Genomic DNA, 56,700 nt, shown 5'->3' on the forward strand with positions numbered 1-56,700 from the left:
GCAGCTATTTCGCGCCGACCGTGCTCGCCGACGCCACCGAGGACATGCTGATCGCCGCCGAAGAAACCTTCGGGCCGGTGGCGCCTGTCTTCAAGTTCGCCACCGAGGCGGAGGCGGTCGAGCGCGCCAACGCCACCGAATATGGCCTCGCCGCCTATTTCTTCACCACCGATGCCGCCCGCATCTGGCGCGTCGGCGAGGCGCTGGAATATGGCATCATCGGCATCAACACCGGCGCCACCTCCTATGAAGGCGCACCCTTCGGCGGCTGGAAGGAATCGGGCATCGGCCGCGAAGGTGGGCGCACCGGCATCGAGGAATTCCTCGAAACGAAATATCTGTGCATGGCGGGCATTGCTCCGCTAGCGTGAACAGCTTGCAACAGGAAAATGACGCGCCGATGGAGCCGCTTGAAACGCCCGAGATGAACGATCGGGACTATGTGAATTCACTGGCGCGCGGGCTGGAGGTCATCTGCGCCTTTACCCGCACCCGCCCCAAGATGACGCTGAGCGAGATTGCCCGCGCGACCGGCATGACCCGGGCTACCGTGCGGCGTTTCCTGCTGACACTGGTCCGCGAGGGCTATGCCGAAAAGGACGACAAGGTCTTCAGCCTGAAACCCAAGATCCTCGAACTCGGCTATTCGGCGCTGTCGTCGATGGGCATCCTCGACGTGGCGCAGCCGGTGATGAACGAACTGGCGCACGAACTGCAGGAATCGGTCTTTGCCGCGGTGCTGACCGGCGACCATGTCACCTATATCGCCCGCGCAACCTCCGAACGCCTCGTCCATGTGTCGATCACCGTCGGCAGCCGCGCCCCGGCCCATGCCGTCTCCACCGGTCGCATCCTGCTCGCCGCCGAACCGGCCGATGTGCTCGGCCGCTATATCGACCGGGTCAACCTGACCGCCATCACGCCCAACACCGTCACGTCCAAGGTCAAGCTGCGCGCCGAGATCGACCGGGTCCGGCTCGAAAACTACTCGATCGTCGACCAGGAGCTCGAGATCGGCCTCGGCTCGATCTCGGTGCCGATCCGCAACGGCGAGGGCCGCGTGCTGGCGGCTCTCAACGTCTGCTGCCCGTCATCGCGGACCACGGTCGAGGACATGCAGCAGCGCATCCTGCCGCAGCTGATGATCGCCTCCCAGACGATCACGCGCGGGCTGTAGGCCGAGCGAAGTTCGTTTCGATTGCAGCGAGGGCGGTACCGGCCCGCTCCCCCGCCCGGCCACCCACGTCATTGTACGATATGGGTGGCCGGGCGGGGTAGCGGGCCGGTACCGCCTTCACATCACGGCAATCGCCTTACGCCGGCGGCAGCGGATCACGCGTCCAGAAGTTCCGGATCTCGTCGTCATAACCTGTCATGTCGTAGCGGACGAGCGACATCGGCAGCCGCCCAACGGCCATGAATTCATCATGAAAGGCCTTCAGCTCGAACTTGTCGCCGAGCTGGTGGCGGCGGTCGGCGAGCAGCTTCTGCATCTCGATCATGCCGACGGTATAGCCAAGGCCATAGCCCGGCGGTCGCCGCAGGTAGATCTCGGCATCGACCCGGGCGACATTGGCATCGAGCCAGGGCGTGTACTTGCGCCAGTCGGCGACCACCTCGGGCACCGTCTTGCGGTTGAGCTGCAGGTCGATGTCGCCAGCCACCCGCACCGCGCGGAAGATGCCGAAGATATCGATCAGCTCGCGCACCCGGCCGCGGTCCTCGAAGAACCCCAGCTTCTGCGCCGCTTCCTCCAGATAGACGCCCCAGCCTTCGGCGCGCACGCCGTCGCCGATGCGGCCGCGGATCGGCCGCTTGTCGCGCTTGGCCATCTGCCCATCGAAAGCGTGGCCCGGCAGCGTCGCGTGCAGCAGGTCGGGGCTCGGGTCGCGATACTGGACCAGCTCCCAGAAATTGGGCCCGCCGGTGCGGACGATCCACGGCACGTTGACGTACAGCTCGCCGATATCCTCCGGCACCGTGATGATGCCTTCGTCGGCGATCCACTTGCGGATGCGCTGCAGCGATTCCGTCTTGCGGCGGTCGTATTCGGCCTCGCTGGTCGGCAATTCCAGCCTTGGCAGCTTGCGGTTGCGATGCTCCTCCAGCGCATGGATCGACCATAGCCGTTGCGTCTCGCGGCCGCCCAGCACCTGCAGCTGCGCCGCCGTATAGGGCAGCAGCTTGACGTTCTTCAGATACCAGTTGAACCGCGCCTCGCCGACCCCGGCCTTGGCGGTCATCTGCGGGCGCCCCGCCTTCAGCCAGCCCTGGAAATCGACCGCTGCCGCCCGCGCCGCGGCAATATCCGGCAGCAGTTCGGGCTGCGCCGTCTTCGCCCGCCCGGCGAGATCGTCGAACCAGCCCAGGATGCCGGCCGGCGGCACCTTGCGATACGGATGGCCATGGCCGACGCCATCGGCGGTATCGAGGTTGTGCAGCGCCAGGTCGGCATAATCGCCGGGCACGTTGCGCAGGTTGCGCTTGGCGGCGGCGACCAGCGGGGCCACGGCGCGCAATTCCTTCTGCACCTTGGCCAGCGCCTCGCCCCTGGCCGGCAGTTCGGCAAACGACACGTCGAGCATCTGGTCGACGTAAAAGCCGGGATCACGCTCCCAGGGCTTGGCGGCATTCAGCAGGAAATAATGCTGCAGCATCTTCGATCGCGCCGCCAGCCATTCGACCTGCTGGCCACGCGGCATCGCGGCGACGTTGAAGCCCTCGATACGGCGCAGGTAATCGTCCATCGTGGCGCGCTGCCTGTCGACGGCCGCGGCGCTCCAGTCACCGACGCCATCGGCCGGCGCGGTATCGCGCCACTTCAGGAAATCGCCCCACAGCGCCAGCAGGTCCTGGTAATTGCCCTGGCCCGTCGGCGCCGCCGCCGCGATCGCCACCCCGGCGGTGCCGGCCGGCGGCAGCGCCATCGCAAGCGCCGCCAGTGCGACCGCCGCCAATACCCGGTTCTTCATCACCATCTCCACACAACAGGGGCGCAGGGCCGGGCTAGAACTTGACCCCGACACCGACGAAATATTGCCGGCCGATCACGTCGTACAACTGCGGATTGGTGTTGGAATCGCCGCCCGCGGCAAAGCCCATCACCGGCGGCTGGTTGTCGAGGACGTTGTTGATGCCGCCGAAGACGGTGAAGTTCTCGACGAAATTCCAGCGGGCCGAAATGTCCCAATAGGTTTCCGCACCGAGCGTGCCCGATTCCGACGGCGGCGCGCCGGGCAGCAGGTCGAGCGAACCGATGTAGCGCAGCTGATTGCGCAGCGACACGCCGCCGCTGGTATAGTCGATGCCGACAAAGGCGCGCAGGTCGGGCGAGATGCGGGTCGAATCCGACGAGCAGGCGCCGCCGTAATAGCCCGCGCAATCGATCGTCGGCAGGCCCTCGGCGGCGATCGTCGTGTTCTTGAACTGCCACGAGACATTGGCCTGCAGCCCCAGCCGGGCGCCGTCGCCCGAGATGCTGACGGCGCTCGGCAGGTCGAAGCTGTAGCTGGCGCCGACGTCGAGGCCCTGGACCCGGCGCTCGGCAACGTTGAGCAGCGGCGCCCGGACAAAGCTGATGTTGCCCGAGAAGGTATCGCGGTTGATCGCCTGGCACGACACGCTCGCCGCCGCCAGCGTGTTGAAGCAGGTGTCGATGAGCACCTGCGCGCCCAGCTGCGAGATCGCGCCCTTGACCTTGATATCGTAGTAATCGACCGTCAGCGCCAGGCCGCGCGCCGGGCTGAACACGGCACCCAGCGTCAGCGTGTCGGCGGTCTCCTCCTCCAGCAGCAGGTTGCCGCCGCTTTCGGTGTTGAAGCCCTGGCTGGCGCCGACGGTGAGCGTGTCGACGAACTGCCGCGGCACGCCCTGCGCCACGCACAGCTCCTTCTGCTGCTGCGTCGGCGCGTTGACGGCGAGGCACGGATCACGGCCGCCGATGAAACCCTGGCTGGTCGGCGCATACAGCTCCGACAGGTTCGGCGCGCGGATGGCGCGGCTGTAATTGCCGCGCAGGCGCACCCAGTCGGTCACTTCCCAGTCGACGGCGCCGCGCCAGGTGAAGACGCCGCCGATCGTCGAATATTTGGCATAGCGGCCGGCGGCTTCGACCGCGAGCGTCTTGAAGCCCGGCACATCGGCGAGGATCGGCACGCGGACTTCGCCGAACAGTTCGAACAGGTCGTAATTGCCCGAATTGACGATTGGCGGCACCGACACGGCGGCGAGGTCGTTCGACAACGCCACTTCGTCGGGCCGGATGTTGAAACTGTCGCGCCGATATTCGACACCGAACGCCGTCGCGACATTGCCCGCCGGCAGCGCGAACGCGTCGCCCGAAATGCTGCCGCCGGCGACCGTGCGCTTGAACTGGCTCGTCGTCGTCGTGTCGACGCTGAGGAACTCCGCCATCGCCGGGGTCAGCGTGTCGGTGCCGAAGATGTTGACGGGGACGCAGCCCGGGATCTCGCGGTTCCGGCACTGCGGCACGCCGTTGACCAGCACGACATCGAGGCCGGCGGTGGTCCGCGACCGCGACAGCAGGTTCAGCCGCCGGTTGTTCTCGTCGGCCTGCTGGAACTGGAAGAAGGTGTCCCATTTCCACTTGTTGCCGCCGATGTCGAAATCGCCGCGCAGGCCGCCCGTGACGTTGAAGCTGGTGGTGACATAGTTCACCGTGCGCGGGCCGAATTCCTCGAACCGGCGGCCATAGCCGCGCACCGTATAGGTGCCGTCGCCATCGGGATCGAAAAAGGCGGCATTGGCCGAAAAGAAGTCGCGCTGGGCCTGGCTGAACAGCGGGTTGGTCGTCGCATTGGGGATCAGCACCGTGCCCGCCGCCTGGCCCGAGCTCGACGGGTTCACCGCCTCGGCCGCCTGCTGGAAAGAATTTTCCTTCCGCGTGTAGAAGAACTGGCCATAGGCCTCGACGCCGTCGGTGATCTCGTAATGCGCGGTGACCGCCGCCTGGTAGCGCTCCAGCGGGCGCAGCAGGAAATTCGGCGCCGCATAGTTGAACTGGTCGCGCAGGCGGCAGAATGGTTCAGGGCGGCCGCCAGGCTCGGTAAAGCGGATGCCGGCGTTGCCGGTATTGCAGGCGCCCGACGCATTGTTGAGATCGGGGACGCCCTGGATCTGCGCCAGCTGCTGGCTGTTGAGCGCGATGGCACCGCCCGGGATATTGCCCGACCCGAACGGCTGGAACTTGCCGGTGGCGTCGGCGAGCAGCGGCAGCGCCGAAAATTCGCGATCGCCCATCAGGACGGCGTCGCGCTTGGTATAGCTGAAATAGCCGGTGACGTTGCCGCGGCCGTCGGCGCTGTTGGCGCCGATCATCACGTCGATCTTGTGGCTGCGGCCGTCGCCGCGATCGGTCTCGCCGAACGTGTACTGGCCCTGCAGGCCGTCGAAGTCGCGCTTCAGGACGAAATTGACCGCGCCGGCGATCGCGTCGGAGCCATAGATCGCCGAGGCGCCGCCGGTGATCACATCGACCCGGTCGAGCATCAGGTCGGGGATGGTGGCAAGGTCGGTCAGGCCGGAAAAATCGGCGGGAATGAAGCGCCGCCCATCGACGAGCACCAGCGTGCGCACCGGGCCGAGCCCGCGCAGGTCGGCCGACAGCACGCCGGCGCCGCCCGACTGGTTGGAGCTCGATGTCGTCGACGGCTGCAGCTGCGGCAGCTGGTTCAGCCCGGCCTCGAGCGTCGTCTGTCCCTGCGCCACCAGCGCCTCGCCCGACAGGGCGACGATGGGGCTGGTCCCCTCCAGCCCGGCGCGACTGAGGCGCGAGCCGGTGACGATGATTGCGGCATCTTCTCCTGGCGCGGCGCCGGTCTCGGCCGGCGGCGGCGGAGTCGCCTGTGCCAGCGCGGCCCCGGGCAGGCCGACAATAGCGGAAGCCAGCAGAAAATGTTTACCCAGCGAACGCCGTTTCGTCACCACCCCGGTCGCCTGCATCATCGTCCCCATCGTCGTGACCCTTCACGTTGACGCCCTGAAAACATGCCTCATCAGGGGGTTAGCCCCAGTCCCACCGCCGCCGCGGCTGCCCATCCCGGCCGATCCGCGTCCCGATCCGGTGCCGATAACAATCATTTGTAGCACCAGTGTCAATCTCATTTGCGCGCTTGGCGCACGATAGACCGCTATGCGCACAAACTTTCGCTGGCATCTGTTGCAAATTTGTTATGCTGTGCGCCGATGCCGCCCGTACCGCGCCCCGATCACGCCGACCCCGCCGACCCCTCGGCGGCATTTGCGGCGGACGCAGCCCCCTGGGCGGTCTTCTGGATCGATGCCGGCGTCGATGGCTGCACCCGGGGCCTGCCGCCCGCCCTGCGCGGCGCGATCACGCGGCGCTGGCAGTTGCTGCTCGCCGGCCTGCCGCCCGGCGCCAGCCTGCTCGATCTCGGCTGCGGCCGCGGCGCCGTCCTGGCGCTCGCCCGCGACGCCGGCATCACGCGGCTGCAAGGTGTCGACGCGGCGCCGATCACGGGCACGCCTTTCCCGCTCCATGTCGGCAGCGCCGCCGGCCTGCCCTATCCCGATCGTGCCTTCACCGCCGTCACCAGCCAGTTCGGCGTCGAATATGCCGGCTTCGCCACCGCCGTGGTCGAGGCTGCGCGCGTCGCCGCCGATCGCCTGTGGCTGCTGGTCCACGCCGCCGACGGGCCGCTGCACGCCGACGCGCGGGAGCAGGCGGCGCAGGCCGCCTGGCTGGCCGGGCCGATGGCGACCTTCGAACGGCTGGCGGCGCATTTCCGCGCGCCGTCGCCGGCCAGCGTCGCCGACATCGACGCCTTGCGCACCGCCATCGTCGACCATGCCGGGGCAGCCGGCAACACCAGCCTGCTCGAAGGCGTCTGGCGTGCCATTTCGGCGCTGCAGGATGTCGCCGATCCCATCGCCGGCACCCGCGACTTCGCCGCCGGCCTCGCCGCCCACGCCGCCCGCATGCAGGCGATGGTCGCCGCCGCTCCCACCGCCGCCGACGTCGCCGACGCCGCCGGCTGCCTCCGCGCCGCCGGCTTCGACGTCATTGTCGAAGACGTCGGCACCCCACCCGCAGCGCGCTGGCTGCTCGCCAGCCGCCGCCCGACCTGAACAGGAACCGCCCATGCCCGACTGGCGCGCCGTCACCCGAGCCCTCACCCTGCCGATGGCCGTCGCTGCGGCCGCCCCAGCCGCGGCGAGCGATTATGCCGCCCTCGCCGGGCTCCACACGGAATGGCGCGCCTTCCAGAAAGGCCCCGTCCGCAATGGCGCGCCCGATTACTCCCCGGCGGCGCTGGCAACGCAGGCCGCTGGCCTCAAGCGTTTCCAGCAACGCCTCGCCGCGCTCGACATCGCCGGCTGGAGCGTCGCGCAAAAGATCGACTACAACCTCGTCCGTGCCGAGATGAACGGCCTCGATTTCGACCTGCGGGTGGCGCGACCCTGGCAGCGCGACCCGGCCTGGTACATGTCGATCTGGTCGGCAAAGTCGGACACGCCGAGCCATGAAGGCCCCGTCCACGCCATGCCGATCGAACTCTGGACCTACGACGTCCCGCTCAGCCCGGCGGCTTCGGCGAAACTCACCCGCGAACTGGCCCACATCCCGCCGCTCCTCGCCGATGCGCCCGGCCAGCTCACCGGCAACGCCCGCGATCTCTGGACCGCGAGCCTGCGCAATATCGCCGAACAGCGCGCGGCACTGGCCGATCTTGCCACCCAGGCCGGCACCGGCGACCCGGCGCTGACCGCCGCCATCGCCGCCGCCGCCCGCGCCACCGCCGATTTCGAAACCTGGGTGAAGGCCGAGGCACCGAAAAAGACTGGACCATCCGGCGTCGGCAAGGAGAACTACAGCTGGTTCCTGAAAAACGTTCAACTGTCGCCAAACAGCTGGGACGACGAGGTCGCCATCCTGTCTCGCGAGCTTGCCCGCTCGCACGCTGCGCTGCGGCTGGAGGAACACCGCAACCGCGACCTGCCGCCGCTGGTCGGCGCGCGCAATGCGGCCGAATATGATGCCCTGCAGCGCCGCAGCGTCACCAAGTTCGTCGATTTCCTCGACAAGCAGCAGATCCTGACGACCGCCGACTATATGGTGCCGGCCCTGCTGGAGCAGATCGGCACCTACAAGCCGCCGTCACAGCAGGATTTCTTCCAGATCGTCCGCACCCGCGCGCCGCTGACGCTGTTCACCCATTTCTACCACTGGTTCGACCTCGCGCGCGAAGTCCGCACCCCCAACCCCTCGCCGATCCGCAGCCAGCCCTTGCTCTACAACATCTGGCTCAGCCGCGCCGAAGGCCAGGCGACGGCCTTCGAGGAGGCCATGCTCCACGCCGGCCTGTTCGACGACGACCGCCGCGCCCGCGAAATCGTCTGGATCATGCAGGCCCAGCGCGCCGCGCGCGGCCTCGCCTCGCTGTACGCCCAGGCCAACATGATCGATCTTGCCGCCGCGATGAAGATGCAGGTCGACCGCACACCCAACGGCTTCATGTCGGCCGACCTCCCCCTCCTCGCCTTCGAACAGCAGACCTATCTGCGCATGCCCGGCTATGGCCCGAGCTACATCACCGGCAAGGCGATGGTCGACAAGCTGTTCGCCGAAACCGCCGAAGCGCGCGGCGCTGCCTTCAAGGTCCGCGATTTCTACGACGAGTTCAACCGCTACGGCATGATCCCGGTGCCGCTGATCCGCTGGCAGATGCTGGGCCGGGATGACGAGGTGAAGGCCATGGGATTGCGGGTCAAATAAGGGCCTCCGGCGGCTGGGGCCGCGGCCCCAGACCCCATTTATTTGTGCTGCCAGACCCAGTCGGCGACTTCGGCGTGGGTGGCGAACCAGATGTCGCCGCGGCTGCGGGCATGGTCGATCAGCGCCTCCAGCATCCAGATCCGCGACCGATAGCCGATGACGAACGGGTGCATGACCAGCTGGAACAACCCGCCCTCGTCGAATGCGGCATCCAATTCGCGGCGAAAGATGGCGAACACATCGTCGGGCGACATCAGCGGCCGTGTCGGCGGATTGCGGTTGAACATCAGGTAAACGGCGTCGTCGCGCAGCCACTCGACCGGGATTTCCACCACCCCCGTCGGCGCCCCGTCGAGCAGCAGCTCATAAGGCGCCTCGTCGGCCATCAGCGAGCTGTCATAGCGCAGGCCGAGTTCGGCCACGATGGCGATGGTGTGGGGCGACAGGTCCCAGTTCGCCGACCGGAAGCCGACCGGCGGCGCACCGATCAGCGGCGTGAGGATATCATGGGCGCGCAGCACCAGTTCACGCTCGGTGTCATGGTCGAGCCGGCTGTTGTTCTCGTGGATCCAGCCGTGCAGCCCGACCTCGTGGCCGGCGCCGACAATGCGCCGCGTCTCGTCGGGATCGATGCGCGCGCACAGCCCCGGCATGAAGAAAGTCGCCGACACGCCGCGCCGCGCCAGCACGTCGAGAATGCGCGGCACCCCGACCCGGCGGCCGAATTCGCCCCAAGCCAGCCGCCCGACGGCCCGGCCGCCGCCGCCAAGCTCGAACGTCTCGTGGTCGCAGTCGAACGACAGCGCCACCGCCGCTCGCGCCCCGCCGGGCCACTGCACCGGCGCCAACCGCCGCCCGGCCCGTACCCGCCCGACCAGCGCCAGCGCTTCGGCCTCGGTCATCGTCCAGGGTGCATCGTCCATGCGCCATCCTAGCCAGCTTTGTTCGCATGGGATACAGATGTTCGCATCTCGGCATAGCAGGGGTGGCGATCGTGCTTCGAATTCGGCAGCTGGCAACACTCGTGCTTCTCGCGCTCTGCGCCGTCCCGGGGCTTGCCGCCAGCCACGCCGACCTGGTCACGCTTTACGACGACTTCCGCAAGGGCGTGGCCTTCCCCGTCGTCGCCGGCGTTCCCGATCATGGCGCCGCCGCGATGGCCCGCCGCGCGGCAGTCGCCGACCGCACCGAGGCGGCACTGCTGGTCATCGATTCCACCGGCTGGACCATCCCGGAGCGCGCCGACCACCTGCTCGTCCTCGCCGAAGCCCGCGGCGTCCGCTTCCAGCACCGCATCCTCCGCCAGTGGCAGCGCGACCCGAGCTGGTGGGCGACGCTCGACATCGGCTGGGGCCCCAAGGTCGACACCGCCTTTGCCCCGCCCAAACTGCCGCTGAAGGATGCCGCCGCCCGCCGCACGCTCGCCGCCCGGCTCGCCACCGTCCCCGCCACCCTCGCGGCGGCGCGCGCCAGCCTCACCGACATGCGCGGCGACCTCGTCGGCCTCGGCATCACTCATCACGATATCGAAACGCGCCTCTACACCCGCATGGCCGGCGACCTCGCAAAGACCGAACCGGCCCTCGCCGCCCGCGCCCGCACCGCTGCCCGCGCCTCGGCCGACTTCGCCGCCTGGCTGCGCGCCACCCGCCCGGCGCTGCCCGCCGCCGCCGGCATCGGCCGCCCGGCGATGGACTGGTACCTGCGCCATGTCCTGCTCTTCCCCTACGGCTATGACGAGATGAAGGCGATCGGCGAGCGCGAATGGGAACGCAGCATGACGTTCCTCAAGATCGAGGAACACGAGCACAAGGCGCTGCCGATGATCGCGCCGGTGACCAGCCTCGCCGCCTTCGAGGCGCTGCGCCGCGAGGCCGATACCGACCTGCTGGCGTTCCTCAAATCCCGCGACATCATGACCGTGCCCGACTGGCTGACCGTGCCCGAGCCCGAAGGCCCCTATGTCATGCCGGCCAACCAGGATCCGTCCGTCCCCGGCCCGTTCGACCCGCCGATCAACCGCAATTTCTTCCGCGAGGCCGAGGATCGCGACCCGCGCACGCTGCGCGCCCACAACCTGCCGGGGCACAATTTCGACATGCTGTGGCGCGCCCGCGACCCCCGGCCGATCCGCCGCGACGCGCGGCTGGGCTTTGCCGAGTCGTCGCGGGTGGAGGGCTGGGCCTTCTACCTCGAGGAAATGGTCGTCCAGGCCGGCTGGCTCGACGATCGGCCCAAGGCGCGGGAGATCCACTATATCCTGATGGCCAACCGCGCCGCCCGGCTGCTCCCCGAACTAAAGGTCCAGGCCAATGAATGGAGCTTCGACGCGGCGCTGGCCTCGCTGGCCGGCCGCACGCCCTATTGGATGGAAAAGGACGACGACACCGCCCTCTACGACATGGCGCTCTACCTTCGCCAGCCCGGCCTCGGGCTCAACTATTACTTCGGCAAGACCCAGCTCGAACAGCTCCTCGCCGAAGTCGCGCTGAAGGAGGGCCGCAGCTTTAACCTCAAGCGCTTCCACGACCGCTTCATCGCCAGCGGGCTGGTTCCGATCGCCCTGACCCGCTGGGAAATGACCGGCAACGACGACCAGGTCCGGACGATGTGGCAGGCGCCGCCGATCCCGTGAAGAGCCTCCGGCGGCTGGGGCCTCGGCCCCAGACCCAGATCAGCGGAGCAGTTTTGCCAGACGATGTCGGCTTTCGCCCAATTGCAGACATGCGCGCCTTCTGGGATGCTGGCGTCGATGACTCAGATTGATTGCGACTGGAGCCTCTCTAATCCCGGACCTGACGAGTTGGTCGTCTGGCTTGAGCCATGGGCCGAAGAGTTCGTGATTCCGATCCGATCCACTGTCGCATTGAAGGCTCCGGCAGGGGGCGAGGCTCCGGAAATCGGTGAAATCGAGTGGGCATCTGATCATGTTGTTGTCTGGGCAAATACGAGAACCGTGGCGGTTTTCATCGACGACGTGCTTCAGGATTCTGCATCGGCCATCGTTCCGATTCCTGATGGGCTGAGCAAAGATATGCTCACCACTTTATTCAAGGGTCATCCGACCGCTCGCCTTGGTGGCTCGGCAAGCGAGACAGTCGATCAGGCCTCGTGGTGGAAGAGATTTCGACGGCGGTTCCGCCTCAACTGATGTCCGCTTTCCACCCATAACGGACGACCGGCCACAGATATGCCCGCAGTCCGATAGCGTTCTACGCCACCCCCCGTAGACCCCTACCGCTCCCCCCGCGGCACCAGCAGCAGCTTCGTCTGCCGGCCATCGATCCAGCGGAACTTCGTACCGTCGTAGAAGCCGTCGACCTCCAGCGGGAACCGCACCTCCTGCCCGCCCCATTCCGGCACCTTGCGCAGCGCCGCCAGCTCGATCGACCAGGCGGTGTCGGGATTGACCGGATACAGGCCCATCCCCTTCACGCCGGACTGGTCCTCCCAGGCGCCGATCCACGGCCCGGCGCCATGGCCGTGGGTGCCGATGGCATGGGTGTAGATGATCGGCTTCAACCCGGCGGCAATGGCCCGCTTGCGCGCCGCGGCGAGCACTTCGTTGCCGGTACGGCCGGTGCGAAATTCGGCCAGCACCGCGTCCTGCACCCGGTTGGCATCGGCCATGCCGGCCACCAGCCCGGCCGGCGCCGCCGTCTCCCCGGGTTTCAGCACATAGGCGAGCATCTGCGTGTCGGTCTTCAGCCCCAGGAAGCCGGCGCAGAAATCGACATGCAGCAGGTCGCCCGGCATGATCACCGGGTCCTCGGGCAATGTCTGCTTGCCGGGGTCGAGGTGCGCGACGCTCGGCCGCTGCAGCGTCACCGACGGCTGGCACCAGGCGTCGAGCCGCGCATCGGCGAGCCGTTCGCGATACCACCAGACGACATCCTGGGTCGTCGTCACCCCCGGCACGATGACCTTTTCCGACAACCCTTCCGGGATCATCGCATGGCTGGCGCGCATGATCGCGCCATAGACCGCCATGTCGGCCGGCGTGCGCGTCTCGAGAAAGCCCAGCGCCAGCCCGTCATGGCTGACGACACGGGTCCCGAGCGGCCCCAGCGCCGCCAGCAGCTGCTTGTGCTGGCTCACCGTCAGGCCATCGGCGAGGCCGAAGTCCTCCGAGATGTTGACCGCGATGCTTTTCGGATTGCGTTCCCGCACCAGGTCGCCCAGCCGCTGCCACTGGTCGGGCTGCGTCGCCGGGTCCCAGCGCGTGTCGAACAGGTCGCCGACCGGATAGCGCGCGACGGCAAAACGCTCGACGCCGGCCGCGCCGCCGCGGTCGTGGAACACCAGGATCATGCGGCGCCGCGCGTTGGGCCAGGTCGCCGGCAGCATCGCCTTGACGACCGGGTCCTCGTTATACTCGCGCGCCACCAGGATCCACATCTGGACGCCATGCTTGCGCATCATCGCCGGCACGACGGTATCGAGCCGGTCGCGCAGCAGCCGGTCCTGCGCCGCGACGCGATCGCGCAGCCCGGGCACCGCGGGGGCGGCATAATCCTGCGCCACCGCAGGCACCGCCGCCGCCAGCAACGCCGCCAACACCAGTCGCTTCATCGTGTCATCCCTTCGTAGCGGCGCCGCTCGATATAGAAACTCAGGCCCTCGGGCAGGACGCGATGCGGGTGGGGCAGTCCCAGCGCCAGCGCCGCACGATGCACGAAGCTGCTGTCGGCCAGCAGCTCCCGCCCGATCGCCACCAGGTCGGCGCGCCCCTCGGCGATGATCGCGTCGGCCAGTTCGGCGGTCATGATCAGCCCGACCGCCATGCTGGCGATGGCCGCCTCGCGGCGCACCCGCTCGGCATTGGGCACCAGATAGCCCGGCGCCGGCGGCGTCGCCGCGACGCCCGACGGCCCGCTGACGCCACCCGACGAGCAATCGATGACATCGACCCCGGCGGCCTTCAACGCCTTGGCCAGCGCCACCGTGTCGTCCATGGTGATGCCGCCCTCGACCCCGTCGACGGCCGACACCCGATAAAAGATCGGCATCGTCTCCGGCAGCTCGGCGCGCAGCCGCTCGGCAATGGCGACGGCGAAGCGAAACCGGTTGTCGCCGCCCCAGCCGTCGCTGCGCCGGTTGCTGACCGGCGAGACGAAGCTGTTGACCAGATAGCCATGGGCGCCATGGATCTCGACGAAATCGAAGCCGGCGGCGTCGGCGCGTTGCCCGGCGGCAGCAAAGGCATCGATGATCGCGGCGATCCCCGACTCGTCGAGCGCCGCCGGCACCTGCCAGTCCGGGCCGAAGGGGATCGCGCTCGGCGCCACGCTGGTCCAGCCGCGCGGGTCGCCGGCGGCAAGGGGCCGGGCGCCGTCGAACGGTGTCGCCGACGATGCCTTGCGCCCGGCATGGGCAAGCTGGATGCCGACCGGAATGCCCTCGTCGTGGTAGATGGCTGCCAGCTCGGCGAGGCCGGGCAGATGTTCGTCCGACCAGATGCCGAGGCAGCCCGGCGTGATCCGCCCCTCCCGCAGCACCGCCGTCGCCTCCAGCAGGGCGCCGCCGACGCCGGCCAGCGCGATGCGGCCGTGGTGGCTGCGATGCCAGCGCGTCGCGGTGCCGTCGATGGCGCGATACTGGCACATCGGCGACAGCATGACGCGATTGCCGAAGGTGACGCCGCGGATCGTCAGCGGGCGGAACAGCGCCGGCGCATCGGTCATGCGGCGCGCTTGTCCATCGCGCTGTCGCTGCTGCGGGCGTCGATATCGACCATCAGCGCGTCGATCTCCTCGAACACCGCCATGATCTGCTTCAGCTTGGTGCGGCCTTCCTCGCCCAGGCTGCCGAACTTGGTCAGCGGCGCCCGCACATCGCCGACCGGATAGCCGCGCGCCGCCGCAAGCGCCTTGGAATAGCATTGGTGGCCATAGGTCGGATGGCCCTCCGCAATGATCATGTCGAAGCGGTGGACGAGATGCTGGATGCGCGTCGCATCACGCACGCGGCCTTCGACCAGCAGGTCCCACAGCCGCCGCGTCGCATAGGGCAGGTAGTTGCCATAGGGATTCACATAGCCGACCGCGCCGAGCAGGAAGCTTTCGACCGGGCGCTCGCCGGCAAACACGTTCATCACGCCATGCGTCGCCTCGACGATGTCGAAGACGCGCGCCACGTCCATGCTGGCTTCCTTGATATAGCGGATCTGCGGAAATTCCGCCGTCATCCGCGCCACCAGCGCCGCCGGCATGTCGCGATTCGACGTCACCGGGTTGTTGTACAGCATGATCGGCAGGTCGGTGGCGGCGCAGATGGCGCGGTAATATTCGTGAATCTCGTCGTCGGTCGGCGTGTAGTAATAGGGCGGGATGATCATCAGGCCGTCGGCGCCCAGGTCCTGGGCCTGGCGGCTGAACGCCGCGGCGCGCGGCGTATAGGCGTCCATGGTGCCGACCATGACCGAATAGCGCCCGGCGGCGTGGCGCACCGTCGCATCGACCAGGCGGCGGCGTTCATCGGCGCTGATGGTCAGGAATTCGCCGGTGGTGCCCAGCATGATGACGCCGGGGACGCCGCATTCCACCTGCCAATCGAGAAAGGCGTTCAACCGCCCGATGTCGATGTCGGTGCCGTCGTCGTTGAACGGCGTCACGGCAACGGTATGGCTTCCCCGAAACTCTTTTGTCATGCGTCGGCCCTTGCTCAACTATGCGAATGTCGCTGAAGCTCTCGCTTATCGACAGTCGAAAAGCTATGCGAAATGCGAACACTTGTCAGCATAGCGCCCACTTTTTCCCGCCGGAAGGTCTTTTCACCCGTGTCTCGCCCGGATGTCATCGTGATCGGCGGCGGCATCGCCGGGGCCGGCACCGCGCTTTACCTGGCGCGCGACGGCGTCCGCGTGACACTGGTCGAGGCAGCGGTCATCGGCGGCGGCGCCTCGGGCGCCAATGCCGGCAGCCTGCACGCCCAGATCCCGCACGATCCGTTCCGCAACCTCGGCCCGGCCTGGGCCGGCGCCTTCCAGCCCGTCGTCACGCTGCTCGCCCGCTCGCTCGGCCTGTGGCGCGATCTCGAGGCCGATCTCGGCTGCGATCTGGAGATTGCCTTTGGCGGCGGCGTCATGGTCGGCGCCACGCCCGGCGAGATGGAGGAGATCGCCGCCAAGGCCGACGTCGAACGCGCCGCCGGGCTGGACGTCGAACTGCTCGGCCGCGACGCCCTGCGGGCGCGGGCGCCCTATCTCGCCGAAACGGCCCTCGGCGGCGCTTTCTGCGCCATCGAGGGCAAGGCCAATCCGATGCGCGTCGCCCCCGCCTATGCCGCCGCCGCGCGTGCCGCCGGCGTCACCATCGTCGCCGGCCAGGGTCCCGCCGCCATTGCCCGCACCCGCCAGGGCTATGCCGTCACCACGGGTGAGCGGGTGATCGAGGCCGACCGCCTCGTCATCGCCGCCGGCGGCGCCACCGGCGCGCTGGCGGCGCAGCTCGGCGCCGACCTCGCCATCACCAGTACCCCCATCCAGGTCTGCGTGACCGAGCCGGCAGCACCCTTCGTGCCGCACCTCGTCTATTGCGCCGGCGAAAAACTGTCACTGAAGCAGAGCCGCGTCGGCAGCATCCTGATCGGCGGCGGCTGGGATGCCCGGCTCGACGATCGCGGCCGGCCGGTGGTGGATGCCGCCAACCTGGCGGCGAACCTGCGCGTCGCCATGCGCATCGTGCCGGGCATCGCCGGCCTCAACCTCGTCCGCAGCTGGGCGGCGATGGTCAACGGCACCGACGACTGGCTGCCGATCATCGGCGAACTGCCGCAGGCGCCGGGCGCCTTCATCAACTATGTCCCGTGGCTCGGCTTTTCGGGCGGCCCGGCCGCGGCCCGGCTCACCGCCGACCTGGTGCAGGGCAAGCCGCCCAGCCTCGACGTGCCGCTGGCATCGTTCGCACCCAGACAGCCTAGTGCCGGATGATCGCCCCGATGAACGCCTTGGTGCGCGCCGCCTGCGGCGCGGTGAAAATCTGCGCCGGCGGGCCTGATTCGACCACCCGGCCCGCATCCATCATCACCACCCGGGTCGAAATCTCGCGCACGAAGCTCATTTCATGGCTGACCAGCAGCATGGAAATGCCCGTCGCCGCCAGCGCCCGCACCGTATCGAGCACTTCGCCGACCCGCTCCGGATCGAGCGCCGAGGTGATTTCGTCGAGCAACAGGATCTCCGGCTGCATCGCCAGCGCCCGTGCGATGGCGACGCGCTGCTGCTGTCCGCCCGAAAGCTGGTCGGGATAGCTGTCGGCCTTGTCGGCGAGGCCCACCGAGGCCAGCAGGTCGCGCCCCCGCGCCTCGGCGTCCGCCGGCGCCACTCCCAAAGTCTTCACCGGCGCCAGGCAGATGTTGGCCAGCGCGGTCATGTTCTGAAACAGGTTGAACTGCTGGAAAACGATGCTCATCCGCCGCCGCAGCGCCCGCACGCTCGCCTTGCTGGCATAATCGACCGGCGTGCCGTCGATGCTGACCTGGCCCGATGACGGCGCCGTCAGCCCGATCAGCACCCGCAACAGGGTCGATTTGCCCGATCCGGACGGCCCGATCAGGCTGATGACCTCGCCCTTTCCGACGACAAGGTTCACGCCATTCAGGATCGGGGCGCCGCCATAGCCGGCGGACAGGTCAACGATGTCGAGAAACGGCAAGTCGCGTCTCCAGCCAGGCCGCCATGCGGCCCAGCGGCCAGGACAGCAGGAAATACAGGATCAGCACGGCACCAAAGCCGTACACCGGCGAAAAGCCGCGATTGACGAGGATCTTGCCCGAAAAAGCCAGCTCGACGACACCCAGGTGGCTGGCCAGCGCCGTATCCTTGATGAACATCACCATGAAGGCGGCCGCCGGCGGCAGGATCACCCGCCAGCTTTGCGGCAGGATGACCAGCCAGAAGCTCTGCGCGGCGCTCAGGCCGAGCACATCGGCGCCCTCCACCTGCGCCCGCGGCACCGATTCCAGCCCGGCGCGCACGATTTCCGACAGATAGGCCGTCGCCGCCAGCGTCACGGCGATGGCGGCAATGCCCAGCAGCGACAGGTCGGGCGCGAACGCCTGCACCGAAAACAGCACCAGGATCAGAATGACGAGGAACGGGATGCGCCGGAACAGCTCGACATAAGCGGCGGCGAGCCACCGCGCCGGCGCCAGCCAGCCGGCCCGGCTGCGCCGCACCACCGCCAGCGCCATGCCGAGCACGAACCCGGCGCCGCAACCGATGACCGTCATCAGCAGCGTCCGCGACAGCGCCAGCCCCAGGAACGCCGCGGTATCGCGCGTGAAGAACGCCGGCGCCTCGGCGATCAGCCGGTCGATCATGGCGCGCGCACCCGGAACAGCCAGCGCCCGGCCGCCGCCAGCAACGCCGATGCGATTAACGTCAGCACGATGTAGATCAGCCCGGTGACCGCAAAGGTCTCGATCGTGCGCAGATTGGCGGTGCTGATGTTGATCGCCCGCCCGGTCAGCTCCTCGACGCCGAACAGCGCCCCCATCGAACTGCCCAGCACCAGCACGATGAAGAAGCTCGACAGCGGCCGATAGACGGTGCGGATGATGCTCGGCAGCATGACATGCACCAGCTTGTCGCGCCGCCCCAGCCCCAGCACCTCGGCCGCCTCCAGCTCCACGGTCCGCACCGCAACGATGCCGCCGCGCAGGATCTCCGCCAGATAGGCACCGGCGTTGAACGTCAGGCCGAGCACCACGGCAGCGAACGCCGGCAGCTTCACGCCGACATCGGGCAGCGCATAATACAGCACGAAAATCTGCACCAGCGCCGGCGTGTTGGTGAAGAAGCTGACATAGCCGCCGCACAGCCTGCGCAGCAGCGTGCCGCCGCGCAGCCGCGCCAGCGCACAGCCCAGCCCGATCGCCGCCCCGGCAACAAAGGCGATCACCGCGATCTGCAGCGAGATCAACGCGCCGGCCGCCAGATACGGCAGCTCGGGCCAGACCCCGCTCCAGTCGAAGCGGTAACCCGTCGGCCGCGACACCCTGGCGACGCTGGCCAGCTGCGCAGGCGCCACCGGCACCGTCATCGCCGCGCCATAATGCTTGCGCCACAGCGCCGCGATGCTGCCGTCGCCGTGGAGCTGCCGCAGCGCCATGTCGACCGCGGCGCGCAGGCCATCATTGCCCTTGGCGACGCCGATGCCGCACCAGGCCACGAAGATCGGATCGGGCAGCACCCGCCATTGGATCTCGGGGTGGTTCTTCGTGAAGCCGACGAAGAAATCGACATTCTCGACCAGCGCATCGGCCCGCCCCTGCGCGATGGCGCGGATCGTGTCGGCATTGCCGTCGACCAGCAGCCGCTGCGGCTTCGGCAGCTTTTCGCGCAGCACCGACACCGACTGGTTGCCCCGCATGTTGACCAGCGTGATGTCGGCGCGGTCGAGGTCCTGCCAGCGCGTCACCGGCAGCTTTGCCGTGGTGATGACGCCCATCGCCTCCGAATGCAGCGGCACCGTGAAATCGATCAGCGCCTCGCGCTCGGGCGTGATGGTCAGCGCCCCCAGCGCCAGGTCGATCCGCCCCGACACGAGAAACGGCACCCGGCTCGCGGCCTCGGTCGGCACCAGTTGCAGCCGGACCCCCAGCCGATCGGCAAGGCGGCGCGCCACATCGACGTCGAAACCCTTGAGCGTGCCATCGGCGGCAAAGCTGCTCATCGGCGGAAAGTTCGGATTGACGCCGACCCGCAGCACGCCGGTTGCGCGGATGGTTTCGAGGCTGCGGGCGTGCAGCGGGCCGGCGATCAGCGCCAGCCACAGCAGCACCAGGCACCGCCAGCCGCTCACGCCCCGGCGATCGCCGCGATCGACACCGGTCGCAGCGGCGGCCGCGGCGCGAAACCGTCATCGTCGCCCGGCGGCCGGCCCGTCGCCTCGGCGACCATCGCCATCAGCAACGGCCCGCAATAACGTCCCTGGCACCGCCCCATGCCCGCCCGGCTCGCCCGCTTCAGGCTGCCGATGTCGGTGATGCCGTCCGCCAGCAGCGCGGCGATCGTCCCATGGCTGACGCTTTCGCAGCGGCAGAGCAGCGTTTCCGCCGTCGCCAGCGTCCCCGCCAGCGGCACCGGTGCGAACAGATCCCACAGCGCCGCCTGGAATCGCCGCGCCCGGCGCAGCTGCCCGGTGGCGCGCCGCGCGTCATGCGTCTCCTCGGATGGCAGTGCGCCGACCAGGTCCCGCGCCGCCGCCGCCCCGGCCAGCACCCCCTGCGCCAGCGCGACGCGCGCGCCGCCCAACCCGCCGCCGTCCCCGGCTACAAAGACACTGGCGACGCTGGTCCGACCGTCGTCGTCGCGCCGCACCGCCAGCACGCCATCGCGCCAGTCATGGGCACAGCCGAGCGCGCGGGCGAGCTCGGATTGCGGCACGAAACCTGCACCGATGCACACCGCATCGACGTCGAACCGCCGCGCCGTCCCCGGCCGGCCATCGGACCCGATCGGCGCAACAACGGCCGCCTGCGCCCGGCCATCGCCTTCGACCCGCACCAGCACATGGCGATTGAGCCGCACCACCCCGGCCCGGCGCAGCGCCGCCAGCTGCCGCAAGCCATCGCCGACGAGGTCGGGTGCCGTCGCCGCCATCGTCAGGGCCGCCCCGATCCGCGCCGCGCCGGGCGCCTCGGCCTGCTCGACCAGCGCCACCACGCTCACCCCGGCGCGCACCAGTTCGTGCGCCAGCTGCACGTTGAGCGGCCCGTTGCCGGCGACCAGCACGCGCGTGCCGGGCGCCGTCAGCCCCGATCGCAGCAGCGTCTGCGCGCCGCCGGTCGTCATCACCCCCGGCAAGGTCCAGCCGGGCACCGGCCAGGGCCGTTCATGGGCGCCGCTGGCGATGATCAGCCGCCGGCCGCGTACCCACAGCGCGCCTGCCTCGCTCGACACCGCGACCCGCACCGCTTCGCCGTCCTGCTCGGCCAGCCAGGCCGTGGCCGCGAACAGGCAGCGCACCCCGGCAAGCGCGGTACTGCTCGCCAGCGCCGCGCCGTCCGCGAACTGCGTGTCGACCCGGCGCGGATCGACCGCGAACCCCGCCCCCGGCTGCTTGTAATATTGTCCGCCGGCCTTTGCCCGTTCATCGATGCAGACGACGTTGAGCCCGCACCGCGCCGCCATCCGCGACGCCGCCAGGCCCGCCGGCCCCGCGCCGATGACGATCACATCGCAGTCGATATCCGCCAGCGCCGGCACCGGGTCCGGCGCCGCCGCCGCCGCCCGCGCCGGCGCCGGCGCGATCGCCATGCCGGCAGCGGCCGCGGTCATGCAGGCCCGGCGCACCGTCCCGTCCACCACCACCGCACATTCGCCGCAGATGCCCATGCCGCAATGCACGCCGCGGCCGTCGCCGGCGGCACTGTCGCGCAGCACGAGCTCGCCGGCATTGACCAGCGCCGCCGCGACGCTTTCCCCGGCAAAGCCCGTCACCGGTCGCCCGGCAAAGGACATCGCAAAGCCCACGCCGGTCCGCGTCACCCCGGGCAGGTCGACGCGCATCAGCGAATGTAGCTGGCGCCGTTGACGTCGAGCGTCGCGCCCGACAGCTGCGGCACGGCGCCCGACGCCAGGAACGCCACCAGCCGGCCGAGCTCGGCCGGGCTCACCCATTCACCGCTGGCAAGGTTGGCCGAAATCTGCGCCTCGCCGCCCTGGGTAGCGGCGAACTGCTCCGACAATCGCGTCCGCACCACGCCGGGCGCGATGACATAGGCGAGGATGCCGTTTTTCGCATAAGCGCGGGCAATCGATTGCGTCGCCGCGCGCACCGCCGCCTTGGACGCGCCATAGGCCATGGTCGCCGGGTTGGTGACGCCGCGCTGCGCCGCCCAGCTCGACATGGTGACGATGCTGCCGCCGCCGGTGTCGAGGAAATGCCGCACCGCCCGCCGCATCAACCGCGCCGGCGCCTGGACGTTGACCATCAGCGCCTGGTCCCAGACCGCATCCCAATGCGCCAGCGGGGCATCGACCCCACCGGTGAAATCCATGATCGCGGCATTGTTGACCAGCACGTCGACCCGGCCGTGCCAGGCCTCCGCCGCATCCCACAGCGCCTCGACCGCCGCCAGGTCGCCAAGGTCGGTACCGACCAGCAACTTGCGATCGTCGGGAATGCCGGCGGTCGCCGCCTCGGCACCGGCGCGATCGCCGCCGTAATGCGCGACGACCCGCGCGCCGGCGGCGCCGAGCACCGCCACCGTCGCCGCGCCGATCCCCTTGGACGCGCCCGTCAACAGCACGGTCTTGCCGTGAAGATCAGCGATCGGAACCATGGACCCTAGCTGGCATAACGAACGCCCCAAGCAAAGCAGAAAACCGGCGCAGCGCGAACATTTGTTCGCAATGTGAGCACCCGCGGCTAAGCTGTACTGATTCGCCGGGAGATCACGCCGATGACCAGAACCCTCCGCCTCGTTGCCATGCTGGCTGTTATCGGCATCGCGCCGGCCCATGCCCAGCAGCGCGCGACGGATCCGCCGCTGACCGCGGTGTTCACAGACCTGCAGCGCTGGCAGACCGGCCTCGCCGCCGACCCGGCGCCGGCGGCCATGGCAGCGCGCGCCGCCGAACTGGCGACATTGCAGCAGCGGCTGCAGGCCATTCCGGTCACCGGCCGCGACCGCTCGGCCAAGGTCGACTGGCTGGTCGTGCGGTCCGAAATGGATCGCGCCGAATTCACGCTGAAGGTCACCCGGCCCTGGGCCCGCGACCCCGGCTATTATCTGGAACCCATCCAGCGCCTCGCCTTCACCGACCTGCCCGACCCCGCCCTTGCCGCAAGACTCGCCGCCATCCCCGCCCGGCTGGCCGCGGCACGCACGGTGCTCGACGATGTCGCCGCCGACCATGCCGACCTCGCCATCCGGTCATTGACCACGTCTGACGGGGTGGAGGACGGCTATCCGGCGCGCAAGGTCGCGCCCGCCGGCGTCATCGGCTGGTACCGCGACCTCGCCGGACGCGCCCGCACCGCGCAGCCGGCGCTGCTGCCCGATATCGAACGCGCCATCGCCGCGCTCGAATCCTATCGCAAATGGCTCGTCGACAATCGCGCCCGCATGACCGGCCGTGCCGGCGTCGGCACCGCCCGGCTCGACTGGTACCTGCGCCACGCGTTGCAGATGCCGTACGACAGCCGCGACGCGCTCACCCTTTCGCAGCGCGAACTCGATCGCATGTGGGCGGACCTGGCGCTCGAACAGTCGCGCAACAGCGGCCTGCCCGAAATCGCCATCGCGCGCACCGGGGCCGATTATCTCGCCCGCGTCGCCGATACCGATGCCCGCATCCGCCGCTTCCTCGTCGATCGCCGCTTCATGACCATCCCGCCCGAGATTCCGACGACGCTGGCAAAGATGGTGGTGCCGCCCTATTCCGAACCGATCAACGTGCCCTTCAGCAGCCGCACGCCACCGAATTTCTGGGAAAAGGTGCAGTTCCGCGACCCGTCGCCCGATCACCTCCACGCCGTCATTCCCGGCCATCGCATGGACCTGATGCTGTCCAACGCCAATCCGAACGCGATCCGCCGCGCCGTCGTCGATGGCGCGCGCTGGCAAGGCTGGGCCGTCTATCTGGAGGAAAGCGCCCTCCAGGCCGGCTTCTTCGACGACCGGCCCCGCGCCCGCGAGCTCATCTACATCTTCGGCCTGTGGCGCGCCGCTCGCGCCATCGGCGACATCCAGAACCAGCGCAACGAACGCACCGCGGCCGAAGTCGCCGACTGGTGGCAGACGGTGACCCCGATGCTCGACGGCAATGTGGCGCGCAAATACGCCCATATCCGGACGCTGCCCGGCCATGGCCTCGAATACACCATCGGCAACATCCAGATGTGGGAACTGCTCGCCGCCCGCCGCCGCCAGCTCGGCGACAAATTCGTGCTGCAGGATTTCCACGACGATTTCATCCGCCGCGGCCGCATCCCGATGGCGCTGATCCGCTATGAAATGCTCGGCGACGACAGCATGGAAAAGGCGCTGTTCGAACGCCCGCCGATCCCGCCAGCCTAGGCCACGTCGCCGCGATAGGCATCGCGCAGCTCGCGTTTCAGCACCTTGCCGATCTCGCTGCGCGGCAGGCTGTCGACCAGCGCGACATCGGCGATGCGCTGGGTCCGCCCCAGCCGGTCGTTGGCCCAGCCCCGGATCGCCGCGGCATCGGCGCCGGCGCGGGCGACGACGAATGCCACCGGCGTTTCGCCCCAGCGCGCGCTCGGCACCGCCACCACCGCCGCCTCGACGACATCGGGATGCGCCGCCAGCACCCCTTCGAGGTCGCTCGGATAGATGTTGAAGCCGCCCGAGATGACCAGGTCCTTGGCGCGGTCGACCAGCGTCAGGAAGCCCTCGTCGTCGAAGCGGCCGATATCCCCGGTGCGGATGAAGCGCGCGCCGTCGGGGCTGAACCATTCCGCCGCCCGCGTCGCCTCGGGCAGGCCATGATAGCCCTGCATCATCGCCGGTGAGCGGCCGACGACTTCGCCGGTGGCGCCGGCGGGCAGTTCGCGGCCTTCGGCATCGATCAGCCTGATGTCGCTGCCCGCCGCCGGCTGGCCGACCGTCGCCAGCTTGTCGGGCCGTTCGTGACAGCGCAGGATGCAAGTGCCGCCACCCTCGGTCATGCCGTAATATTCGGTCAGCCCGCCCGGCCAGCGGCGCAGCACCTCCGCCTTCAGCGCCGCCGGAAACGGCGCCGAGGTGCAGAATTTGGCGCGATAGGCCGACAGGTCGAACCGGTCGAAATCGGGCATTTCGAGCAGCCGCCGGTACTGCACCGGCACCAGCATCACATGGCTGACGCCATGCGCTACGCTCAACGCCAGGAACGCTGCCGTGTCGAATTTGGGCAGCAGCACCAGCGTGCCGCCCAGCCCCAGCGTCGGGATCACGCTGACCAGCGTCGTGTTCGAATAGAGCGGCGTCGCCACCAGCGTCACCGCATCGGGGCCATAGCCCTGCGCCAGCCCGCGCTGGACATGCGCCCAGCGCTGGCTGTGCGGCTGCACGATGCCCTTGGGGCGGCCCGTCGTGCCCGACGAATAGATGAGGTTGAACGGGTCGTCGGGGCCGATCGCCACCGGCGCCACCGCGCTGCCGTCGGGCGCCAGCCAGGCTTCGATGCCGGCCAGCGCCGCATCGTCGAACAGCATCGCCGCGCCGGCATCGGCGACCATGCCCGCCAGCGCCTCGGCCGTCACCGACTGCGGCAACGGTGCCACCGCCAGCCCGGCGCGCAATGCCCCCAGCCACACGACGAGATAATCCGCCTGCATTGTCGCGGCGATGGCGATGACGTCGCCCTTGCCCAACCCGTCGCGCTGCAACGCCGCTGCCACCCGGTCGCAGCGTCGGTCGAACGTCGCCCAGTCCATCCGCAGCGGCCCGTCGATGATCGCCACGGCCGCGCCGCGCACCTGCGCATGGCCGCGCACCAGGTCGGGCAGGGTCGTGAAGTCGTCCGGCAGCATGGCGTCCTTTCTCACGCGGGGCATACCCGCATCATCATCGTCTGCCGCCGGCCGGTGCGCACCGCGAGGTGCCCGGCCAGCCGCGCATCGAGCGCTTCGTCACCGCTGTCGACCAGCAGCCGCCCGCCCGGCAGCGCCGCCAGCTTGGCGGCACTGGCCAGCACCACGGGCGGCAGCGGCATCCGCGCCAGCACCCGCGCCGAAATCTGCTGGTTGCCGCGCCCGAGCAGGAAGCCCTGGCCGCCGATCACGCCCAGCGCCAGCCGCGGTGCCGCAGCGGCGCACAGCTGCCACAGCGTCGCCTCGTCGACGTCCGCCGCCACCGGCGCGCCCCCGGCGAACACATCGACACCGAGCAGCGTGCCCGCCGCCCCCAGCGCCCGTTTCAGCGCCAGCATCGTCGCACCGGGCCCCACGACCAGCAGCGGTGCCGTCGCCAGCTCGGCCGCCGTCGCGGCAATCGCCGCCTGCAACCGGGCATCATCGTCTTGGCGGCCCATCGCCTTGGCCGGCTGCCGCCCCGCCAGCGCCGGCACCTGCATCATCCCGAACAACCGGGGCGCGCCGTCGCCGTCACGGTCGATCACCTCGGCCTCGACACCCGCCACGCTCGCCCGCGCGGCGATATCGGCCAGCATGGCGCGCGCCGCCGCCGGGCTCGTCGCGAACACCGCGCTGTGCATCTTCACCCCCGCCGGCACGCCGAGCACCGGCACCGGCACCGCCGCCGCCATCACGTCGCGCGCCGTCCCGTCGCCGCCGACGAACACGATGACATCGGCCCCCGCCGCGGCCAGCGCCGCAACCGCCGCCGTCGTATCCCGCGCCGCGCTCCGCGCTGCCCCGCGATGCACGACCTGCGCCGCCAGGCCTGCCCCTTGCAGCACATCCGCCCCCATCGCACCCGCGCTGGTCAGCACGTCGCCACCGACGCTCAGCCCCGCCAACGCCCGCGCTGCCCGCGCCGCGGCATGCCCGCCCGCCGCCATTCCGGCGGGCAGATCGTCGCTGCCCTTCAACCCCAGCACGCCGCCGGTGCCGGCGATCGGGTTGACAACAAAGCCCAGGCGCACGCAAAGTCCTTCTGTCCGGATAGGCAACACACTGTGCGCTATTTGCACATTTTGCCAGCAGGAGATTCCCGTTTTGGCCGACACCAGGGCACATCCCTTCATGCCGAATTCGGCGCCCGCCCTGCGCGCCGCGCTGCTCGCCGAACTGGGCCTCGACAGTGTCGAGCCGCTGTTCGGGCAGATCCCCCAGGCCCATCGCTTCACCGGCGACCTGGCGCAACCGCCGGCGCTGGCCGAGGAAATTGTCCTGGCCCGCCACCTGCGCACCACCCTCGCCCGCAATGTCACCGGCAACCTCGGCTTCCTCGGCGGCGGCATCTGGCAGCATCATGTCCCCGCCGTCGTCGATGAAATCGTCAACCGCGCCGAATTCCTCACGCCCGTCTGGGGCACGCCCTCGTCCGATTTCGGCCGCAACCAGGCCTGGTTCGAATTCACCAGCCAATTGGGCGCGCTGCTCGATCTCGAACTCGTCGGCCTGCCGGTCTATTCCTGGGGCTGCGCCGCCGGCCACGCCTTCCGCATGGCGGCACGGCTCACCGGCCGCCGCCGCATCCTGGTGCCCGCCAGGCTCTGCCCCGAACGCCGCGCCGTCATCACCGCCTATTGCGCCTCGGCCGATCCCGCCGCCGCCATCGCCCTTGTCGACGTGCCCTGCGACCCGCTCGGCCGGCTCGACCTCGCCGCCCTCGCCGGCCTGCTCGATGCCGAAATTGCCGCGGTCTATTACGAAAACCCCGCCTATCTCGGTGGGCTGGAGGCCGGCGCCGCCGACATCGCCCGCCTCGCCCGCGCCGCCGGCGCCGAAACCATCGCCGGCATCAACCCGATCAGCCTCGGCGTCATCGCCCCGCCCGGCGCGCTCGGCGTCGACATCGCCGTCGGCACCATCCAGCCGCTCGGCATCCACATGGCGGCCGGCGGCGGCCTCGGCGGCTTCATCGCCAGCCGCGACGAGGCCCGCTATGCCGTGCAATATCCGACATTGCTCAACAGCCTCGCGACCACCATTGCCGGCGAGATGGCGTTCGGCCTGATGCTGTTCCACCAGTCGAGCTATGGCAGCCGCGACGAAGGCAATGACTGGGCCGGCAACAGCACCTATCTCTGGGCCATCGCCGCGACCACCTATATGGCGCTGCTCGGCCCCACGGGCTTTCGCGAGCTCGGCGAACTGCTCCTCGTCCGCACCCGCGACGCCGCCGCCGCGCTCGCCGCGGTCCCCGGCGTTACCGTCGTCGCCGGCGACGGCCGCTTCGTCGACCTGGTCGTCGATTTCAACGCCACCGGCCGCCGTGTCGCCGACATCAACGCCGCGCTGCTCGACCATGGCATCTTCGGCGGACTCGACCTGTCGCGCGCCTTCCCCGATCTCGGCCAGTGCGCGCTCTACGCCGTCACCGAAATCCATGACGACGACGATATCGCCCGCCTCGCCGCCGCCCTTTCCGAGGTCCTCGCATGACCATGCGCAACTATCACGCCGCCCGCTGGGACGAGCCGCTGATCCATGCGATGGGCGCCCCCGGCCGCCGCGGGCAGCTGTTCCCCGCGGCCGACGCCGCCGGCCTGGTCCCCGCCGGCCTCGCCCGCCAGACGCCACCGGCGCTGCCCGAGCTCGCCGAGCCCGACGTGCTGCGCCACTATATACGGCTGTCGCAGGAAACCATGGGCATGATCGGCATCAGCCTGTTCGGCACCTGCACGATGAAATACAATCCGCGCGCCGGCGAACGCGCCGCCGCCGCGGTCAACGCCATCCACCCGGCCCAGCCGCCCGCCACCATGCAGGGCCTGCTCGCCTGCGTGCACGGCCTCGACATGATCCTGCGCGGCCTGTCGGGGATGGACCGCTTCACCTTCCAGGCGGCCGGCGGCGCCGATGCGGCCTGGACCCAGGCGATCATCACCCGCGCCTTCCACGCCGCCCGCGGGGAGGGCAACAGCCGCGACCAGATCATCACCAGCCTGCAAAGCCACCCCTGCAACCCGGCCACCGCCGCCACCGCCGGTTACGAGGTCATCACGCTTCCCCTGGGCGACAACGGCTATCCGACGCTGGATGCGCTGCGCGCCGCCGTCTCGTCCCGCACCGCCGCGCTGATGATCAACAACCCCGACGACATGGGGGTCTACAATCCGGAAATCGCCGAATGGGTGCGGACGGTGAAGGCCGCCGGCGGCCTCGCCTTTTACGATCACGCCAATTTCAACGGCGTGATGACACGCATCCGCGCCCGCGACCTCGGCTTCGACGCCTGCATGTTCATGCTGCACAAGACGTTCGGCGTATCCAAGGGCGGCGGCGGCCCCGCGGTCGGTGCCTATGGCTGCACCGCCGAACTGGCGCCGTTCCTGCCCGGGCCGATCGTCGACCGCGACGGCGACGCCTTCACGCTGCTCGACCCGGAACACGCCGCCGGCAAGGTCCGCGAATACATGGGCAACCTCCATCAGGTCGTGAAGGCCTATGCCTGGGCCCGCGCCATGGGCGCCGAAGGGTTGCGCGCGGCCGCCGACATCTCGGTCATCCTCAACAATTACATGGAAAAGCGGCTTCTGCGGATCCGCGGCGTCAGCCGGTCGCACCCCGACCAGCCCGGCTGGCGGCTCGAAATGACCCGATACAGCCTGCAGCAACTGTTCGAGGATACCGGCGTCAGCGCCGTCGACGTCCAGAACCGCATGGCGGATTTCGGCATCGACGCCTTCTGGCTCAGCCACGAACCCTGGATCGTGCCCCAGCCCTTCACACCCGAAGCCGGCGAGATGTGGCCGCGCGAAGACATCGACTATTGGATCGACGCCCTCGCCCATGTCGTCGAGGAAGCCTATCGCGACCCTGATTTCGTCCGCGCCGCGCCGTACAACCAGGTCGTCCGCAAGCTGTCGAGCGCCGACCTCGACGATCCCGCCCGCTGGGCAACGACCTGGGCCGCCTGGCAACGCAAGCACCCCGCCGGCTAGCGGTCTCCGGCAGCCGGCGACACATAGGCCGGATCATGGGCGAAGGGCAGCGGGCCACCGGTGCCGAGCGCGTCGAGCACCGCGGCAAAGTCGGTCCGGCAGCGAAAGCCCAGGTCGCGCGCGATCGCCGACGCATCATAGACCCGCCCGATGCCGGCTGGCAGCGACCAGCCGCGCGCGGCGTACAGCGCCGGTGCCGCGGGGAAATGGCGGGCGATGACCGCTGCGGCGTCGGACTTCAGCGCCCCGGCCTCCGCCGGCCGGAACGGCGTCGGCGCCGACACGATATAGAGCCCGAAACCGATCCGCGGCGCCTGGTTGAGCGCCACGATGTGGGCGCGGGCGCAGTCTTCCACCGTCAGGCGGCGGTTGAGGAACTCGTTGGCCTTCATGTTCTCGCCGGACAGGTCGCGATGCGTATCGTCGTCCTCGGGGAAAAAGCGCGCCGTCCGCAGCACGATGACGGGCAGGCGATGGTCGGCGTGGACCAGCCGGCACAGGTCCTCGGCCGCCCGCTTGGTGGCGCCATAGATGTTGCGCGGGCGCAGCGGGCCGCTCTCCTCGTCCAGCCACACGGCGGCGGCGCCGCGCTCCTCCCGGATGGCGGCGGTGATCATCAGCGAGGTGGTGGAGGTGAACACGAACCGGCCGACGCCGTGGCGCACGGCCGCTTCCAGCAGGTGGAGCGTGCCGGTGACGTTGGTGTCGACAAAGGCCTGGCGCGGGTGACGCGCGATGTCGGGCTTGTGCAGCGCCGCGGCATGGATGACGCCGTCGAAGCGATGCGCGTCGAACACCGACGCCACCAGCGCCGAATCGGCGACGGTCCCGACGATCCCTGTCTCGATGCCGGGCGCGTGGTCGAGCCCGATCACGTCATGGCCCTGCGCCCGCAGCATCGGCGCGAGGCAGCGGCCGAGCCATCCCGAGGAACCAGTGAGCAGCACGCGCATCGGCTCTGCTGCTACGCAAACGGCGACAGTCGATCAATCGATACCCGCCGCCAGGGGTCTTGCCGGATGGTGCTGTCGGGGAGGATTGAACTCCCGACCTCAGCCTTACCAAGGATGCGCTCTACCACTGAGCTACGACAGCATTCCGGCGAAGGTCCGCGCCTATGGGGGAGGGGTGGCGGGCTGTCAAGAAATCCCGTGGCGGTTTATGGGTACGCGATGACAAAGAAGCCCGATTCCGACGCCGACGCGGCAAAACAGCAACGCCTCGCCGCCGCGCTGCGCGCCAACCTCGCCCGCCGCAAGGCCCGCGACCGGGCAACGCCGGAGCCGCCGGTGACAGGGGACTGACCCATACACGCGTCATCCCGGCCTCCGCCGGGATGACACCCCTTAGCCCTTCGCCGCGACCGCCTTCTCCACCGCCGCCGTCACCTCGGGCGACGTCGGCGTGATCTTCGACGGGAAGGCGGCGATCAGCTTGCCGTCGCGGCCGACCAGATATTTGTGGAAATTCCACTTCGGCACATTGTCGGCGCCCATGCTGGCGGCGGCCCAGCGATAGATCGGCGCCGCCTTGTCGCCGGTGACGACGCTTTTTTCGGTCAGCGGAAACTTGATGCCGAACTTCGATTCGCAGAACGTCTTGATCTCGCCGGCCTCGGCATATTCCTGGCCGCCGAAATCGCCCGACGGCACGCCGATGACGGTGAAGCCCCTGGCCTTGTAGCTGTCCTGCAGCTTCTGCAGCCCCTCGTACTGCGGCGTGAAGCCGCAAAAGCTGGCGGTGTTGACCACCAGCAGCACCTTGCCCTTGTACTGGGCGAACGGCATCGGCTTGCCGTCGATGGTCTTCATCGTGAACTGGTAGGCGCTCTGCGGCATCGGCGACGCGGCGATGAGCGCCACACTGGCGATGGCGGCGGCGAGGATAGGCTTCAGCATCCGGTTTCTCCCTGTTCGCCCCAGCATAGCACGGCCCTGCAACGATCTCGCCAGTGCGCGAATCGTAGCAGGTTCAGATCGGCGCCGTCGCCTCGGCCAGCCAGGCCCGCGCCGCATCGTCGAGCTGGGGACCGATCTCCGCCAGCACCCGGGCATGATAGGCATCGATCCAGGCACGCTCGACCGGCGTTAGCAGGCCGGTGTCGATGAGGTTGCGGTCGATCGGCGCCAGCGTCAGCTCGCGAAAGCCGAGCATCTCCTTTTCGGCGCCGGGCACCGTCCGCGGCTCGACCAGCACCAGATTCTCGACACGAAAGCCGTATTCGCCCGATTTGTAATAGCCGGGCTCGTTCGACAGGATCATCCCCGCCGCCAGCGGCTCGTCGCCGCCGGTGTAGGCCGCGCTCGACGCGATCCGCGCCGGGCCTTCATGGACGGCGAGATAGCTGCCGACGCCGTGGCCGGTGCCGTGGCTGTAGTCGAGCCCCGCCTCCCACAAAAACTGCCGCGCCAGCACGTCGAGCTGGATGCCGCGCGTGCCGACCGGAAACACCGCGCGGCCGAGCGCGATATGGCCCTTCAGCACCCGGGTGAAGCGGTCCTTCATCTCCGCCGTCGGCGTGCCGACCACCATCGTCCGCGTCACATCGGTGGTGCCGTCGCGATATTGCCCGCCCGAATCGACGAGGTAGATCGAATCCATGACGATCGCCCGGCTGCTTTCATCCGACACGCGATAATGCGGGATGGCAGCGTTGGGACCGGCGCCCGAGATGGTGTCGAAGCTCAGATCCTCGAGCACATTGGTCTGGTCGCGAAACTGCTTCAGCTTGGCGGCGGCGCTCATCTCGGTCAGCTCGCCCTTGGGGGCTTCCCCGTCGAACCAGTGCAGGAACCGGGTGAGCGCCGCGCCGTCGCGCTTGTGGGCGGCGATGGTGCCGGCGATTTCCGTGCCGTTCTTCAGCGCCTTGGGCAGCACGACGGGGTCGCGCGCCTCGACGATGGTGGCGCCGCCCGCGGTCAGCGCTGCGAACACCGCCGCCACGGCGCTGTTGGGGTCGGCAACCACCGTCCTGCCGGCAAAACCACCCAGCGCCGTCTCGAACGCCTCGCGCGGCTGCGGGCGGACATCGGCCCCCATATGCGCGCGGACCTCGTCGGACAGCTTCTCGGGCGCCGTGAACAGGTCGACGCTGGCATCGGCATGGAGGATCGCAAAGGCCAGCGCCACCGGCGTCCGCGACACGTCGCGGCCGCGGATATTGAGCAGCCAGGCGATCGAATCGAGCGCCGTGATCACCACCGCATCGGCCCCCCGCCCGGCCAGCCAGGCCGCCACATCGGCGCGCTTCTGCGTCGACGTCCGCCCGGCATGCTCGTCGAGATGGACCTCCAGCCGCGCCGCGCTCGGCGCCGGGCGGCCGGCCCAGATGCTGTCGATGGGATTCTGGCTGACGGCGACCAGCTCCGCGCCGCGCGCCTTCAACAGCCGCGCCGTTGCTTCCGCCCAGCCACGCGTGTGCAGCCAGGGGTCATAGCCGATGATATCGCCCGGCCCGGCATGGTCGGCGAGCCATTGCGCGGCGCTGGTCTTGGGCACGTCCTGATATTCGAACAGGTCGCCCGGCACCTGTTCGCGCACCTGCAGCGTGTAGCGCCCGTCGGTGAAGATCGCCGCCCGCCCGCCGATCACCGCCGCCGAGCCTGCCGAACCCTCGAACCCCGTCAGCCAGGCCAGCCGCTGGGCATAGCCGCCGACATATTCGCTCATGTGCTCGTCGGTCAGCGGAATGACGAAACCGGTCAGCCGGTCGGCCTCCAGCGCTTGCGACAAGGCGGCGAGGCGGTCCTTGATGGTGGACATGGGGCATACTCATTCTAGGGTGCGAGCCACAACATAGTCGGGTGCCGCCGCCTGCACCAGCGGAAGGCCGCGCCCGCGATCACGAAAGCCATCATGCCGACCCCACAGCCTCCCGTCGCCGCCGTCCGCCCGCACAGCACGACCCATCACGGCGTCACCATCACCGACGATTATGCCTGGCTGAAGGACCCCGCCTACCCGGTGGTCAGCGATCCCGAAATCCTCGCCCATGTCGAGGCCGAGAACGCCTGGTTCGAAGCCAACATGGCGCCGCTGAAACCGCTCACCGACACCATCTACGCGGAGCTCAAAGGCCGGGTGAAGCAGGACGACGCCAGCGTGCCGGTCAAGGACGGCGCCCATGAATATTGGTGGCAGTTCGCCCCGGGCGCCCAGTATCGCACCTGGCTGCGCCGTCCCCTCGGCGGCGATGAACAGGTCATCCTCGACGAACCGGCGCTCGCCGCCGGCCATGATTATTTCCGCCTCGCCGGCAGCAGCGTCAGCCCCGATGGCCGCCTGCTCGCCTATGCCACCGACACCGACGGCAGCGAGCGCTTCACCCTGAAGATCCGCGACCTCGCCACCGGCGCCGACATCGAGACCGTCACCAGCGCCAGCGTCGGCGTGCCCGTCTGGGCCGCCGATTCGGCATCGCTCGCCTGGACCGAGGTCAACGACAACTGGCGCCGCTTCCGCATCCGCCTGCACCGCCTCGGGCAGCCGGAGGATACGACGCTCTACGAGGAAATCGAGGACAAGGGCTTCGGCGTCGGCGTCGGCCGCAGCCAGGATCGGGCCTGGTTCGTCATCGCCACGTCGGATCATGTCACCAGCGAAGTCCGCCTCGTCCCCACAGCCGCCCCCGACACGCCGCCGCTCCTCGTCCGCCCCCGCCAGCCCGGCGTCGCCTATGATGTCGATGTCCGCGGCGACACGATCTTCATCCGCACCAACGACACCCATGTGAACTTCCGCCTCGCCACCGCCGCGATTCCCGCACCGGGCGACTGGCGCGAGCTCGTGCCCGGATCGGACCAAGACTATATCACCGGCTTTCGCGCCTTCGCCAGCTATCTCGCCATCCAGGGCCGGCGCGACGGCCTCGACCAGATCCGCCTGCGCCGCGACGACGGCAGCGAGACGCTCGTGCCCTTCCCGGAGGCGTCGTACAGCGTCGGCATCGGCGCCAACCTCGAACCCGACGCGCCGCTGCTGCGCCTCGGCTATACCTCGATGGTCACCCCGGCGACGGTGTTCGATTACGACGTCGCGACCGGGCTGCTCATCACCCGCAAGGTCCAGGTCGTGCCCTCGGGCTATGACGCCGGCCAGTACGCCACCGAGCGCCTGGTCGTCACCGCCCGCGACGGCGCCCGCGTGCCGGTGTCGATCGTCTACAAACAGGGTTTCCCCCGCGACGGCAGCGGCCGCGTCCACCTCTACGGCTATGGCGCCTATGGCATCGCGATGAGCCCGGCCTTTTCCGCCGGCCGGCTCAGCCTCCTCGATCGCGGCATCGCCTATGCCATCGCGCACATCCGCGGCGGCGACGACATGGGCTATCAATGGTATCTCGACGGCAAGCTGGAAAAGCGCACCAACGCCTTCACCGATTTTGTCGATGCCGCCCGCGGCCTCATCGCCGCCGGCTGGGCGCGCGAGGGCAATATCTCGGCCAGCGGCGGTTCCGCCGGCGGGGAGCTGATGGGCGCCGTCATCAACTCCGATCCCGGCCTGTGGCGCGCCGTCGTCGCCGATGTGCCGTTCGTCGACGTGCTCAACACCATGCTCGACGACAGCCTGCCGCTCACACCCGGCGAATGGCCCGAATGGGGCAACCCGATCACCGACAAGGCGGCGTTCGACCTGATCCGCAGCTACAGCCCCTATGACAATGTGACGGCGCAGGATTACCCGCCGCTGCTGGTCACCGCCGGGCTCAACGATCCGCGCGTCACCTACTGGGAGCCGGCGAAATGGGTGGCGAAGCTGCGCGCCAGGAAGACCGACAGCAACATCCTGCTGCTGAAGACCAATATGGGCGCCGGCCATGGCGGCAAGTCGGGGCGGTTCGCCGCGCTGGAGGAACAGGCCGAGGAATATGCCTTCATCCTCGCCCAGTTCGGTCTTGCTGATGCCGCCGCCGGCTGATCGCACCCCATTTGCGCTGTCGGTGACCGCCGTCGCCGCCGACATCGACGCGCTCGGCCATGTCAACAACACCGTCTATCTGCGCTGGGTGCAGGACGTCGCCACCGCCCACTGGCGGGCGGTGGCACGCCCGGCGGATATCGACCGCTACATCTGGGTCGTGTCACGCCACGAGATCGATTACCTGCGCGCCACCCTGCCGGGCGAGACGGTGACGCTGACCACCTGGGTCGGCACGCCGAAAGGCGCCCGCTTCGATCGCCATGTCGAGATCAGCGACGCCGAAGGTCGACCGAAGGTCCGGGCCCTGACGATCTGGGCGCTGGTCGACCGCGCCACCGGCCGCGCCATCCGCGTGCCCGCAGAGGTAGCCGCGCCGTTCCTGCACTAGGCCGTCAATTCATATATACGGGAACGGCTGATAGGGTGGTTAGCGGACATCGGCACGATATCAGTCGAGTGCCGCTACGTCCTGCCCGATCTCTCGCCATTTCAACGCCGACAGGTCTAGGCCACATGCCGATCGTAGGGCTGCGCCGGCTTGCTCCATAGCCCGTAGCGCGGGCGGGAACGACGCTTGGGGTAGCTCTGCACCCATCCCGGTGAAGTCGTGTGAAATGCGAACCCCTTCGCCCACGGAGCCGATCCGAAGCGTCACCCACCCAACTCCATCACCCCACTTCTGATAGGCGATTTGCGCAACGGCTGTTCCTTTGGGAAACTCGCCGCCGTCACTTATGTAATCCCAGCGCTCCACGCTGCCGAATGTCTTGCGTAAAGACTGCTCAACGCACGCCACGTCAACTTGTGAACCGAAGTCTCTGCTCGCCCGAATGCCACGCTCCGGTTCACATCCAGCGAGCAGTGGTATGCAGAGCAAAATGGATGGCGAGGCACGCATCGTGGACAGATATACTGCTTATTCCCAATGACCGACATGCGTGGCTAGCGGACAATTCGTATCCTCTCCCGCCTGCGGGAGAGGCGAGACGCGCGCCAGCGCGCCGGGTGAGGGTGTAAGCTCGTGCCGGAACAAAAAACACCCTCACCCGCTCGCCAAAGATGGCGAGTCGCCTCTCCCGCAGGCGGGAGAGGGAGCGTCTGCTAATGGGGTGAAGCAGACCCGCCGGTTTTTTTCTGGGTCAAAATCTGGCAAACTCCCGTCCCCCACGGGGAAGGGCGCCGCGTATCCCTACGCTGCGACCGCCCGCCCGCGCCGCCGCGCGGCAAGGCCGACCAGGCCGAAGCCCGCAACCAGCATCGCCCAGCTCGACGGCTCCGGGATCGGTGCGATCGAGGCCGCGATCGAATCGAGCTCGAACGCCGCGCTGGTCGTCGAGCGGAACCGCACCTTGCTGACCTGCTCGAGCGCGTTGAAGGCGAAATCGACGCGGCGGTTGGTCGCCCCCAGCGTCTGGTTGCCATTGAACTGCGGCAGTTGCGAACCGCCGAAGCTGCCGATCACGCTGTTATCGGCCGCGAGGAAATCGACGAAATTGTAGCTGTCGATCGAGCCCCAGTAAAAGCTGATCCCGCCGAGCTTCTTGTTGGCCGGGACATAGCCGGCGAAATCGAAGGTCGCGCTCGAATTGGCGCCGAGCGACAGATAGACGTCGGTGGGAAGCGTACCGGCCGGCGCCGCGCGAACGCCGCTGATCGATCCTGCCGCGGCGATGACCGTGCCGATATTGCTCTGGACGATGCCGGCCGCCGTCGGCGTGTCGAAGGTCGCGACCATCGTGAACGGGCTGGCGGGGCCGGGATCCGGCGCACCCGGCAGGCTGGTCACGACAACCGCCGCCGCCGGCACCGAAAGTCCCGTCAGGCCCAGCAGTGCTGCGCCAACTATCGTTCCGATCTTCATGCCTGCCACCCCAATATCGCTCGATGTCGCCCCTGGCCGTAAACGGCCGCGTAACGGTCATTAAGATAGCGTTATGGATTCGGCAAGAATATTGATGGTTAAATCGAAGCGGAATGCCGCCATTCGGCGGCCGCCGGCCGATCAGCCCGCCGCCCGGATCAGCGTGACGAGATGGACCGCCGCCAGCAGGCAGATCGTGCCGCCGGCAAAGATCAGCGCATGCCAGGGCAGATGGGCATGCCAGGCCAGCGGCGCCCGCCGGCGCGCCCGATCCCCGATACTGGCAACGACCGTCGTCGCCAGCCCGGCACCGAGCAGCCAGAATGTCGTTTGCGAGTCCATCGCAGTCCGCTAATCGAGCAGGCAACCGCTGTGAAGCGCCAACGTCCAAGGAGTCCTGCCGATGTCGCGTCCCGTTCTCGCCGCCTTTGCCCTCAGCCTGGCGATCGCCGCCCCCGCCGTCGCGGCCACCCCCTTCGATGCCGCCATCGCCGGCGCCCATCGGTCGGACGCCAACAAGGCGCGTGACGCCGCCCGCCACCCGGCACAGACGCTGTCGTTCTTCGGCATCAAGCCCGGCATGACCGTCGTGGAGATCTCGCCGTCGGGCGGCTGGTACACCGAAATCCTGGCCCCGGCGCTCGGGCCCAACGGCACGCTCTATGCCGCCCATGGCAACCCCGCCGCCAGCGAGAATGCCGCCAAGAGCGTGCAGCGTTTCAAGGACAAGCTCGCCGCCGCGCCCGCCGTCTACGGCAACGTCAAGGTCACCGCGTTCGGCAAGGGCAGCTATGACATCGCACCCGCCGGCAGCGCCGATGCCGTCGTCACCTTCCGCAACATCCACAATTTCTACATGGGCGATTTCGCCCCCGACGCCTTCAAGGCGTTCTTCGCGGCGCTGAAGCCCGGCGGCACGCTCGGCATCGTCGAGCACCGCCTGCCCGAGGACAAGCCCGACGCGATGATGAAGGACAGCGGCTATATGAAGCTGTCCTATGTGCGCAAGATGGCCGAGGCCGCCGGCTTCAAATATGTCGGCGCGTCGAACATCAACGCCAACCCCAAGGACACCCACGACTATCCCAAGGGCGTCTGGACCCTGCCGCCCAACTATGCCGAAGGCGACAAGGACAAGGCGAAGTACGCGGCGATCGGCGAAAGCGACCGCATGACGGTGAAGTTCGTCAAGCCGGGCAAGTAGCGGCGAACGGCCGGTCGTGTATGTGTGACCCCGGCGAAGGCCGGGGCCCATAAACCACCAGCCCTTTCCCGGCGGTCGACGAGCCCATGGACCGCGAAATTCGTGGTGTATGGCCCCCGGCCTACGCCGGGGTGGCACAGCTAATCCAGCGGCACCCGCTTCACACCCGTCACCGGCACCGCCACGCCCGACGCTGCAAGGCGGCCGACGACATCCGCCAGCGGCTCCTCGACCGTCGCCATCCAGTGGGCATTGGCGTGCAGCAACCGGTCGCCATCCGTCAGCAGCCCGACATGGCCGGGAAAGAACACCAGGTCGCCGCGCCGGCGATCGGCGGGATCGACAGTGTCGCCGACCTCGGCCAGCTGCTGGTCCGAATCGCGCGGGCACGCCACTTCGCAGGCGAGCAACGCCGCCTGCACCAGCCCCGAACAATCGATGCCGTCGCCGGTGCGGCCGCCCCACAGATAGGGCGTGCCGAGAAACAGTCGCGCCACCGCGATCGGGTCGCGCGGTAGTGCAGCGACATGGCGAAGATGGACGAAGCCGCCGCCGACGAGCGCCAGGAACCGCTCACCCGCGACACCGGCAATGCGGGCACCGAACGGCAGCTCCATCACGACCGGAGCCTTGATGTCGGCGGTGGCGAACACCGGCGCGATGCGCGCGGTGATGCGCAGGTCGGACGTGCCGACGGGTTCGGCCAAGGCCGCCGTCGTCACCCAGCCGATGTAGCGATCGGTGCCGCAGCGGCCCCAGGACCAATCGCCGGCGCAGTCGAAAACCTCGAAATCCTCGCCGAACAGCAGCTCGCTGGTGGCGGTCGCGAGATCATCCGGCGCCGCGCGCACCGGCACACGCGCTGCCGTGCAGCGCATGGCCGCACCGGCAACGTAACGCGCGGCGGAGACCCGATCCGCCAGGCCGACCTCGACGAGGTCGGCCCTGGCGACGTCGCGCCTCGGGTCAAGCGTGGGCCGGGGCCCGCTCAGTCTTGGCGACGCGATCCTCGCCATCACCGGTCGCCGAATCGATCATCGCGGCGAAATCGTCGAGAAACGCCTCGCCCTGCGAGGTCAGGTCGACGAACACGCTGCGGCGATCGCGCTCGTCGCGGCGACGACGCACCAGACCGATGGCCGACAGGCTGTTGAGCGCCCGGGTGACCACCGGCTTCGACACGCCGAGACGGGCTGCCAGGCCGCGCACCGTATGCGGGCCCTGCTCCTGCCCGGCAACGAGCAGCAACGCCATCTGGCGATTGGTCAAATCGGGCTGGCCGGACTGGACATAGCGAAGCAGGGTGCCGCGCCAGTCGCCAAGCCGTTCGTGAGATCGTTCGTTCTTCTGCACAGCAATACTCCGCCAAACGCACCGACTGACCGGCGGGGGGCCTGATCAGGGCGGATGGGTAACGGCTGACCATCGAATTTCGTTCCATCAAAACATCGAGTCTTTGCCATCGAAGCGGCGTTTTACGACAGCCCATGCGGCGCGCAGGCCCAATGCCTCGCCGCCCTTGGGCCGGCCCGGCCGCGCCGCCGGGGTCCAGGCAAAGGTGTCGAAATGCGCCCAGGGGATGCCGGCGGGGACAAAGGCTTCGAGGAACAGCGCCGCCGTGATGGCACCGGCAAAGCCGCCCTCCGGCGAGTTGTTGAGATCGGCGATGTTCGACTTCAGCATGTCGCGATAGCCCGGCCACAGCGGCAGCCGCCACAACGGGTCGCCGCTCGCCGTCGCCGCCGCGGCGAAGTCTGCCGCCAGCGCGTCATCGTTGGCAAAGAACGCCGGCAGCTGCGGCCCCAGCGCCACCCGCGCCGCCCCGGTCAGCGTAGCGAAGTCGATCAGCAGCGCCGGCGTCTCCTCGCCCGCCAGCGCCAGCGCGTCGGCGAGCACCAGGCGCCCTTCGGCGTCGGTATTGGTGACTTCGACACTCTTGCCCGCCCGCGTCGCCAGCACGTCGCCGGGCCGCATGGCGTCGCCCGATATGCTGTTTTCCACCGCCGGGATGATCAGCCGCAGCCGCACCGGCAGATCGGCCTGCATCACCAGCCGCGCCAGCGCCAGCGCATGCGCCGCGCCGCCCATGTCCTTCTTCATCGCCGCCATGGCGCCGCCCGGCTTGATGTTGAGCCCGCCGGAATCGAAGGTCACGCCCTTGCCCACCAGCGTCAGCCGCGGATGCGCCGGATCGCCCCAGCGCAGGTCGATCAGTCGGGGTGCCCGCGACGCCGCCCTCCCGACGGCATGGACCGCGGGGAAATTGCCCGTCAGCAGCGCCTCGCCCTTGATGATGTCGACCTCGGCACCAAAAATCCGTGCCTCTGCGGCAACCGCGCTCGCCAGTTCGCCCGGCCCCAGGTCGGCCGCCGGCGTGTCGACCAGATCGCGCACCAGCGCCGTCGCCTCGGCCAGCCGCACCGTCTCGCCGATGCTGCCGACGTCGGTCGTCAGCAGCACCCGCGCGCCGGTGTCGCCACTGGCCTTGCGATAACGATCGAAACGATGCTGGGCGAGCAGCCAGCCGAGCGCCGCACTGCCGGGTGGGGTCGCGATGCGATAGCGGCCGGCGGGCAGTTTCGCCGCCGCCGCCGCAAGGCCCCAGGGGCCGTCGTCGCCGCCCACCAGCGCCGCCCAGTCGCCGGGGCCGTCGCCGGGGACCAGCGCCACCTCGTCGGGCCGCGCCTTGAAATTCTGTGCCGCGACAAAGCTGCGCGTGCGCTCGCCCTGCGCGCGCAGCCAGTGGTCGAAACCGGCAGCAGCGAGGACGGTCAGGGAAGTGGCTGGGGCGCCGTCGTCGGCGAGCAGCAAAGCGGCAAAATCGGTCATGCCACCGGGTGTAGCGGAAGCCGCGGCCCGGCGTCACGCCCGGAAACGCCGCACGGGCGGGCCGGCACGATGCCGACCCGCCCGCCCGACGTCAGACGGCGATCAGGCCTGGGTGACCGTCGCCATCCGCGACTGGGTCGAGCTGTGACCGCCGTTGCGGTACAGGATCTCGCGAACGCGGTCGGCGCTGATGCCGCCGGCGCTGTCGTCGACCGCGACCAGCGTGCCGCCGCCGCTGATGCGATCATTGTAATAGGTCGCATCGTCGTCGCTCACGCCATGCTTCTGCAGGCCCTCGTTGAGGCCGCCGGCCGCGGCACCGACGGCCGCACCGGCCGCCATGGCGGCAGGCGCCGCCGATGCGGCGATGGCACCGGCAGCGACGAGCGGGCCGACGCCCGGGATCGCCAGCGCGGCCACCGCAAGACCCGCACCGAGCGCACCGCCGCCGAGCAAACCGCGGATGATGCTGCCATTGCCGTCATCCGTGACGTCACCGCTGCCGCTGGTCGTCGTCGTGCGTCCCTCATGCTGGGCGATGACCGAAAGGGCGCTGTCGGAGATGCCGGCTTCGCGCAGGTCGCGAACGGCACGACCGGCATCCGAATCATTGTCGAATACCGCAGACGCAACAAATTGGCTCATGATTCTCTCCACTTGACGACGCTGATGCGCCGATGCGTGGATAACCGACGGACCCGCCGGACGTTCCCGATCAATCGCCGATCGGAACCCCGAAAAGGTCCGCTTCGTCGGATTCCTCGATCCGCACGCGGACGATATCGCCCACCGAAATGCCGCCGGCGTCGCGCAGATGCACCTCGCCGTCGATCTCCGGCGCGTCGTACTTCGATCGCCCCGAGGCGCCGCCGTCGTCGTCCACCACATCGATCAGCACGTCGATGTCGCGGCCCAGCTTCATCGCCAGCCGCGCTTCCGAGATCAGCGACTGCGCCGCCATGAAGCGGTGCCAGCGTTCTTCCTTCACGTCCTCCGGCACGGCATCCGGCAGCGCATTGGCCGCGGCCCCCGCCACCGGCTCGTACTTGAAGCAGCCGGCGCGATCGATGCCGGCCTCCCCCAGCCAGTCGAGCAGATACTGGAAATCGGCCTCGGTCTCGCCGGGAAAGCCGACGACGAAGGTGCTGCGCAGCGCCAGGTCCGGCACCTGCGCCCGCCATTTGCGGATGCGGTCGAGTACCTTGGCATCGTTCGCCGGCCGCCGCATGGCGCGCAGCACGGCCGGGCTGGCATGCTGGAACGGAATGTCGAGATAGGGCAGCACCAGCCCCTCCGCCATCAAGCCGATCAACTGGTCGACGTGCGGATAGGGGTAGATATAGTGCAGCCTCACCCAGGCGCCGAGCAGCCCCAGTTCGCGCGCCAGGTCGGTGATATGCGCGCGCAACGGCCGCCCGCCGAGCGACGACACCGCATGGCGCAGGTCGACCCCATAGGCCGAGGTATCCTGCGCGATGACGAGCAGCTCCTTCGCCCCGCCCTTCACCAGCGCCGCCGCCTCGCGCAGGATCGCCGCCGGCGGCCGGCTGGCCAGGTCGCCGCGCAGCGACGGAATGATGCAGAAGGCGCAGCGATGGTCGCAACCTTCGGAAATCTTCAGATAGCTATAATGCCGCGGCGTCAGCTTCAGGCCTGCATCGGGGATGAGGTCGAGATAGGCCGATTTCGCCGGCGGCGCCGCGTCGCGCACGGCATTGACGACATCGTCGTACTGCTGCGGGCCGGTGATGGCCAGCACGCCCGGATAGCGAGCGCGAATGGTCTCGGCCTCGTGCCCCAGGCAGCCGGTCACGATGACCTTGCCGTTTTCGGCGATGGCCTCGCCGATGGCATCGAGGCTTTCGGCCTTGGCGCTGTCGAGGAAACCGCAGGTGTTGACGATGACGACATCGGCGCCGGCATAGTCGCCCGACAGTGCATAGCCATCGGCCCGCAGCTGCGTCAGGATGCGTTCGCTGTCGACCAGCGCCTTGGGGCAGCCGAGCGACACCATGCCGACGCGCGGAGCAGGGGCCAGCGAGCGCGGCGCCATATCGAGGGTAAGTGTCATCGGCGCGCCTTACGCGATGGCGCGTGCGAAGTCACGGCGACACCTGCTGCCCCTTCCCCGATGTGAGCGCTTCTGCTCCCTCCCCGCATGTGAGCGAAGCGAACATAGGGTGGGGAGCAGAGGCCACAGCGCGACCTTACCGCCCTCCGATCACCCGCACCGGATCCACCGGCGATCGCCCGCGCCGCAGCTCGAAATGCACCTGCGGCTCCGAAACCGCTCCGGTGGCACCCGCCCGCGCGATGATATCGCCCTGCGCCACCCGCTTGCCGCGCGTCACCAGCAGCGCCTCGTTATGGCCATAGGCGGTCACCCAGCCGCCGGCGTGCTTGATCAGCACCAGGTTGCCGAAGCCCGGGATGGCATCGCCGGCATAGGCGACGACGCCTTCGCCGGCGGCACGCACCGGCGCGCCGGCGCTGGCCTTCAAATTGACGCCGTCGTTGAAGCGGCCGCCGGGCTTGGCGCCGAACCCCGACAGCACCCGGCCCTCCACCGGCCAGCGGAACCCCGGTGCAGCGCCGGTCAGCGTCGGCAGCGGCGCCGCCGCCCCCACCGGCGGTGGCCGCGCGCCGGGCCTGGGCGCCGACGGCCGCGCACCCGTCCTGGGCGCGGGTGCCGCCGGCTCGCCGCCGGTGATGATATCGTCGATGTCGAGGTCGAAGGCGCGGGCGCGGTCCTCCACGCTCATCGTCGCGACGGTCGCCGCCGCCTGGCGGGCGCTGGGCAGCAGCAGCCGGTCGCCGACTTCGAGCACATAGGGCGGCGTCAGCCCGTTGGCGGCCGCCACCTTGCTCCATTCGACACCATAGGCGCGGGCGATGGCGATGCCGGTTTCGCCGCGCTTGACGGTGTGCAGCCGCCCCTGCGGGGTCGCCACGGCATCGGCGACGACCTTGCGCGCCTGCCAGGTCGGCCGCGCCGGTGCCGCGACGCGGCTGGACTTGGCCGCGGACTTCGGCGCCGGCGCCGCGGCGCGCCGATCGGCACTGACGCAACCCGACAGCAACAGCACCAGCAGCGGGACGGCAACGCGATCGGCAAGACGGGTGACAGGGCGGGCGAGCACCCGCGCTTGATAGGCGACGCCGGCCAGCGCCGCCAGCCGCCTTTGTCGCGCGCGTCGCCCGGACTGTCCGGACGCCGTGCCGGCGGACGTGCCGCGGCGCGCGAACCGCCGCGGCGAACCGCCCTAGACCACCGCCAGCGGCGCCAGCACCGTCTTCAGCGCCGCCATCGTCCGGTAGTGCGTCATGTCGAGGTGCAGCGGCGTCACCGAGATGCAGCCGTCGTGCATCGCCTCCAGGTCGGTATCATGGTGCGGCGTCGACTTTTCGCGGCCATAGCCGTGCCAGTAATAGGGGAAACCGCGCGGATCGATGCGCTCCACGAGCTGGATGTTGCCATAGTCGCGGAAACCCTGGTGGGTGACCCGCACGCCGCTGACGTCCGCCGCCGCGACCGGCGGGAAATTGATGTTGACCAGCACGCCGGCCGGCCAGTCGATGGTCTGCACCAGCCGCAGGATCGCGGCGCCGTGCGCGGTCGCGGTGGTGAAATCCTCCTTGCCGGCGGTGTAGTCGGCCATCACCTGCGACAGCGCGATCGACCGGATGCCGGCCAGGCAGCCCTCCATCGCCGCCGACACGGTGCCCGAATAGGTGACATCCTCGGCCAGGTTGCCGCCGCGGTTGACCCCCGACAGGATCAGGTCGGGCTTGTGATCCTTGAGGACGACACCGAGCGCCAGCATGACGCAATCGGTCGGCGTGCCGCGCACCGAAAAGCGCCGCGGCTCGATCTCGCGGAGCCGCACCGGCTGCGACAGCGTCAGGCTGTGGCCGGCGCCCGACTGTTCCTCCGCCGGCGCGACGACCCAGACATCGTCGCTCAATTCGGCGGCGATCGCCTCCAGCGCGACAAGGCCGGGGGCGGCGATGCCGTCGTCGTTGGTCACCAGGATGCGCATTGTTGTTCCTTTGAAAATGTCGGCAGCGCGGTGGCTAGGCCCGCAGCTCGGTCACGCCGCCCATATAGGCGTGCAGCACCTGCGGGATGCCGACGCTGCCATCGGCGCGCTGGTTGTTCTCGATGATCGCCACCAGCGTCCGCCCGACGGCGAGGCCGGAGCCGTTGAGGGTGTTGACGAAGCCCCTGGTGCCCTTTTCGCCGCGCGTCTTGTAGCGGGCGTTCATGCGCCGGCCCTGGAAATCGCCGCAATCGGAAATGCTGCTGATCTCGCGATAGCAGTCCTGCCCCGGCAGCCAGACTTCGAGGTCGAACGTCCGCCGCGCGGTGAAGCCCATGTCGCCGGTGCACAGCAGCACGCGGCGATAGGGCAGGCCGAGGTTTTCGAGGATCGCTTCGGCCGATGCCACCATATGGTCGTGTTCGGCGGCGGCCTGTTCGGGGGTGCAGATCGTCACCAGCTCGCATTTTTCGAACTGGTGCTGGCGGATCAGCCCCTTGGTGTCGCGCCCGGCGCTGCCGGCTTCGGACCGGAAACACGGCGTCAGCGCCGTCATGCGCAGCGGCAGTGTGTCGTCGTCGATGATCGCCTCGCGGACGAGGTTGGTCAGCGACACTTCGGCGGTGGGGATCAAATAGCGGCCGTCGGTGGTCTTGAACAGGTCGTCCTCGAACTTGGGCAATTGCCCGGTGCCATAGGCGGCATCGCGGTTGACGAGCAGCGGCACCGCGGTCTCGGCATAGCCGTGGCGCTCGGTCTGCATGTCGATCATGTACTGGCCGAGCGCCCGGTGCAGCCGCGCCAATGGCCCCTTCAGGACGGCAAAACGCGCCCCGGCGATGCGCGCCGCGGCCTCGGGATCATAGCCCAGCCGCGCGGCGATGACGTCATGCTCGAGCGGCCTGAAATCGAAGGCGGGCGGCGTGTCGTGGGTCTTGACGACGACATTGCCGGTCTCGTCGCTGCCGTCGGGCACGTCGTCGGCGGGGATGTTGGGCAGGCCGTCGAGCCGCGCCTGCACCACCGCCTGGGCGGCGCGCTCATCGGCCTCGAGGCCCGGGATGCGTTCCTTCAGTGCCGCGACGACGGCCATCATGGCATCGGCGCGGTCATGGTCGCCGCGCTGCTTGGCGGCGCCGATGTCGCGCGACGCCTCGTTGCGGCGGGCGAGCGCCGCCTGCAGCTCGGTCTGGATGGCGCGCAGCCGGACATCGGCCTGCAGCACGGCGACCGATGCCGCCGCGACGCCGCGCCGGGCGAGCCCCGCGTCGAAGGCCGGCGGGTTGGCGCGAATGGTGCGGATGTCGTGCATGGCAGCGCTATCGCCCAAAGCTGCCGCCCCGCGCAAGCAACGGTTGTGCAATCGATGTGCGCGCACGCAACGGTTGCGCGACGCCCAAGATGGGGCTTTTCGCGCCGCCGGCTTTGGCCTTAGATAGCCGGCGTGATTGTTACCTGTCCCAATTGCGGCGCCCGTTATCGCCTGTCGGACGAGGTCGTCGCACGCCGCGCCCGGCTGAAATGCGCCGCCTGCGACCAGCGCTGGGTGCCCGAGCCGGAGGCGGAGACCGTCGAGGCCGCGCCGGAGCCGGAGCCCCCGGAGCCGCCCCCGCCCGAACCGCCGGCGCCGGAGCCCGAGCCCGCCTGGGAACCGCCCGAAGAGGAGGAGGAGGAGGAAGAGCCCCGCTCGCACCTCGTCCGCAACATCGTCGCCGTCGTCCTGGGCCTCGCGCTGACCATCACCGCCGCGGGGCTGTGGGTGGGCCAGGTCGACACCAGCCGCATCCCCGTCGTCGGCGATACGCTGTCCCGGCTGGTGCCGGTCGGCCAGCCGCTCGACATCGGCGTCAGCGGCGTCGTCACGCAATTGCCGTCGGGCGGCCGCGTCCTCGACGTGACGGGCACCATCACCAACCGTGGCCAGGCCCGCGCCCGCGTGCCGCTGCTGCGCGCCAGCCTTGCCGGCCCCGATGGCCCGGCCCGCCGCTGGACGATCGCGCCGCCGGTGACCGAACTGGCGCCGGGCGCCAGCGCCACCTTCACCAGCACCATCATCGGTTTTCCACCCGCCGCAACCAGGCTGTCGATCACCGTATCACGCTAGGGATTTGTCCTGACCCCTCAGTTTCGCGCTGGATTCACCGGCGTGAGCGTGACACTGACAAGGCGAAAGCCATAGGGGAGTGAAGTCCATGATCTTTGAATACAGCGACAAGACCAAGGCCTTGATCGAGCGCGTCCGCGCCTTCATGGACGAACATATCTACCCCAACGAAGCCCGCTACGAACAGGAAGTCGCCGAGGGCGACCGCTGGAAGGTCCTCCCCGTCATCGAGGAATTGAAGCCGCTCGCCCAAAAGGCCGGCCTGTGGAACCTGTTCCTCAACATCTCCGACCACGACACCGGCGAATGGAAGGGCCCCGGCCTCACCAACCTCGAATATGCGCCGCTCGCCGAGGAAATGGGCCGCGCCGGCTGGTCGAGCGAAGTCTTCAACTGCTCCGCCCCCGACACCGGCAACATGGAAGTGCTGCGCACCTATGGCAGCGAGGACCAGAAGCAACAGTGGCTGCGCCCGCTGATGGCCGGTGAAATCCGCTCCGCCTTCCTGATGACCGAACCCGCCGTCGCCTCGTCGGACGCCACCAACATCGAAACCTCGATCGTCCGCCAGGGCGACGAATATGTCATCAACGGCCGCAAATGGTGGTCGTCGGGTGTCGGCGACCCGCGCTGCAAGATCGCCATCGTGATGGGCAAGACCGATCCCAGCGCCCCCCGACACGCCCAGCAGAGCCAGATCCTCGTCCCCCTCGACGCCCCTGGCATCACCAAGGTCCGCGCGCTGAAGGTGTTCGGCTATGACGACGCCCCCCACGGCCATTTCGAGGTCATCCTCGACAATGTCCGCGTCCCCGTCGCCAACATGATCCTGGGCGAAGGCAAGGGCTTCGAAATCGCGCAGGGGCGCCTCGGCCCCGGCCGCATCCACCATTGCATGCGCTCCATAGGCTCGGCCGAACGCGCGCTCGAAAAGATGGTCAAGCGGCTGAAATCCCGCGTCGCCTTCGGCAAGCCGATCAGCGAGCACAGCCTCTGGCACGAGCGCATCGCCGATTCGCGCATCGCCATCGAACAGTCGCGCCTGCTGACGCTGAAGGCCGCGTACATGATGGACACCGTCGGCAACAAGGCTGCCGCCAACGAGATCGCGATGATCAAGGTCGTCGCCCCCAACATGGCCTGTCTGATCCACGACCACGCCATCCAGGCCCATGGCGGCGGCGGCGTCTGCCAGGATTACGGCCTTGCCAGCGGCTATGCCGGCCAGCGCACCCTGCGCCTCGCCGACGGCCCGGACGAAGTCCACCGCCAGGCAATCGCGAAGAACGAGCTGCGGCGGTATAACTAGTCGCAGCGCTGCGCGCGCGTAGCGGGCGATTTGCAACGCAAATCCCTGTTATGCGCCGACAGGCGCAAGACCGGCCACCGAGGCGGCCAGCCCCGCTGGCCGATCTCGTCTGACGTCAGCCGCGACTTTGCCGCGGCCCCTGCCCACCCTAACCGTCACCCCGACGCAGGCAGGGGTGACACTTTGGCGGCGGCGCGGCGACTGTCCCCGACAGTTTCTCTCCCGACTCGCGCCCCGCCCCCGAATCCCGCTTGCGCACCCCGCCTGCCCCTGCTACCCGCCGCCTCCTACCGGACGAGGCCCAGCCTCGGACACTTGGCAGTGCGGCCATGGCGGAACTGGTAGACGCGCAACGTTGAGGTCGTTGTGGCCGAAAGGCCGTGGAAGTTCGAGTCTTCTTGGCCGCACCAGCCAGTCAGTCGCTTCGGGGCAAGCCTCCCGAAAGCACCCCGCGCAGCACCGCGTTGAAGCCCTCCGCCGCATCGATGTTGCAAAGATGCCCGGCGCCCGGCAGCACCACCGCCCGCGCCCCCGCCGCCGCCAGCGCCGCGACATTGGCCCGACGCCGCGCCGTGTCCTGCGCCCCGACGATCGCCGTCACCGGAAAGCCCGCCCCGGCGATCATTGCCGCCGAGGCTGCCAGCGCGCCCGGCGCCGCCAGATCACGCCCGGCATAATCCGCCAGCATCGCCGCCGCCAGCGCCGCCCCGTCCGGCGTCACCGCCCGCATCAGCGGATGCGCGCCCCACAATCCCCGCAACCCCGCCAGGTCGTCGGCCCGCGCCGCATCGGCCATCGCCGCCAGCGGCACCGCCTCATCGTCCCCCGAAGCCCCATCGAGCGCCGTCCCCTGCAGCGTCAGCGACAGCAACCGCCCAGAGGTCCGCGCCGCCCGCGCTGCCAGCGCCAGCGCCACCCGGCCGCCCTGCGACATGCCGATCAGGTGAAAGCGCCCGATCCCCAGCGCATCGGCGACGCGCAGCACATCGTCGGGCTCCGCCGCCAGGTCCGCCGGCGCCGTGGCATCCCCGAAACCGCGCCGGTCGATCGCCACCAACGTCGCGCAATCGGCCAGCGGCAGCTGCGGCCCCCACATCCGGCGATCGAACGTCCAGCCGTGCAGCAGCAGCAGCGGCGGGCCATGTCCGATGGTTTCAACCGGCAGCGCGCCCCCGGGCACGGCGACCATCCGCACGGAACCGCCGGGCCAGCGCGCCGGCGGCCCTGCCCCCCGCAAGGCCACCGGCACGCCCCCAGGCGCGTCCGGAGCGTCCGGCGCGTCGCCCGCGGCGCCGTCAGGCCGCGTGGCGATAGGGATTGTTGTTGCGGCGGTCACCGGCCAGCCAGCGCGCCAGCTCGGCCCGGGCCGTCGCCCGCCGCTCGGCATCGCCATCGGCGGCGCTCGGCGTGTCATGGGTGAATTCGAGGATCATGCCGTTGGGGTCGGTGACATAGACCGACCGGCAATAGCCATGTTCCAGCACATAGGTCGCCGGCGGTTCGATGCCGGCAGCGACGATGCGCGCCTCCAGGTCGGCCTGCGTCTCCGCATCGACGTTGAGCGCGATATGGATGAACGGCGACGACGGGATATCGGGCCCGAACTCGGCCTGGTCGGCGGGATCGGCGAACTGGAAGAAGGCCAGCGCCGAACCGTCGGCCAGCTCGAAGAAGCAATGGCAATAGGTGCGTTCCTTGCCGAACAGCTCGTCCATCTCGGTATAGGTGGCGATCAGCGGCAGGCCGATCACTTCCTCGTAAAAGGCGCGCGTCGCCTCCAGATCCTTGGTGACATAGGCGGTGTGGTGCAGGCGGCTCGGCCGACGGGTGACAGTCATCGTTTCATCCTCCTCTACCAGACACGTTCGTCCCGGCATGCCGCCGCGTCAGACCCGCGCCGTCAAGCCCCCTCAGAAATTGAAGCTCGCTTCCACGCCATAGCGCCGCGGCCGCGCCTTGAAGACGAAACCGCCCGGCGAGAATTCGGCATTGTACTTGATGTTGAACAGGTTCGACGCAAAGCCGGTCAGCGACCAGTTGCGCCCGGCGACGCCGAGGCGCGTGTCCACCAGGTCGATCGGATCGCGCGACGTCGAATTTTCGACATCGAACCAGGTCCGTCCGGTGCGCCGGTAATCGACGCGCGCCGTCAGGTCGAGCGTTTCGGTCAGCGGCCGGCGGTAATTGCCGGTCAGGTTGAGCGTGTAGCGCGAGATCAGCGGCGCCTGGTTGCCGACGACGCCGGGGCCCGGGAAGCGCTTGATTTCGCTGTCGGTATAGCCAAAGCCGGCGATCAGGTCGAGGCCCGGCAGCGGCCGCAGCGTGGCGTCGACCTCGAAACCCTTGATGCGCGTCTCGGGCACATTGCCGAGGTTCTGCGTCGAGTTGGCGGCGAGGAAGACGAAGAAATAGCTGTTTTCCGACTTGGTGGTGAAGGCGCTGGCGTTGAAGGTCAGCAACCGGTCGGCGGTCTGGGTCTTCAGGCCGATCTCGAACGTCTCGGCGATTTCGGCTTCGAAGATGTCGTTGACGCCGACGATGCCGTTCGACGCGGCAACGCCGCCGACGCCCGTCTGGTTGAAACCGCCCGACCGGAAACCGCGCGACCAGCCGCCGAACAGCGTGACATTGTCGGCCGGCTTCCAGGTCAGCGTCAGCTTGGGCTGCCACGCGTCGAAGGTGCGCTTGCGGACCTGGCCTGTGACGCCGGGCGGGAAGCCCGGGACATTGGGCAGGAAATTCGCCGGCGTCAGCGTGGTGTTCTCTCTGGCGTCGCGATCATAGCGCAGCGAGGCATCGACGCGCAGCTGGTCGTTGAGCTTCCAGATGGCGTTGCCGAACAGCGCCCAGGCGAAATTGTCCTGGGAATCGGCGAGGAAGGTCTGCTGCGGGTTGAGCGGGTTGGTGCTCGGTGTGCGGTATATCGGCGTGACGCCATTGCCCGTGTCGATCAGGTTGCCGGTGGAGATATAGCGCTGGGTGCCGATGCCATAGGCGCCGACGATGACCTGCAGCGGCTTGTCGGCCGGCGAGGCATAGCGGAACTCCTGGCTCCACGCCGACACGTCGAGATACTGGCTCTGGTTGATGTCGAAGCCGAAGAACTGGAACAGCAGCGATTCGGGGATCGGCAGGAAGTTGAAGCCGTCGCCCGTCAGGATTTCGGTGACCTTGTCGTAGGACGTGGTCGAGGTGAAGGTGCCGATGTCGCTGTCATGCTGGATGCGCAACGTCGCATTGTAGAGGTCGCGATCGTTGATGCCGGCATTGTTGACGCGCACCGGCAGCGACACGTCGTTCACGTCGCTGACGATGTTGTAATAGAAGGCCTGGGTGCGCAGCAGGCTGACGGCGCCGCGCAGGTCGACGGTCAGTTCCGGCGTCGCCTGCCACAACAGATTGCCGCGCAGGTTGAATTCCTTGAACGGGTCGGCGTCCTCATTGAGGAAGGTGTTGGGGATGAAACCGTCGGTATCGTACCAGGTGCCGGCGATGCGGAATTTCACATTTTCGGCGATCGGGCCCGACAGATTGGCACGCGCGAAATAGCCGAAGCCATTGTCGACGCCGGCGGTGATCTTGCCCGCCAGTTCGTCGGTCGGCGCCTTGGAGGTGATGATGATCGCACCGCCGATGGCGTTGCGACCGTAAAGCGCGCCCTGCGGGCCCTTCAGCACCTCGATCTGCTCGATATCGACCAGCTCCTGGTTGAACTGGGCGGCGTTGACCTGCTGGACACCGTCGACGACGACCGCCACCGACGGCTCCGAATTGCGCGCCTGGGTGATGCCGCGGATGATGACGAAGCTGCTGCCGGCGTTCTGGGTCTGCACCAGGTTGACGTTGGGGGTGAGGCCGATGAAATCCGCGGGGCGGACGATACCGGCGGCCTCGATCGTTTTCGAGGTAAAGGCGGTGATCGACGCCGGCACATTCTGCAGCGATTCCGAGCGGCGCAGCGCGGTGACGAGGATCTCGGTGTCGTCGGTCGCGGTCGGGGCGGCGGGGGTCGTGGTGGTCTGGGCCAGCGCACCCGACGCCAGCAGCAACGCCGAACCGGCAAGCAACCTCGACAGCGTTCCCAGCGACTTCATGCCGTATCCCCCAAAGCAAGCGCATTGGTGCCGCTTCTGTGGCAGCACCCTGATCCTTCGATGGATGTTTCGCATTACGAAGTCAAGTTCGTTATGCGAAGATTTCGGCGGTTCTCGCTGACAGTCACCCCGGCGAAGGCCGGGGCCATAAGCCACAAGCTTGCCGCATGAGCTCGCGCGAACCCGACGATCATGGTGTATGGGCCTCGGCCTGCGCCGGGGTGGCACGGAAAAGGTGCGCCGCATCGCCACGCCACTTGATCGCGCAATCAAGAAAAATTCCCCTGAAATCGCGCCCGATCGCAGCGGGACCGTACCCCGCCCGCCAAGCGGCAACACGCAGACGCCACCGCCATTGCTCTGAAATCACCCGAAAATCGCCCGAAAATAGGGCCTTGCGCCCAGACACCAGCGTCAGCCAGCCACCCGTCGCCCTACCCCGGGTTACTGCCGGTCCGGCGATCGCGTCGGATTTTCGGTACCGAAGCCGGAATGTAGGCTTTCGACCATCCGAAAACCGCGCGAAAATCGCTCCATCCGCGCCGCAACGCGCCACATTCACCCCGCCGCCAGTGACCGCGCCAGTGTCGGCCAGCGCCGCAGCTGGTCCTCGATCTCCCGCGCCGCCTCGCGCAGCATCGGCAGACGCGTCCGCACCAGCTCGTCCTGGGAGATCCGCGTCGTCGAGGTCGAGCAGTTGATCGCCGCCACCACCCGGTTTTCGGCCCCAAGAACCGGCACCGCCACCGACACGATGCCATAGTCGAGCTCGTCCAGCGCCGAGTCATAGGACCGTTCACGCACCATCCGCAGCCGGTCGCGGAACGCCTGGGGGTCGGTGACGGTGCGTTCGGTCAGCCTTGCCAGTGCGCCGGCGGCCAGAAACGCCTCGATTCCGGCCGGTTCCTGGTACGCCAGCAGCACCTTTCCCATCGATGTCGCGTGCAGCGGGAAGCGCGTTCCCACCCCGACCCCCAGCCGGATGCGACGATTGGTGGGGATATGGCACACATACAGCAGGTCGCGACCCGACCGGACCGCCAGCGACGCCGAATCCCCGGTGTTGTCGCGCAGCAATTGCAGGGGCGGCACGGCCACCTGTTCGATGTTCATCGACGCCAGATAGGCCGATCCGAACGACAGAACCTCGGGTCTGAGCAGGAACTTTCGCCCCACCTGGGCCACATAACCCAGCGCCACAAGGGTGTTCAGGCACCGCCGCGCCGCTGCCGGCGGCAGCCCGGTGACCGTCGCCACCTCCGACAAGGCCATCTCGGGATGGGCCTGGTCGAACGCCCGCAGTACGCTCAACCCCCGCTGCAGGGTCGAAAGATACTCCGGATCCTTGGGTTCACGGGCCATGGTGCCAGCGCTATGGGACGCCGCGGCCCCGTGCAAGGCCTCAGGCGGGGTCACTGCGGCCCAGGATTGCCGCGTTATCGGCCCCCAGCAGCGGCGGCGCCGTGACGACAAGCGACCGTTCCCCGTCGAAACTCAGCGGCGACCGGATGGTGCGGAAGGGTCCGAAGGGCCCCGGCGCGGTGATTTCCAGCTCCAGAGCCTGCGCCTGAGGGCTCGCCAGCACCTCCTCGGAGGTCGCCACCGCGGCATTGGGCACCTCGAGTTCGGTCAGTCGCGCACACCAGTCGGCCCGCGGACGGGTGGCGAACAGGGGTGCCAGATAGTCGACAATGGCCTCGTAATTGGCAATGCGGGCCTCGCGGCTGGCGAATTCCGGCTGCGCCAGCATGTCCGGACGGTCCACCGCCAGGGCCAGATTCGCCCAGAACTTGGGCGGCGAGGACATGTGAAGGGCAAGCCAGGCCCCGTCGCTGCACTGGAAAACGTACGATTGGCTCACATGCGGCCGGCTGTAAGGCCCCATCAACTGGTCGTCGGCACGCAAATGGGTGAAGTCGTCGAGGTTGAAATGGCACATCGCCTCGAACATCGAGGTCTCGACAAGGCGTCCCCGACCCGTCGTCTGGCGCTCGTAAAGGGCTGCCAGCACCCCTTGCGCGGCATAGAAACCCGTCATCGCATCGGCAATGGCGGGGCCGACAACCCGCGGCCGGCTGGGGTTGAGCAGCAGCCGGAGGAACCCCGAAGCGGCCTGCGCGACGGTGTCGAAGGCGGGTCGATCGCGGTCGGGACCGCTGCTGCCGAAGCCCGAGATGGAGCAATAGACGAGTTTCGGATTGATCCCCTGCAGCCGTTCGGCATCGACGCCGAGTTTCTTGGCCACGCCGGGGCGGAAATTCTGGATGAAAACGTCGGACTCGGCGATGAGTTTGTCCAGCGCCGCACGGTCGTCGGCGGTGCGCGTGTCGAGCGTCACGCTGCGCTTGTTGCGGTTCCAGGTCTGGAAATGCGGGGCATAAAGCTTGCCGCGGAACGACCGGAACGGGTCGCCGGTGACGGGTTGCTCCACCTTGATGACGGTGGCGCCCAGGTCCGCCAGCATCATCCCGGCGGCCGGCCCCGTAATAAACGTGCCCATTTCGAGCACCCGGACATCGGAAAGGGGCAGCGCCATCTGGTTCTCCTGCTGCCAGCGTATGATCGCCGGCGATTTTCGACCGGTTTTGCGACGGTCATTTTACCCGATTTCGGATTCTGCCCGCCGAAACGCCTGCGGTTTCGTATCGATAGGAGACCCTTGGATGACGAAAGCGTCGGATCACGGCGCGCTCGCCCGGCAATTTCCTGCAATTACAACGTCACAACCTCATGCTCACCGTGGCTTCGCCGGCGCTTGGATCGGCCAACGCGTGTCGAAAACCTGCGATTTCTGTGGCATTTTGCTTGAGTGCCCGTTCAAGTGACGCGTCCAGCACATCGACGATGAGGCACCACCGCCGATCCGCTCTCGCGTCAATTCCCCGCGATCGTCTTGACGCCTGATACAAACTTCGCATAACGAAAACAAGTTCGAAAATCGAACGTTGGGGAGTCGAAATGCGCATCGGGAAGCAGGACGCGCCCTTTACCGCCATCTGCACGTCGGACGCCGAGAGCATCCGCGTCCGCGGCCAAGACCTGTGCGGCGAAATCATCGGCAAGATGGATTTCACCAGCTATTTCTGGCTGCTCGTCACCGGGTCCGCGCCGACGCCCACCCAGAAATTCTTCGCCGATGCCGTCCTCGCCGCCATTGCCGAACATGGCCTGGTGCCCAGCGTCGTCGCCACTCGCATGACCTATGCCGCCGCGCCCGAGGCGTTCCACGGTGCGGTCGCCGCCGGGCTGCTCGGCTGCGGCTCGGTGGTGCTCGGCAGCGCCGAAGTCGCCGGGCGCTTCCTCGCCGAGGTCGTGGCGGGCGGCGATGCCGAGGCCGCGGTCCGCGCGCTCCGCGCCGACAAGAAGGCCATCCCCGGCTTCGGCCATCCCCAGCACAGCGGCGGCGACCCGCGCGCCAATCTGTTGCTGCAGCTCGCGGCCGAGCGTGGCATCGAAGGGCCGCATATCGCCGCGCTGCGCGCCGTCGGTGCCTGCCTGCCGGCGGTCATCGGCCGGTCGCTGCCGGTCAACGTCAACGGCGCCATCCCGGCTGTCATGCTCGATGTCGGCTTTCCGCTGGCGGCGCTGAAAGGCATTTCGCTGCTCGCCCGCACCGCCAGCCTCATCGCCCATCTGCAGGAAGAATCGGAGCGGCCGATCGGCTTCATGCTGTCGGGCGCCGCGGCTGCCGCCATCTCCTACGACGGTCCCTAGAAAGGCTGCCCATGCTGTTTCCCACCTCGCTCGTCGGCTCCTACCCCCAGCCCGACTGGCTGATCGATCGCGAGAAGCTCGCCGGCCGCTTTCCGCCGCGCGTCCGCGCCCGGGAATTGTGGCGCGTGCAGCCCGACTATCTCGACCAGGCCCAGGATGATGCGACGCTGATCGCGATCCGCGACCAGGAGCGCGCCGGCCTCGACATCATCACCGATGGCGAGATGCGCCGCGAAAGCTATTCGAACCGCTTTGCCACCGCGCTCGACGGCGTCGATCTCGACAATCCGGGCTCGGCGCTCGATCGCTCGGGCTATCCCAATCCGGTGCCGCGCGTCACCGGC

General features: G+C 68.7%; 49 protein-coding genes and 2 tRNA genes (2 of these 51 cut by a window edge). 19 read left to right on the forward strand and 32 right to left on the reverse strand.

The annotated features are described in order from the left end of the window. Together ACP7AI_RS15980 and ACP7AI_RS15985 are read left to right on the forward strand one after the other, a co-directional pair. On the forward strand, positions 1–371 hold the 3' portion of the coding sequence (locus ACP7AI_RS15980) for an NAD-dependent succinate-semialdehyde dehydrogenase (protein WP_426169458.1). 1,099 nt of this gene lie to the left of the window's left edge; 371 of the gene's 1,470 nt are visible here — the last part of the coding sequence; its start codon lies beyond the left edge, outside the window; it ends in the stop codon at positions 369–371. A gap of 29 nt (positions 372–400) precedes the next feature. Further along, on the forward strand, positions 401–1,177 hold the full coding sequence (locus tag ACP7AI_RS15985) for an IclR family transcriptional regulator domain-containing protein (protein WP_426169460.1): 777 nt from the start codon (positions 401–403) through the stop codon (positions 1,175–1,177). A 136-nt stretch (positions 1,178–1,313) separates the two neighbouring features. On the opposite strand, the gene ACP7AI_RS15990 is transcribed toward ACP7AI_RS15985, so the two are convergent. Continuing rightward, a complete protein-coding gene (locus tag ACP7AI_RS15990) occupies positions 1,314–2,972 on the reverse strand; it encodes a DUF885 family protein (protein ID WP_426169463.1) in 1,659 nt (552 codons plus the stop codon). A 34-nt stretch (positions 2,973–3,006) separates the two neighbouring features. Further along, positions 3,007–5,973, reverse strand: coding sequence for a TonB-dependent receptor domain-containing protein (locus ACP7AI_RS15995; RefSeq protein WP_426169466.1), 2,967 nt, complete (start codon positions 5,971–5,973; stop codon positions 3,007–3,009). Positions 5,974–6,204: 231 nt separating this feature from the next. On the opposite strand from ACP7AI_RS15995, the gene ACP7AI_RS16000 reads away from it, so the two are divergent. Together ACP7AI_RS16000 and ACP7AI_RS16005 are read left to right on the forward strand one after the other, a co-directional pair. After that, entirely contained in the window at positions 6,205–7,107 is a 903-nt protein-coding gene (locus ACP7AI_RS16000) for a class I SAM-dependent methyltransferase (protein WP_426169469.1), read from the forward strand. Positions 7,108–7,120: 13 nt separating this feature from the next. Next, the gene (locus ACP7AI_RS16005; RefSeq protein ID WP_426169471.1) at positions 7,121–8,755 is read left to right on the forward strand and encodes a DUF885 family protein; all 1,635 of its coding nucleotides are present in this window, start codon (positions 7,121–7,123) and stop codon (positions 8,753–8,755) included. Between the two features lie 38 nt (positions 8,756–8,793). Here the strand turns inward: ACP7AI_RS16005 and ACP7AI_RS16010 are convergent, their stop codons facing one another. Continuing rightward, positions 8,794–9,678: a polysaccharide deacetylase family protein gene (locus ACP7AI_RS16010; RefSeq protein WP_426169473.1), complete on the reverse strand. Its 885-nt coding sequence runs from the start codon at positions 9,676–9,678 to the stop codon at positions 8,794–8,796. Between the two features lie 101 nt (positions 9,679–9,779). On the opposite strand from ACP7AI_RS16010, the gene ACP7AI_RS16015 reads away from it, so the two are divergent. Both ACP7AI_RS16015 and ACP7AI_RS16020 read left to right on the forward strand, forming a co-directional pair. Continuing rightward, positions 9,780–11,390 (forward strand): DUF885 family protein, encoded by a 1,611-nt coding sequence (locus ACP7AI_RS16015; protein WP_426169476.1) that lies wholly within the window; start codon positions 9,780–9,782, stop codon positions 11,388–11,390. A 63-nt stretch (positions 11,391–11,453) separates the two neighbouring features. Beyond that, complete coding sequence (locus tag ACP7AI_RS16020) at positions 11,454–11,906, forward strand: hypothetical protein (RefSeq protein WP_426169479.1); 453 nt, start codon at positions 11,454–11,456, stop codon at positions 11,904–11,906. Between the two features lie 83 nt (positions 11,907–11,989). On the opposite strand, the gene ACP7AI_RS16025 is transcribed toward ACP7AI_RS16020, so the two are convergent. The 3 genes from ACP7AI_RS16025 to ACP7AI_RS16035 are packed head-to-tail and all read right to left on the reverse strand — an operon-like array spanning position 11,990 to position 15,404. Then, positions 11,990–13,327 carry a M24 family metallopeptidase gene (locus tag ACP7AI_RS16025; protein ID WP_426169482.1) on the reverse strand — a complete coding sequence of 446 codons (1,338 nt, stop codon included), beginning with the start codon at positions 13,325–13,327 and terminating at the stop codon, positions 11,990–11,992. After that, positions 13,324–14,439 (reverse strand): oxidoreductase, encoded by a 1,116-nt coding sequence (locus ACP7AI_RS16030; RefSeq protein ID WP_426169485.1) that lies wholly within the window; start codon positions 14,437–14,439, stop codon positions 13,324–13,326. Before ACP7AI_RS16030 ends, ACP7AI_RS16025 begins: the two co-directional genes overlap by 4 nt. Then, entirely contained in the window at positions 14,436–15,404 is a 969-nt protein-coding gene (locus ACP7AI_RS16035) for a dihydrodipicolinate synthase family protein (protein WP_426169488.1), read from the reverse strand. Before ACP7AI_RS16035 ends, ACP7AI_RS16030 begins: the two co-directional genes overlap by 4 nt. A gap of 129 nt (positions 15,405–15,533) precedes the next feature. On the opposite strand from ACP7AI_RS16035, the gene ACP7AI_RS16040 reads away from it, so the two are divergent. Continuing rightward, entirely contained in the window at positions 15,534–16,685 is a 1,152-nt protein-coding gene (locus tag ACP7AI_RS16040) for an NAD(P)/FAD-dependent oxidoreductase (RefSeq protein ID WP_426169490.1), read from the forward strand. Here ACP7AI_RS16040 and ACP7AI_RS16045 read toward each other — a convergent pair. Genes ACP7AI_RS16045 through ACP7AI_RS16065 form a run of 5 tightly spaced genes read right to left on the reverse strand, consistent with a single transcriptional unit; the run spans position 16,672 to position 22,045 of the window. Beyond that, a complete protein-coding gene (locus tag ACP7AI_RS16045; RefSeq protein WP_426169493.1) occupies positions 16,672–17,409 on the reverse strand; it encodes an amino acid ABC transporter ATP-binding protein in 738 nt (245 codons plus the stop codon). The genes ACP7AI_RS16040 and ACP7AI_RS16045 overlap by 14 nt on opposite strands. Then, positions 17,387–18,076: an amino acid ABC transporter permease gene (locus ACP7AI_RS16050; RefSeq protein ID WP_426169496.1), complete on the reverse strand. Its 690-nt coding sequence runs from the start codon at positions 18,074–18,076 to the stop codon at positions 17,387–17,389. Before ACP7AI_RS16050 ends, ACP7AI_RS16045 begins: the two co-directional genes overlap by 23 nt. Next, complete coding sequence (locus ACP7AI_RS16055; protein WP_426169498.1) at positions 18,073–19,560, reverse strand: ABC transporter substrate-binding protein/permease; 1,488 nt, start codon at positions 19,558–19,560, stop codon at positions 18,073–18,075. The genes ACP7AI_RS16050 and ACP7AI_RS16055 overlap by 4 nt, the downstream gene beginning before the upstream one ends. Then, positions 19,557–21,269, reverse strand: a complete 1,713-nt coding sequence (locus ACP7AI_RS16060) for an FAD-dependent oxidoreductase (protein ID WP_426169501.1) — start codon at positions 21,267–21,269, stop codon at positions 19,557–19,559. The genes ACP7AI_RS16055 and ACP7AI_RS16060 overlap by 4 nt, the downstream gene beginning before the upstream one ends. After that, entirely contained in the window at positions 21,269–22,045 is a 777-nt protein-coding gene (locus tag ACP7AI_RS16065) for an SDR family NAD(P)-dependent oxidoreductase (protein ID WP_426169503.1), read from the reverse strand. The genes ACP7AI_RS16060 and ACP7AI_RS16065 overlap by 1 nt, the downstream gene beginning before the upstream one ends. A gap of 120 nt (positions 22,046–22,165) precedes the next feature. On the opposite strand from ACP7AI_RS16065, the gene ACP7AI_RS16070 reads away from it, so the two are divergent. Beyond that, positions 22,166–23,785 carry a DUF885 family protein gene (locus ACP7AI_RS16070; protein WP_426169505.1) on the forward strand — a complete coding sequence of 540 codons (1,620 nt, stop codon included), beginning with the start codon at positions 22,166–22,168 and terminating at the stop codon, positions 23,783–23,785. Here the strand turns inward: ACP7AI_RS16070 and ACP7AI_RS16075 are convergent. Beyond that, positions 23,782–25,242: a class I adenylate-forming enzyme family protein gene (locus ACP7AI_RS16075; protein ID WP_426169507.1), complete on the reverse strand. Its 1,461-nt coding sequence runs from the start codon at positions 25,240–25,242 to the stop codon at positions 23,782–23,784. The genes ACP7AI_RS16070 and ACP7AI_RS16075 overlap by 4 nt on opposite strands. Positions 25,243–25,253: 11 nt before the next feature. Next, complete coding sequence (locus tag ACP7AI_RS16080) at positions 25,254–26,315, reverse strand: ATP-NAD kinase family protein (protein ID WP_426169509.1); 1,062 nt, start codon at positions 26,313–26,315, stop codon at positions 25,254–25,256. Positions 26,316–26,415: 100 nt separating this feature from the next. Between ACP7AI_RS16080 and gcvPA the strand changes: the two genes are divergently transcribed. Continuing rightward, positions 26,416–27,780, forward strand: a complete 1,365-nt coding sequence (gene gcvPA / locus ACP7AI_RS16085; RefSeq protein ID WP_426169512.1) for an aminomethyl-transferring glycine dehydrogenase subunit GcvPA — start codon at positions 26,416–26,418, stop codon at positions 27,778–27,780. Next, positions 27,777–29,282 carry an aminomethyl-transferring glycine dehydrogenase subunit GcvPB gene (gcvPB, locus tag ACP7AI_RS16090; RefSeq protein WP_426169514.1) on the forward strand — a complete coding sequence of 502 codons (1,506 nt, stop codon included), beginning with the start codon at positions 27,777–27,779 and terminating at the stop codon, positions 29,280–29,282. Before gcvPA ends, gcvPB begins: the two co-directional genes overlap by 4 nt. Here the strand turns inward: gcvPB and ACP7AI_RS16095 are convergent. Together ACP7AI_RS16095 and ACP7AI_RS16100 are read right to left on the reverse strand one after the other, a co-directional pair. Beyond that, positions 29,279–30,235: an NAD-dependent epimerase/dehydratase family protein gene (locus ACP7AI_RS16095; RefSeq protein ID WP_426169517.1), complete on the reverse strand. Its 957-nt coding sequence runs from the start codon at positions 30,233–30,235 to the stop codon at positions 29,279–29,281. The genes gcvPB and ACP7AI_RS16095 overlap by 4 nt on opposite strands. Before the next feature lie 67 nt (positions 30,236–30,302). Beyond that, positions 30,303–30,377 (reverse strand) — tRNA-Thr (locus tag ACP7AI_RS16100). 77 nt (positions 30,378–30,454) lie between these two features. Between ACP7AI_RS16100 and ACP7AI_RS16105 the strand changes: the two genes are divergently transcribed. Then, positions 30,455–30,586 (forward strand): hypothetical protein, encoded by a 132-nt coding sequence (locus ACP7AI_RS16105; RefSeq protein WP_426169520.1) that lies wholly within the window; start codon positions 30,455–30,457, stop codon positions 30,584–30,586. Positions 30,587–30,628: 42 nt separating this feature from the next. Here the strand turns inward: ACP7AI_RS16105 and ACP7AI_RS16110 are convergent, their stop codons facing one another. Beyond that, complete coding sequence (locus ACP7AI_RS16110; RefSeq protein ID WP_426169523.1) at positions 30,629–31,180, reverse strand: glutathione peroxidase; 552 nt, start codon at positions 31,178–31,180, stop codon at positions 30,629–30,631. Between the two features lie 73 nt (positions 31,181–31,253). Continuing rightward, entirely contained in the window at positions 31,254–33,044 is a 1,791-nt protein-coding gene (locus ACP7AI_RS16115) for an aminopeptidase P family protein (RefSeq protein ID WP_426169526.1), read from the reverse strand. A 93-nt stretch (positions 33,045–33,137) separates the two neighbouring features. On the opposite strand from ACP7AI_RS16115, the gene ACP7AI_RS16120 reads away from it, so the two are divergent. Together ACP7AI_RS16120 and ACP7AI_RS16125 are read left to right on the forward strand one after the other, a co-directional pair. Next, entirely contained in the window at positions 33,138–35,198 is a 2,061-nt protein-coding gene (locus ACP7AI_RS16120; protein WP_426169528.1) for a S9 family peptidase, read from the forward strand. Then, positions 35,182–35,589: an acyl-CoA thioesterase gene (locus tag ACP7AI_RS16125; protein WP_426169531.1), complete on the forward strand. Its 408-nt coding sequence runs from the start codon at positions 35,182–35,184 to the stop codon at positions 35,587–35,589. Before ACP7AI_RS16120 ends, ACP7AI_RS16125 begins: the two co-directional genes overlap by 17 nt. An 801-nt stretch (positions 35,590–36,390) precedes the next feature. Here ACP7AI_RS16125 and ACP7AI_RS16130 read toward each other — a convergent pair. Together ACP7AI_RS16130 and ACP7AI_RS16135 are read right to left on the reverse strand one after the other, a co-directional pair. Then, positions 36,391–37,062: a PEPxxWA-CTERM sorting domain-containing protein gene (locus ACP7AI_RS16130; protein WP_426169533.1), complete on the reverse strand. Its 672-nt coding sequence runs from the start codon at positions 37,060–37,062 to the stop codon at positions 36,391–36,393. A gap of 141 nt (positions 37,063–37,203) precedes the next feature. Next, positions 37,204–37,404 carry a hypothetical protein gene (locus tag ACP7AI_RS16135; protein WP_426169535.1) on the reverse strand — a complete coding sequence of 67 codons (201 nt, stop codon included), beginning with the start codon at positions 37,402–37,404 and terminating at the stop codon, positions 37,204–37,206. A gap of 61 nt (positions 37,405–37,465) precedes the next feature. Between ACP7AI_RS16135 and ACP7AI_RS16140 the strand changes: the two genes are divergently transcribed. Further along, complete coding sequence (locus ACP7AI_RS16140; protein ID WP_426169538.1) at positions 37,466–38,266, forward strand: class I SAM-dependent methyltransferase; 801 nt, start codon at positions 37,466–37,468, stop codon at positions 38,264–38,266. A gap of 140 nt (positions 38,267–38,406) precedes the next feature. On the opposite strand, the gene ACP7AI_RS16145 is transcribed toward ACP7AI_RS16140, so the two are convergent. The 8 genes from ACP7AI_RS16145 to serS all read right to left on the reverse strand — a co-directional run bounded on the left by ACP7AI_RS16145 (position 38,407) and on the right by serS (position 46,447). Further along, positions 38,407–39,144, reverse strand: a complete 738-nt coding sequence (locus ACP7AI_RS16145; RefSeq protein ID WP_426169540.1) for an NlpC/P60 family protein — start codon at positions 39,142–39,144, stop codon at positions 38,407–38,409. Between the two features lie 88 nt (positions 39,145–39,232). After that, on the reverse strand, positions 39,233–39,619 hold the full coding sequence (locus ACP7AI_RS16150; RefSeq protein ID WP_426169543.1) for a MarR family transcriptional regulator: 387 nt from the start codon (positions 39,617–39,619) through the stop codon (positions 39,233–39,235). Positions 39,620–39,706: 87 nt separating this feature from the next. Continuing rightward, entirely contained in the window at positions 39,707–41,095 is a 1,389-nt protein-coding gene (locus tag ACP7AI_RS16155) for a leucyl aminopeptidase family protein (RefSeq protein WP_426169545.1), read from the reverse strand. Between the two features lie 102 nt (positions 41,096–41,197). After that, a complete protein-coding gene (locus ACP7AI_RS16160) occupies positions 41,198–41,740 on the reverse strand; it encodes a hypothetical protein (RefSeq protein WP_426169548.1) in 543 nt (180 codons plus the stop codon). Between the two features lie 70 nt (positions 41,741–41,810). Beyond that, positions 41,811–43,148 (reverse strand): 30S ribosomal protein S12 methylthiotransferase RimO, encoded by a 1,338-nt coding sequence (gene rimO, locus ACP7AI_RS16165; protein WP_426170166.1) that lies wholly within the window; start codon positions 43,146–43,148, stop codon positions 41,811–41,813. 154 nt (positions 43,149–43,302) lie between these two features. Further along, positions 43,303–44,235, reverse strand: coding sequence for a peptidoglycan DD-metalloendopeptidase family protein (locus ACP7AI_RS16170; protein WP_426169550.1), 933 nt, complete (start codon positions 44,233–44,235; stop codon positions 43,303–43,305). 123 nt (positions 44,236–44,358) lie between these two features. Beyond that, entirely contained in the window at positions 44,359–45,135 is a 777-nt protein-coding gene (gene surE, locus ACP7AI_RS16175) for a 5'/3'-nucleotidase SurE (RefSeq protein ID WP_426169553.1), read from the reverse strand. Positions 45,136–45,169: 34 nt separating this feature from the next. Then, entirely contained in the window at positions 45,170–46,447 is a 1,278-nt protein-coding gene (gene serS, locus ACP7AI_RS16180; RefSeq protein WP_426169555.1) for a serine--tRNA ligase, read from the reverse strand. Between the two features lie 132 nt (positions 46,448–46,579). Between serS and ACP7AI_RS16185 the strand changes: the two genes are divergently transcribed. From ACP7AI_RS16185 to ACP7AI_RS16195, 3 genes are all read left to right on the forward strand, one after another. Continuing rightward, positions 46,580–47,239, forward strand: coding sequence for a zinc-ribbon domain-containing protein (locus tag ACP7AI_RS16185; protein ID WP_426169558.1), 660 nt, complete (start codon positions 46,580–46,582; stop codon positions 47,237–47,239). 88 nt (positions 47,240–47,327) lie between these two features. Beyond that, on the forward strand, positions 47,328–48,548 hold the full coding sequence (locus ACP7AI_RS16190; protein ID WP_426169561.1) for an acyl-CoA dehydrogenase family protein: 1,221 nt from the start codon (positions 47,328–47,330) through the stop codon (positions 48,546–48,548). A gap of 323 nt (positions 48,549–48,871) precedes the next feature. After that, positions 48,872–48,958 (forward strand) — tRNA-Leu (locus ACP7AI_RS16195). Positions 48,959–48,963: 5 nt separating this feature from the next. Here ACP7AI_RS16195 and ACP7AI_RS16200 read toward each other — a convergent pair. The 5 genes from ACP7AI_RS16200 to ACP7AI_RS16220 form a co-directional block, all read right to left on the reverse strand. Beyond that, positions 48,964–49,737: an alpha/beta fold hydrolase gene (locus tag ACP7AI_RS16200; RefSeq protein ID WP_426170168.1), complete on the reverse strand. Its 774-nt coding sequence runs from the start codon at positions 49,735–49,737 to the stop codon at positions 48,964–48,966. Positions 49,738–49,843: 106 nt separating this feature from the next. Further along, the gene (locus ACP7AI_RS16205) at positions 49,844–50,386 is read right to left on the reverse strand and encodes a VOC family protein (RefSeq protein WP_426169564.1); all 543 of its coding nucleotides are present in this window, start codon (positions 50,384–50,386) and stop codon (positions 49,844–49,846) included. A 72-nt stretch (positions 50,387–50,458) separates the two neighbouring features. Then, positions 50,459–52,642: a TonB-dependent receptor gene (locus ACP7AI_RS16210; protein ID WP_426169566.1), complete on the reverse strand. Its 2,184-nt coding sequence runs from the start codon at positions 52,640–52,642 to the stop codon at positions 50,459–50,461. 558 nt (positions 52,643–53,200) lie between these two features. Next, positions 53,201–54,004, reverse strand: coding sequence for an IclR family transcriptional regulator domain-containing protein (locus tag ACP7AI_RS16215; protein WP_426169569.1), 804 nt, complete (start codon positions 54,002–54,004; stop codon positions 53,201–53,203). 40 nt (positions 54,005–54,044) lie between these two features. Further along, positions 54,045–55,178 (reverse strand): CaiB/BaiF CoA transferase family protein, encoded by a 1,134-nt coding sequence (locus tag ACP7AI_RS16220; protein WP_426169571.1) that lies wholly within the window; start codon positions 55,176–55,178, stop codon positions 54,045–54,047. Between the two features lie 422 nt (positions 55,179–55,600). On the opposite strand from ACP7AI_RS16220, the gene ACP7AI_RS16225 reads away from it, so the two are divergent. After that, positions 55,601–56,356 carry a citryl-CoA lyase gene (locus ACP7AI_RS16225; protein ID WP_426169574.1) on the forward strand — a complete coding sequence of 252 codons (756 nt, stop codon included), beginning with the start codon at positions 55,601–55,603 and terminating at the stop codon, positions 56,354–56,356. 11 nt (positions 56,357–56,367) lie between these two features. Continuing rightward, on the forward strand, positions 56,368–56,700 hold the start of the coding sequence (locus ACP7AI_RS16230) for a uroporphyrinogen decarboxylase family protein (RefSeq protein ID WP_426169577.1). It continues 690 nt past the right edge of the window; only the first 333 of its 1,023 coding nucleotides appear in the window; the start codon lies at positions 56,368–56,370; the stop codon falls past the right edge of the window.

The sequence above is a fragment of the Sandarakinorhabdus sp. DWP1-3-1 genome (genome assembly GCF_049896705.1).
Classification (GTDB): Bacteria; Pseudomonadota; Alphaproteobacteria; order Sphingomonadales; family Sphingomonadaceae; genus Sandarakinorhabdus.

What these genes read in the sequence shown, in the direction of transcription:
- ACP7AI_RS16210 (WP_426169566.1), bottom strand. Translation starts at nt 52,642, where the DNA reads ATGAAGTCGCTGGGAACGCTGTCGAGGTTGCTTGCCGGTTCGGCGTTG.
- ACP7AI_RS16030 (WP_426169485.1), bottom strand. Translation starts at nt 14,439, where the DNA reads ATGACCGATGCGCCGGCGCTGTTCCGCCCGCTGACGATCCGCGGCGTC.
- ACP7AI_RS16125 (WP_426169531.1), top strand. Translation starts at nt 35,182, where the DNA reads ATGCCGCCGCCGGCTGATCGCACCCCATTTGCGCTGTCGGTGACCGCC.
- ACP7AI_RS16060 (WP_426169501.1), bottom strand. Translation starts at nt 21,269, where the DNA reads ATGCGCGTCGACCTGCCCGGGGTGACGCGGACCGGCGTGGGCTTTGCG.
- ACP7AI_RS16075 (WP_426169507.1), bottom strand. Translation starts at nt 25,242, where the DNA reads ATGCTGCCGGACGACTTCACGACCCTGCCCGACCTGGTGCGCGGCCAT.
- ACP7AI_RS16095 (WP_426169517.1), bottom strand. Translation starts at nt 30,235, where the DNA reads ATGCGCGTGCTGCTCACTGGTTCCTCGGGATGGCTCGGCCGCTGCCTC.
- serS (WP_426169555.1), bottom strand. Translation starts at nt 46,447, where the DNA reads ATGCACGACATCCGCACCATTCGCGCCAACCCGCCGGCCTTCGACGCG.
- ACP7AI_RS16200 (WP_426170168.1), bottom strand. Translation starts at nt 49,737, where the DNA reads ATGGTCGCCGTGCCCGGGGGCGCGCTGCCGGTTGAAACCATCGGACAT.
- ACP7AI_RS16140 (WP_426169538.1), top strand. Translation starts at nt 37,466, where the DNA reads ATGTCGCGTCCCGTTCTCGCCGCCTTTGCCCTCAGCCTGGCGATCGCC.
- ACP7AI_RS16190 (WP_426169561.1), top strand. Translation starts at nt 47,328, where the DNA reads ATGATCTTTGAATACAGCGACAAGACCAAGGCCTTGATCGAGCGCGTC.
- surE (WP_426169553.1), bottom strand. Translation starts at nt 45,135, where the DNA reads ATGCGCATCCTGGTGACCAACGACGACGGCATCGCCGCCCCCGGCCTT.
- ACP7AI_RS15985 (WP_426169460.1), top strand. Translation starts at nt 401, where the DNA reads ATGGAGCCGCTTGAAACGCCCGAGATGAACGATCGGGACTATGTGAAT.
- ACP7AI_RS16065 (WP_426169503.1), bottom strand. Translation starts at nt 22,045, where the DNA reads ATGGTTCCGATCGCTGATCTTCACGGCAAGACCGTGCTGTTGACGGGC.
- ACP7AI_RS16010 (WP_426169473.1), bottom strand. Translation starts at nt 9,678, where the DNA reads ATGGACGATGCACCCTGGACGATGACCGAGGCCGAAGCGCTGGCGCTG.
- ACP7AI_RS16225 (WP_426169574.1), top strand. Translation starts at nt 55,601, where the DNA reads ATGCGCATCGGGAAGCAGGACGCGCCCTTTACCGCCATCTGCACGTCG.
- ACP7AI_RS16215 (WP_426169569.1), bottom strand. Translation starts at nt 54,004, where the DNA reads ATGGCCCGTGAACCCAAGGATCCGGAGTATCTTTCGACCCTGCAGCGG.
- ACP7AI_RS16220 (WP_426169571.1), bottom strand. Translation starts at nt 55,178, where the DNA reads ATGGCGCTGCCCCTTTCCGATGTCCGGGTGCTCGAAATGGGCACGTTT.
- ACP7AI_RS16130 (WP_426169533.1), bottom strand. Translation starts at nt 37,062, where the DNA reads ATGAAGATCGGAACGATAGTTGGCGCAGCACTGCTGGGCCTGACGGGA.
- ACP7AI_RS16115 (WP_426169526.1), bottom strand. Translation starts at nt 33,044, where the DNA reads ATGTCCACCATCAAGGACCGCCTCGCCGCCTTGTCGCAAGCGCTGGAG.
- ACP7AI_RS16005 (WP_426169471.1), top strand. Translation starts at nt 7,121, where the DNA reads ATGCCCGACTGGCGCGCCGTCACCCGAGCCCTCACCCTGCCGATGGCC.
- ACP7AI_RS15990 (WP_426169463.1), bottom strand. Translation starts at nt 2,972, where the DNA reads ATGAAGAACCGGGTATTGGCGGCGGTCGCACTGGCGGCGCTTGCGATG.
- ACP7AI_RS15995 (WP_426169466.1), bottom strand. Translation starts at nt 5,973, where the DNA reads ATGGGGACGATGATGCAGGCGACCGGGGTGGTGACGAAACGGCGTTCG.
- ACP7AI_RS16025 (WP_426169482.1), bottom strand. Translation starts at nt 13,327, where the DNA reads ATGAAGCGACTGGTGTTGGCGGCGTTGCTGGCGGCGGCGGTGCCTGCG.
- ACP7AI_RS16205 (WP_426169564.1), bottom strand. Translation starts at nt 50,386, where the DNA reads ATGACTGTCACCCGTCGGCCGAGCCGCCTGCACCACACCGCCTATGTC.
- ACP7AI_RS16000 (WP_426169469.1), top strand. Translation starts at nt 6,205, where the DNA reads ATGCCGCCCGTACCGCGCCCCGATCACGCCGACCCCGCCGACCCCTCG.
- ACP7AI_RS16110 (WP_426169523.1), bottom strand. Translation starts at nt 31,180, where the DNA reads ATGCTGAAGCCTATCCTCGCCGCCGCCATCGCCAGTGTGGCGCTCATC.
- ACP7AI_RS16135 (WP_426169535.1), bottom strand. Translation starts at nt 37,404, where the DNA reads ATGGACTCGCAAACGACATTCTGGCTGCTCGGTGCCGGGCTGGCGACG.
- ACP7AI_RS16020 (WP_426169479.1), top strand. Translation starts at nt 11,454, where the DNA reads ATGTCGGCTTTCGCCCAATTGCAGACATGCGCGCCTTCTGGGATGCTG.
- ACP7AI_RS16070 (WP_426169505.1), top strand. Translation starts at nt 22,166, where the DNA reads ATGACCAGAACCCTCCGCCTCGTTGCCATGCTGGCTGTTATCGGCATC.
- ACP7AI_RS16160 (WP_426169548.1), bottom strand. Translation starts at nt 41,740, where the DNA reads ATGAGCCAATTTGTTGCGTCTGCGGTATTCGACAATGATTCGGATGCC.
- ACP7AI_RS16050 (WP_426169496.1), bottom strand. Translation starts at nt 18,076, where the DNA reads ATGATCGACCGGCTGATCGCCGAGGCGCCGGCGTTCTTCACGCGCGAT.
- ACP7AI_RS16120 (WP_426169528.1), top strand. Translation starts at nt 33,138, where the DNA reads ATGCCGACCCCACAGCCTCCCGTCGCCGCCGTCCGCCCGCACAGCACG.
- rimO (WP_426170166.1), bottom strand. Translation starts at nt 43,148, where the DNA reads ATGGCGCCGCGCTCGCTGGCCCCTGCTCCGCGCGTCGGCATGGTGTCG.
- gcvPB (WP_426169514.1), top strand. Translation starts at nt 27,777, where the DNA reads ATGACCATGCGCAACTATCACGCCGCCCGCTGGGACGAGCCGCTGATC.
- ACP7AI_RS16155 (WP_426169545.1), bottom strand. Translation starts at nt 41,095, where the DNA reads ATGACCGATTTTGCCGCTTTGCTGCTCGCCGACGACGGCGCCCCAGCC.
- ACP7AI_RS16105 (WP_426169520.1), top strand. Translation starts at nt 30,455, where the DNA reads ATGACAAAGAAGCCCGATTCCGACGCCGACGCGGCAAAACAGCAACGC.
- gcvPA (WP_426169512.1), top strand. Translation starts at nt 26,416, where the DNA reads ATGCCGAATTCGGCGCCCGCCCTGCGCGCCGCGCTGCTCGCCGAACTG.
- ACP7AI_RS16145 (WP_426169540.1), bottom strand. Translation starts at nt 39,144, where the DNA reads ATGCGCTGCACGGCAGCGCGTGTGCCGGTGCGCGCGGCGCCGGATGAT.
- ACP7AI_RS16035 (WP_426169488.1), bottom strand. Translation starts at nt 15,404, where the DNA reads ATGACAAAAGAGTTTCGGGGAAGCCATACCGTTGCCGTGACGCCGTTC.